Source organism: Streptosporangium sp. NPDC004631 (assembly GCF_053601935.1).
In genome coordinates this window covers 1-44,681 of the sequence record NZ_JBSGCR010000040.1, presented here as the reverse complement: position 1 = coordinate 44,681, position 44,681 = coordinate 1, and the positions used below count along the sequence as shown (strand labels likewise).

Genomic DNA, 44,681 nt, shown 5'->3' with positions numbered 1-44,681 from the left:
TCGGGGTTGTGGTCGAGGTGCAGGCCGTAGAGCCAGCTCGCCTCGTTGAGGTCGTGGACCCGGCCCGGGCACCTGCGGCACCCCGTGCCGCCGACGCAGTGCGGGTTGGCGTAGGGGCTCGCCTTGAGGCCCGGGGCGGCTCGGCCGACGTAGACCGCTCCCGCCGGCACCCGGCCGTGGAACAGATCACCGACGACTCGGACGCGGCGGGTGTCGGCCGTGCAGGTCTCGCACCGCCACCCGTCACCGGTCTGCGTCCACCCGTACTGAGGCAGGTAGCCCGCGGCCTCGGCCCGGCTCGCGAAGTGCACCTCCCCCTCTTCGTCCGCGTCGAACGCGTAGCCGCAGCTGCACGCGACCGTGATGCACGGCCGGTCGAGGCGCGACACCTCCGGCGCCCCGAGGGGCCCGCAGTGGGTGGCCGCCTCCTCCTGGGCGAGGGCCTCGGTACTGAAATGGGGGATGCCGCCCCAGCCGCCCACGGACGTGCCGCAGGGGTAGGTGAGGGTCCAGCAGGCGAGGTTCGTGGTCATCGGGTCTCCGGGGTGGTGAGGGGCGGCGGTGCGGCCCGCAAGCAGGGGCACCAGGGCGCGGGTCACAGCGGGTACGCCGACGGGCTCGGCGCCGAGGGCGGCAGCAGCCCATTGCGCTCCCACGCGATGTGGTGCTGAGCGGCCATCACCTGCGCGGTGGCGGCGAACTGCTGGGCCTCGTCCGGGGTGTCGAACACCAGGTTGTGGCCGTGCGTCCGCATCTCGGAGGTGGGCGCTTTGTCGGAGTGGAAGTGGACACCGAGGAACTCAGCCCGCTCGGGCTCGGTCGGGTTCGACTGCATGGGATCCTCCTTGGGGTGGCCCCGCCGGATAGCCGCCGGCGGGGCTGCTCAGATGGCGAGGTAGAGGGCGAGCACCAGGGCGATGGCCACGACCAGGGCCAGAGCGATCAGCGTGGTGGTGAGGCCGTGGCCGTCCTGGCGGTGCCGGCCGGGATCGCGGCGCCCGGTGTCTCTGCGGTGCGACATCAGAACGGGGGCTCGGTCAGCTCGGCCCAGTCCGAGGTGCTGATCGTGCGCACCCACGGCGTGTGGCCGATGCCGTCGGACCAGGCCCGCTCGGCGTGGGCGCGGGTGACCTGCACCACCGAGGAGGGCTCCTCCTCGCGGTAGGTCACCGCGTACTCGTAGCGGTGGGACCGCCCGCGCCAGTCGGCCAGCTCCGCCTCGGCCGCGCGCAGCCTGGCCAGCAGGCGCGGGACCGCGTCGAGCACCTCGGCCGTGGCGGCGGGCACGTAGGGGTCGTGCTGCGCGTCGGCGAGGGTGGCGGCCAGCTCGTCGAGGTCGAGCGGCTGCTCCTCCTCGGGCTCCGGCGGCTCCGGCTCGCGGTCGTCGTCGCGCGGGTCGACATCCCGGCCGGTCTCGTCTTCGGTGATCACAGGGCCCTCCTCGGGGCGGTGGTGGTCAGGGGCCGGGCGCCGGTGCCGGCCCCGGTGATGAGCTGGACGGCGGCCAGGTGCGCGCAGCCCTCGTAGCGGCATGAGCACGACCACTCGCCGGTCGCCAGCCGGATGCGGTGGGTGGAGGTGTAGCCCTCGACGAGCGCCTCGACGTACAGCGGCGCTTTGGGGCCGTCGGGCGGTGTGGAGGCGGTGACGATCGTCACCGCGCCGGAGCGCAGGTAGTGCAGGGCGGCGGCGCGCAGGTCACGAGGCATCGGGCACCCCGGCGAGCCCTTCCACGAGCTCCCGGCAGGGCTCGCACAGGTGGACGACGCCGCAGGCGCGGATGGTGGTGGTGGCGCGGCGCGGGCAGCGTGCGAGGGCACAGCCCCGGCCCGGGGGGCCGACGCCGGTCATGCTGCGGCCTGCATCTCCGCGCCCAGCGCCTTGATCCGGCGGGCGATGTGGTCGGCCTCGGCCTGACTGATCCGCTCGGCCTTCAGCGCCGTCCCGACCGCCTGCCAGCAGGTCGTCAGCTCCGCCACGGTCGCAGCGTCCTCGGCTTCGCCGAGCAACCGTGCGGCCTCCGGGGACGCGGCGTCCAGGTCCGGGTTCTCGGCCCCGGCCTGCATGGCGGTCATCGCCCGGGCGCGGGTGCCCTGCGGGTCGCAGCGCAGGGCGTCGAAGATCAGCCCCTCCAGGCTCCAGTCCTCCGGCAGGGCCTGGGGGGCATCGACGCCCGGCCGTACGCCCGTGTGAACCGAGCGAGCACCCACCACGACGGGCGGCTCTTCACGGGACAGACGCACCCAGACGGAGGAGTCGTAGGCCAGGCTCTTGTGACCCTCGACCTTGTAGTCCCGCTTACCCGCGATGGGAGATCCGCTCGCGTCGAGGGCGGCGACCTCCTTGCCGCGGGCGGTCATGACGACGATGCCCGGGAAGGTCATGAGAATCGTCATGAGCCTGCGATGCCTGGAGTTGGCGTCGTTCCACAGGTTCATGGGGGCCTTGATCTCGGCACCCGGGTCGGCGGCGAGGCGCTTCTGGTTGGAGGGGGATTCCGCGGCCCGGTTGGTCACCCAGTCCTTGAGGAGATCCCACTCGGCGGTCATCGAGTCGATGACCAGCACCACGGGGGGCTCCCCGGCCTGGGCGGCGCGGGCGGCCTCCTCGTGGATCGCGCGGACCTGGCCGAGGATCGACGCCCAGGTGCCGTCGTGCTCGACGACGAGGTAGCGGGCGCCGGGGATCGCACCGTACTCGTCGGCGGCTCCCTCTCCGAGGTCGATCCAGTAGGTCTGGCCGACCTTCTCGGAGGCGGAGAGCTGGGCGGCTGCCCAGGACTTGCCGCTCTTTTCCCCGCCTTCGATGAGGATGAGGGGCCAGGGGACGCGGCCGGTGGGCCGGCGGGTACGGATGGTCACCTGTTCTCCTTGGGGGTGGGCTGATTGGGGGTGGGCTGAACGACGCTGGGACGGCTGGCGATGTAGGCGCGGAGCGCGTCGAGCGGCACCCGCAGCCGGGTCTGCCTGCTGCCGGTCCGGGCGATGTCGATCACTTCGATGTCGCCGTCGGCGATGTAGTCGTAGACCGTCGTCCGGTGGACTCCGAGCTGCTTCGCGGCCTGGGGAATGGTCAGGAGCAGCGTCTCGGTCATCCCGTCCTCCTTCTTCTTCTTGTTTCTGATGATCCATCAGAAATTCGGGGCAAAAACAGGGCGTCGACAGTGACGCCCAGCGCCACTGACAGCCGGTGGGCGGTTTCCGCGTTGCAGCTGGTGCGGCGGCCGTAGGCCAAGTGGGCGACGAGCTGGCGAGACCGCCCAATCTCTGCGGCCAGCGTGTTGCAGCTGTGTCCGCGCTCTCCTATGAGTCGCTGTAGCAGCAGGGCGCTACGGATCACTCGTCCGCGCGGAGTCGGCATGTGCGCCTCTCTGTGTTGTGGACAGTCGGAGACTGTCGCTCACTGTTGTTTCTGATGATGCATCATTAAGGTAGCTTGCGCGTCGATCCGTTGTCTAGCGATTCGCGAGGGGGATCTGACTGTCACCAGAGAGGAGTGGTTTGATGGCCCATATTGTTGTCTGCTCTGAGCGACGCAGGCAGCAGTGCATTTCCGGATCCCCTACGAGGCAGAGGATCTCGGTGATGGTGAGGCGAGGGCGACACGAGAGGCGACTACACATGCCGCCGCAACAGGACGACCAGGGCAGGGATTCTCGGACGCCGCTGAGCGACTACGTCCGGGCGGCCTACGAGCGCAGCGGGCTGAGCAAGAACGCATTCGCCCAGATGTGCGTGGATCCGCAGGACCCGACGCGGTCGATCTACAACCAGTGGCTAGATCAGTTGATGACTGCCCGCGGCCCTCTGCCTGAGCCGTGGAGGCTGCGGGCGCTGGCTGCAGGCATCGGGGTCGATGTGGAAGACCTGAAGCGGTTGGCCGCCGCTCAGTGGCTGGATTACAAAGTGGAGGAGGCGTATGCAGGCGATGACGTGATCATGATTCCGGTGAAGGGGCCGATCAGTGAGGCCACCAGGCTCCGTATCCGTCGGATGGTAGAACTGCTGGTCGAAGAAGCCGGCGACTAGCTACTTCGACATAAAGCCGTTTTGTTGCCTGTTCTATTACGAATATCCCGGTGTGATGGTAGAGACTCGCCTGATCTGAACACACTGTGACGCGAGTCGGTGATGATGTGTTATGTCCGGAACGGTCCAATATAGGCGATTAGATGATTCCGCATTCTTCGATGACCTAGAGGCGCCGGCCACCATCACCTACAGACCGGGCCGCATCATCGCCCGAGTCGATGCGCGTGAATGCCAGCGCGGCACCGCCCTGATCGCCGAGCTCAGCAGCCTCAGCGACGACCTCATATCGCCCTACCATCAGCAGAAATCCCGCCTCCAGCAGCCGTCCCTCGGCTGTCAGATACACCGAGTCCGGCGGGTAGCCGGCGGTCGGCTCCTCGCAGCCGAAATAGACGGCGATATCGCACACGTCGAGATCCGAGCCACACTGATGAGTGATGATCTAGCTGCTGCCCTCGGTTCCCTTGGGACCAGCGTGGGCCACTACCTCAGTCCCCACTGAGCACCCATCCCTCATCACACGGAGGACTCCGTGCCCTACATCCGCCGTCTCCCCAGCGGCCTCTACCAGGCCACGGTGCGCATGCCCAACGGGCAGCGCACCACAAAGAGCAACAAGCTGAAATCCGTTGTTGAGAAGTGGGCAAAGGCCCAGGAGGCAAAGTTCGACCAGGGTGACACCCGCGACCCCCGTACCGGCCAGATCAAGGTGCGCGCCTGGCGGGAGAGATGGTTCGCCGGCCGCGTCATCGAGGCTCCGACCAGGGCGAAGGGCGAGAGCCTGTGGCGGACCCACTGTGACCCGCGGTGGGGTGACTGGCCGATGCAGGCGATTCAACGGGTGGACGCTCAGGCCTGGGTCAGCGATCTGCAGGAGACCAGAAAGGCCCGGCATAAGGGCCGACCCGCCGACACCTTCGACGATCCGGACGAGATCCCGTTTATCTCGCCTGCGACCATCCACGCTGTGGTGCATGTCATGAGCGGGATGTACCGGTCGGCCATGCGGGAGCACCCGCCGCTCGTGGTCGCCAACCCCTTCGCCGAGCTGGAACTCCCCCGTCTCGACGCTGCCGAGACCGAGTGGTACGAGCATGACGAGGCCCGTGCCCTGTACGAGGCGCTGGAGCGGTTGCACAGTCCGGCGTGGCGGACGCTCGCCGAGCTCGGTATGGATGTCGGCCTGCGTCCCGGGGAAATCTATGGCCTGCACGGGCACCGTGTGGCATGGATTCGCGGATCCCTGTCCGTAGTTGAGGTGATGACCCGCCAGGGCTTGCGCGAGTATCCGAAGAGCATGAAGAGTCACCGCACTACGCCGATCCCGGAGGCGACGCTGGAGCGCATGAGCCGCCTCATGGTCAGCCGACCACGCGACAGTCTGGTGTTCACTGTTCCGGATGGTGGTCCAGTGAGCGACGGCTACGTGCGTAGCCAGATCTGGTATCCGGCAGTCGAGGCCGCTCGGCTGTGCATGCACCGGTCGGCGGAGGAGGCCACCGAGGGGGACCTGGTGATCACCGGGAAGTGTGGCGAATTCTGCGATGATCCGGCGCACAGGATCCGCCGGTTCCCGCCGCGGGTGATGCGGCACACGGCGGCCAGTTGGCTGGTGCAGGATGGCGTCCCGCTGTATGACGTGCAGGCGTTACTCGGTCACGAAAGTTTCCAGACCACGCAGCGGTACGCGCATCTCCAGCCGGATGCTCACGCGAAGATACGGGAGTCATGGTCACGGCGGGTGGCCAGCGCCGACAGTTAGTGATCTTGACGCATCAGTGACGCACGATCATGAAAAAGGCCCTTCTCTCGATCACCGAGAAAGGGCCTTTGAGCTGCTGGTGGGGCTACCAGGACTTGAACCTGGGACCTCTTCCTTATCAGGGAAGCGCTCTAACCGTCTGAGCTATAGCCCCTTGTTACACGAAAGAACGGTATCGCATCCGTCTGGCGGAGGCGAACCCGTCCTGTCCAACAGGGAAAAGCCTACCCTGTTCCGACACCGGCTTGTGCCATGTCCCCGGGTGGGGGACCGGGGACATGGCGGATGCCTATTCGGCCTCGCTGAAGGTGACCTCCACCCCTCCGACCAGGTCGGAGGCGATGTTGTAGATCACCGCGCCCAGGGTGGACAGGGCCGTGATCAGCACCACGTTCACGGCGCCGATCAGGGCGGTGTAGCCGAGGATGCGGACCGGCTCGAACCAGGAGCCGATGTCGAAGCCGCTGGTGGACGGCTTGCCGTCCGAGACGGTGAACTGGTTCACCGTCTGGATGATGTTGTCGAAGACGCCCAGCCCGGACAGCACCATGTAGAGCACCGCTACCGCGACGAACAGCACCACGAAGCAGACCAGGGACACCACGAAGCTGAACTTCATGGCCGACCACGGCTCCACCCTGCGCAGCACCAGATGGGCTTTGCGGGGTGCCCTCGGAGAGGTGTCGGGGGCCTTCCTGGCGTCCGGAGCGGGGGACGACAGTCCGCCGGGTGCCCAGGGGGCGTTCGGCGGCTCCGCGGCCGTCGGACGAATCCGCGGCGCCGTGGGATCGCTGATCTTGCCGTCCTCGATAGCCGTCACGCGTTGCCTGCCCTTGAAATCGTCGGTTACCGACTTATCGGTCTCCGGCGTGGGCTTGCTACCGTCTGCCGGCGAGTCGACCGCCTCGATGGGATCTGTTCCAGCGGCCTTGTCCATCTTCTCCGTCACCTGATCGCGTGTCGAAGAGGAAGCCGGACGTGGACCTGGTCTGGCCTGAGCGCTCACGGGCTACTCCCCTTCCCCGTTTTCCTCAGTCTCCAACGCCTCGGCGTTACGGGCGAGAGCCACCACGCTGTCCCCCTCCGCGAGATTCATCAGACGCACCCCCATGGTCTGGCGACCAGACTGCTTGATCTCCCCTGCGCTGGTCCGGATAACCCCGCCGGCGGACGTGATCGCGAAGACCTCGTCCTCCGGACTGACCATGACAGCCCCAACCAGCTTGCCACGAGCGCTGACGATCTTCGCCGTCAGGACACCCCTACCGCCTCTTCCCTGCACCGGATACTGCTCGGCAGGTGTGCGCTTGGCATACCCACCCTCGGTCGCGATCAACACATCCTCGCCGTCCGCGACCCGGTTCATCGCCAGCAGCTCGTCGCCTTCGAGGAACCGCATGCCGATCACCCCGCTGGTCGCGCGGCCCATCGGGCGCAGGGCCTCGTCGGAGGCCGTGAAGCGGATGGACTGGGCACCGCGGGAGACCAGCAGCAGGTCGTCGTCCTCCGACACCAGCCTGGCAGCGATCACCTCGTCATCTTCCCTCAGGTTGATGGCGATGAGACCGCCCGAACGCGGCGAGTCGTATTCCGACAGGCGTGTCTTCTTGACCAGGCCGCTGCGGGTGGCCAGCACGAGGTACGGCGCGACCTCGTAGTCACGCAGGTCCAGCACCTCCATGACGATCTCGTCCGGCTGCATGGCCAGCAGGTTCGCCAGGTGCTGTCCGCGGGCGTCCCGGCCAGAGTCGGGCAGCTCGTACGCCTTGACCCGGTAGACCCGGCCCTTGTTGGTGAAGAACAGCAGCCAGTGGTGGGTCGTCGTGACGAAGAAGTGGTCGACGATGTCGTCCTGGCGGAGCTGCGCGCCGCGCACACCCTTGCCGCCGCGCTTCTGCGCCCGGTAGAGGTCGGTGTTGGTGCGCTTGGCGTAGCCGCCGCGGGTGATCGTGACGACCATGTCCTCCTCGGCGAGGAGGTCCTCGATGGACATGTCGCCCTCGTAGGCGATGATCTCCGTCCGGCGCTCGTCGCCGTACTTGGCGGTGACCTCCGAGAGCTCGTCGAAGACGATCGTCCGCTGCCGCTCGGGCGAGGCCAGGATCGCCTGGTACTCGATGATATGCGCCATCAGCGAGTCGTACTCGTCGGTGATCTGCTGCCGTTCCAGGGCGGCCAGCTTGCGCAGCTGCATGTCGAGGATGGCCTGCGCCTGGATCTCGTCGATCTCCAGGAGCGTCATCAGGCCGCCCTGGGCGGCGGCCGCCGACGGCGAGCGCCGGATCAGGGCGATGACCTCGTCCATCCGGTCGAGCGCCTTGAGCAGCGCGCGCAGGATGTGGGCCCGCTCCTCCGCCTTGCGCAGCAGGTAGCGGGTCCGGCGGACCACGACCTCGATCTGGTGGTTCACGTAGTGGCGGACGAACTGGTCCAGCCGCAGGGTCCGTGGCACGCCGTCGACGAGCGCCAGCATGTTGGCGCCGAAGGTGGTCTGCAGCTGGGTGTGCTTGTAGAGGTTGTTCAGCACGACCTTGGCGACCGCGTCGCGCTTGAGCACGATGACCAGGCGCTGACCGACCCGGGAGGAGCTCTCGTCGCGGACGTCGGCGATGCCGCTGATCCGGCCGTCCTTCACCGCCTCGGCGATGGACAGCGCGAGGTTGTCCGGGTTGACCTGGTAGGGCAGCTCGGTGACGACGAGGCACTGACGGCCCTTGGCGTCCTCCTCCACCTCCACGATCGCCCGCATGGTGATCGAGCCGCGGCCGGTCCGGTAGGCGTCGTCGATGCCGCGGCGGCCGACGATCAGCGCGCCGGTCGGGAAGTCGGGGCCCTTGATCCGGGCGATCAGCGCTTCGAGGAGTTCCTCGTCGGTCGCCTCGGGGTTCTGCAGTGCCCACCTGATGCCGTCGGACACCTCGCGCAGGTTGTGCTGCGGGATGTTCGTGGCCATGCCGACCGCGATACCGGCGGACCCGTTGACCAGGAGGTTCGGGAAGCGGGACGGCAGGACCAGCGGCTCCTGGGAGCGCCCGTCGTAGTTGGGCTGGAAGTCGACGGTGTCCTTGTCGATGTCACGGATCATCTCCATGGCGATCGGCGCGAGCTTGCACTCGGTGTATCGCATGGCGGCCGGCATGTCGTTGCCCGGCGATCCGAAGTTGCCCTGGCCGTCGACCAGGGTGTAGCGCAGCGCCCAGGGCTGGGCCAGCCGCACCACGGTGCCGTAGATGGAGGAGTCACCGTGCGGGTGGTAGGACCCCATGACGTCGCCGACGACGCGGGAGCACTTGAAGTAGCCGCGGTCGGGGCGGTAGCCACCGTCGTACATGGCGTAGAGCACGCGGCGGTGCACCGGCTTGAGGCCGTCGCGAACGTCGGGCAGTGCACGGGACACGATGACGGACATCGCGTAGTCCATGTAGCTGCGCTGCATCTCCGACTGGATGTCGACCGGTTCGATGCGCTCTACGGGCGGAGTGTTCACATCCGTCACGGGTGATGAATCCTTTGCAGAGAGAAGGCTGTACGGCTACCGCTACACATCGAGGAAACGGACGTCTCGTGCGTTCCTGATGATGAAGGAGCGGCGAGCCTCGACGTCCTCACCCATGAGAACGCTGAACAGCTCGTCGGCCTGGGCGGCGTCGTCGAGGGTGACCTGGAGCAGGACGCGGGTCTCCGGGTTCATCGTGGTGTCCCAGAGCTGGGCCGCGTTCATCTCGCCCAGACCCTTGAACCGTTGGATGCCGTCGTGCGCGCGCGGGTCGCGCTTGCCCCTGGCGATGCCGTCCTCGATGATCGCGTCACGCTCGCGGTCGGAGTAGGCGTAGGAGGCGTCCTCGCCCCGGCGGTCCCACTTGATCTTGTAGAGCGGCGGCTGGGAGAGGTAGACGTGCCCGGCCTCGATCAGCGGGCGCATGAAACGGAAGAGCAGTGTCAGCAGCAGCGTGTTGATGTGCTGGCCGTCGACGTCGGCGTCCGCCATCAGGATGAGCTTGTGGTAGCGGAGCTTGGCGATGTCGAACTCGTCGTGCACGCCGGTGCCCATGGCGGTGATCAGCGCCTGGACCTCGGCGTTCTTCAGCACCTTGTCGATGCGGGCCTTCTCCACGTTCAGGATCTTGCCGCGGATGGGCAGGATGGCCTGGAACTTGGAGTCGCGCCCGCCCTTGGCCGAGCCGCCCGCCGAGTCACCCTCGACGATGAAGAGCTCACACTTCTCCGGATCGCTCCACTGGCAGTCGGCGAGCTTGCCCGGCAGCCCGGAACCGGACTCCAGCAGCGACTTGCGGCGGGTGAGGTCGCGGGCCTGACGGGCCGCCAGACGGGCGCGCGACGCCTGCAGGGACTTGTTGATGACGTCCTTGGCCTCGCCGGGGTTGCGCTCGAACCAGTCACGCAGGTGGTCGTTGCACGCCTTCTGGACGAACGACTTGGCCTCGGTGTTGCCCAGCTTGGTCTTGGTCTGACCTTCGAACTGCGGGTCGGTCAGCTTCACCGAGATGATCGCGGTGAGACCCTCGCGGATGTCCTCACCGGTCAGGTTGTCGTCCTTGCCCTCTTTAAGGAACTTCTGCTCGCGCGCGTAGCGGTTGACGATCGACGTCAGCGCGGCGCGGAAGCCCTCCTCGTGGGTGCCGCCCTCGGCCGTGTTGATGGTGTTGGCGAAGGTGTAGACCGACTCGCTGTAGGAGTTGTTCCACTGCATGGCGATCTCGACCGAGATCCCCTCACCGTGCTCCTCGAAGTCGATCACCGAGAGGTGCGCGGGCTCCTTCTTGGAGTTCAGGTGCTTCACGAAGTCGGACAGACCGCCCTCGTAGTGGTAGACCACCTCGGTCGGCTCGCCGTTGACGATGTGGGCAGGCCGCTCGTCCCGCAGCGAGATGGTGAGGCCCTTGTTCAGGAAGGCCATCTCCTGGAAGCGGCGCGAGAGCGTCTCGAAGTTCCACGTGGTGGTCTCGAAGATGGTCTCGTCGGCCCAGAAGGTGATCGAGGTGCCGGTCTCGTCCGTCGGGTCGCCCTTGACCAGGGGGTGGACGGGCTTGGAGGCCGCGTAGCTCTGCCGCCAGTGGTGGCCGTCGGTGCGGATCCCCACCTCCAGCCTGCTCGACAGGGCGTTGACCACGGAGACGCCCACACCGTGCAGACCGCCGGAGACGGCGTAGGACTTGCTGTCGAACTTGCCGCCCGCGTGGAGCACGGTCAGCACGACCTCGACGGCGGGGCGGCCCTCCGCCTCGACGATGCCGACGGGAATGCCCCGGCCGTTGTCGAGGACCCGCACCCCGTTGTCGGCGAGGAGCGTCACCTCGATCCTGTCGGCGTGGCCGGCCAGCGCCTCGTCGACGGAGTTGTCCACAACCTCGTAGACGAGGTGGTGGAGACCGCGTTCGCCGGTCGAACCGATGTACATGCCTGGGCGCTTACGGACCGCCTCAAGCCCTTCGAGAACGGTGATTGAGCTAGCGTCGTAGGACAAGTGCGAAATCCTCCTGCCGCGGACACGCGGCGGGAGAGCCTTGCGGCCCCGCCGTGCCCGTCACCGTCGTGAATGCCCCGATGCGCTCACCCAGAGAAGATCGGCGCGGATGCCGGGGGTGACACGCAGCGGACGTGTCCGGAATTCGATTTCATTCTAGCGGCTCAGAACGTGTCGTGTGGCATTGACGGGCTCTGGAAGCCTCTGTCGCGCGTCGACTATCGGCTCAAGCATCCCCCTACACGGAAGGGGGTCGTCGCGCCAGAAAGGCCGCTGATCCGTTCTCCGGGTGATCGATCAGTCATGGATCGATCAGCCGTGGACGGTGTCAGCCGTAGGTGTCGCCCGGACCTCGGCTGCCCGTGACGCGCAGGGCCCCGCTGGGTCGCGGGCCGTTCTGCGGTCCCCGCACCTTCACCCGCTGTACGGTTCCGTCCCCGAGTTCCTCGTTCAACCTTCTGACCAGCGTCCTTGCCAGCAGCCGGACCTGGGTCGCCCAGGCGGTGGAGTCGGCGACCACCAGAACCTCCCCGTCGGCGAAGGTCTCGGGCTTGGTGTGGGCGGCCAGATCGGGGCCGACGATCTCGTGCCAGCGGCCGAACACCCCGCCCACCGCGACGGGCTGCTCCCAGCCCCGGTCGGCCAGCAGGTCGACGATGGCCCTGCCGAAAAGCTGGGGATCGCCGGAGTCCCTGCGCGGTCCGTACGGCCTGCGCCGCGGCTCCCTGCGGGGCAACTGCCCCCGCCTGGCGGCGTCCGATTTGGCCTGGGCCAGCTTCTCCCTCGCCATCGCGGCCCCCTTGGCGGCCACGTTCTTCGCCGACCCCGGCTCGGTGCTCTTCGCCGGGGTCGGCTCGGCGGATCCCGGCTCCGGCGAGGCGGGCGGCGTGGGGGCGGCCACCGGCCGCCGCTCATCGGACACGCCTCACCCCTCCCTCGCCGACGTCGAACCGGCCTCCGGCCAGCTCCACCGGCACGTCGTCGGCGACCGCGGCGGTGATCAGCACCTGTTCGGCCGGGGCCACGATCTCGGCCAGCCGGCGGCGGCGCTGGTTGTCCAGTTCGGCGAAGACGTCGTCGAGGATCAGCACCGGATCACCGCCGTCCGCTCTGAGCAGGTCGTAGGCGGCGAGCCTGAGCGACAGCGCGAACGACCACGACTCGCCGTGGCTGGCGTAGCCGCGGGCCGGCAGGTCTCCGAGGCCCAGGAACAGGTCGTCGCGGTGCGGCCCGACGAGCGTGACGCCGCGTTCGAGCTCGGAACCGCGCACCTCGAGCAGGGCGGCTCGCAGCCGCCCCTCCAGGGCGTCCCCGTCGATCTCCGCTCCGGCGGGCACGGTGCCCCGGTACTCCAGGGCGGCGGGGGCCGAGCCGGGCGCGAGGGCCGCGTAGGAGGAGACGACCAGTGGCCGCAGCGCCTCCACCAGCTCCAGCCGTGCCGCCAGCAGCTCCGCGCCGTGCCTGGCCAGGTGGGCGTCCCAGACGTCCAGTGTGCTCAGCGGGTCTCCGGCCCCCGCCTCGGTGAACGCCGCGTCACTCTCGGCCCTGCGCCCGCCCCGGCCCCCCCGCCGCGACTGCGCCGCCGTACGCAGCAGGGCGCCGCGCTGCCGGAGAACCCGGTCGTAGTCGGCACGGACCCCGGCGTAGCGGGGCGTCCTGGCCACCAGGAGGTCGTCGAGGTATCGCCGCCGCTCCGAGGGGTCGCCCTTGACCATGGCCAGGTCCTCGGGGGCGAACAGCACCGTGCGCAGCAGGCCGATCGCGTCGCGGGGCCTGGACACGGGTGAGCGGTTCAGCCTGGCCCGGTTGGCCCTCCCCGGATTGATCTCCAGCTCGATCAGCGCCCGCCGGTCGTCGCGCACGACCGCGCACCGCACGATCGCCCGCGCGGCCCCCTGCCGCACCAGCGGCCCGTCGCCGGCCACCCGGTGGCTCGACTGGGTGGCCACGTAGCCCAGCGCCTCGACCAGGTTGGTCTTGCCCTGCCCGTTCGGCCCGACGAACGCCGTGACGCCCGGCTCCAGGCCGAGCTCGACGGCGTCGTAGGACCGGAAGTCGGTCAGCGAGAGGTGGGCGACATGCACCCCAGGAAGATTAGTCGGCCACGCCCGTCACCGGAGCCCCGCCGCCTCGGTACGGCCCGCGCGCCCGGCGGAGGCCCCGCGCTCCTGAGGCCCGCACCCCGGGAAACCGCGGGGATCCACGCGACCCATGACAGTCCATGACAGTCCATCGAAATCCACAGCCTGTGGAAAACCGCGGAGGGGCGGGCGCGGGCCGTGACACACGTCACGCTACCCGTCGGCCTCCACCGGGGGGACGACGTCGGCGCCGGGGGCGTCGGCGCCCTTGGCCACCTCGCCCTCCTTCGCGGTGACGGCGTGCCCGCCGAACTGGTTGCGCAGGGCGGCGACGACCTTCATGGCCGGCGAGTCCTCCTGCCGGGAGGCGAACCTGGCGTACAGCGCGGCGGTGATGACCGGCAGCGGCACCGCGTGGTCCACGGCGGCCTGCACCGTCCAGCGGCCCTCGCCGGAGTCCTGGGCGTAGCCTCTCAGCTCCGCCAGGGCCGGGTCCTCGTCCAGCGCGCGGACCATGAGGTCCAGCAGCCACGAGCGGATGACCGTGCCGTGCCGCCAGCTGCGGAACGCGCCGGGGACGTCGGTCACGACGTCGGAGGCCTGGAGCAGCTCCCAGCCCTCGGCGAACGCCTGCATCATGCCGTACTCGATGCCGTTGTGGACCATCTTGGCGAAGTGGCCCGCGCCGACGTCCCCGGCGTGGACGAAGCCGTCCTCCTCGGGCTTGAGGGTCTCGAAGACGGGCATCAGCCGCCGGACGTCGGCCTCGGTGCCGCCGGTCATCAGCGCGTAGCCGTTCTGCAGACCCCAGACGCCGCCGCTCACCCCGCAGTCGACGAAGCCGATCCCCCTGGCGCCGAGCTCGGCGGCGTGCCGCTGGTCGTCCAGGTAGTGCGAGTTGCCGCCGTCGACCACGACGTCCCCCGCCGACAGCAGGGTGCCGAGCTCCTCGATCGTGGCCTGGGTCGGCGCGCCAGCGGGCACCATGACCCACACCGCGCGGGGCTCCTGAAGCCTGTCGACCAGCTCCTTCAGGCTGGAGACGTCGCTGACCGCCGGGTCGCGGTCGTAACCGACGACGTCGTGACCGCCGCGGCGCAGCCGCTCGGCCATGTTGCCGCCCATCTTGCCCAGCCCGACCATGCCGATCCGCATACGAGCACCCCCTTCAGGGTTTCCATCATTCACCTACACCAGGTGTACCGGTGCGAGCCGTACCGGATCGGTGTTTTCCGCCGACTGGGTCGTCCACAGGGCTGTGGAGGGCGCGCCGGCGGTCCGTGCCGGACGGTCCCGCCGTACGGCGCGCGGGGGCACCCCGACGCGAGCGGCGCCGAGAGGCCCTCTGCGGGCCCCGTCCGGCGAACGCGTGGAAGTTACGGTCACACCCGCCTCGCGGGCCTCACGGGCCTCCTGGGCGAGCTCCAGGGGCATCGGGGGGAGCGCGAGGCGGTCCCCGGACCGGCCGTTCCGGTCGAGGCTCCCGCCGGGGCGCGCCTCCGCGGGACGGGACCCGTCGGCGGAGGCGTCCGGTCCCACCTCGCGCTCACGCCCCACGGCCTCAGTTCGACAGGCGGATGGGCATGATCAGGTAGCGGTAGTCCGGGACTCCGTCGTCGTCGCCGGGTTTTCCACCGGTGAGGATGGCGGGCTTGGTGGAGGTGGTCATCTGCAGGCGGGCCACGTCGGAGTCGATCGCGCCGAGCCCCTCCAGCAGGAACTGGTGGTTGAAGGCGATGTTGATGTCGTCGCCCTCGAAGTCCACCGGCAGCACCTCGACCGCCTGGGCCTCGTCACCGCTGCCCGCCTCAAGGACGACCTCGCCGCCGCGGAAGGCCAGCCGGACCGGGGTGTTGCGCTCGGCCACCAGGGCCACGCGCTTGACGGCCTCGACGAAGGCGCCGGTGGACAGCTCGGCGCGGGCCGAGAACTCGGTCGGCAGCAGCGAGCGGTACTTGGGGAACTCCGGGTCGAGCAGGCGGGTGGTCGTACGGCGGCCGGCGCTGGAGAAGCCGATCATGCCCTCGCCGGTGCCCCCCACCGAGCTCATCGCGACCTCGACCTCGGCCCCGGTGCTCCCCAGGGCCTTGGCCGCGTCGGCGAGGGTCCTGCCGGGGATCATCGCGATCGCCGAGAAGTCGGGCTGGCCGGGCTGCCACTTCAGCTCCCGCACCGCGAGGCGGTAGCGGTCGGTGGCGGCGAGGGTGACGGTGTCGCCCTCGATCTCCATGCGCACGCCGGTCAGCATGGGCAGCGTGTCGTCCTTGCCCGCGGCCACGGCGACCTGGCCGACGGCCGAGGCGAACACGTCGCTGCCCACCCGTCCCGCGGCCGGGGGCATGGTCGGCAGGGAGGGGTAGTCCTCCACGGGCATGGTCAGCAGTGTGAACCGGGCGCTTCCACAGGTGACGACCGCCTTGGCGCCCTCCACCACGAGGTCCACCGGCTGTGCGGGGAGCGCCCTGGTGATCTCGGCGAGCAGCCTGCCGGAGACGAGCACCACGCCCGCCTCCCCGCTCTGCGGTTCGAGGGTCACCTCGGCGGACACCTCGTAGTCGAAGCCCGAGAGCTTGAGCTGTCCCTTCTCCGTGACTTCGAGACGCATGCCGGCGAGCACCGGCACTGAGGGACGGGCCGGAAGGCTGCGTGCCGTCCATGCAACCGCCTCGGCGAGCACGTCTCGCTCGATCCGGAACATCACGTGGATCTGCCTCCTGTGTGTCGAGCGCTGTCCGCTCGGTGCCTTGGGGTCAAGTGTTCACTGTCTCGCACCTGTGCTCCCCCGGAACCCTTCTGTGGGTCTTGAGTTTTCTAGTTAGAGATACAAGGGGTCATCGCATTAGGGGCGGTGGAAACTGTGGAAATCTAGTGTTTCCGCAGCTCAGCCATGGTTTTTTCATCCACCGACGGTGTGGGTGAAGGATGTGGACAACTCCCGGGGCTGGGGAGAACCGCGCTGTACCCACAGGCCGTCCCCAGATCTTGGGTCGTTCATCCACCGGTTATCCACGAGGTTTCCCCAGGTTCTCCCCAGGGTAAGCGGTCGTTTTGTCCCTGGGGAAAACTCCCTGCACAGGGCGTCCCCAGGTTGTCCACGAGTTCTCCCCAGGTTGTCCCCAGGTTCTCCCCAGAGTTGTCCCCAGATCTCCGGAACTTCTCGAACCTCTCATACCTAAAACAATCATGATGGAACGCTCCGATCGCCGTCGCCCGCCACGGCTCTACCATTGATCCACAAGGTTTTCCACAGCCTGTGCATCACGGGTGGGAAACTCTCATCCATTGCGCGACTGCTGCTTGATCCTGGTGGTGAGCTCGTTGACCTGGTTGTAGATCGAACGACGCTCGGCCATGAGGGAACGGATCTTCCGGTCGGCGTGCATGACCGTGGTGTGGTCGCGGCCACCGAACTGCTGGCCGATCTTGGGCAGCGACATGTCGGTGAGCTCACGGCAGAGGTACATGGCGATCTGCCGGGCGGTGACCAGGACGCGCGAGCGCGACCCACCGCACAGGTCGTCGATCGAGAGGCCGAAGTAGGCCGCGGTGGACGCCATGATCGTGGCGATCGTTATCTCCGAGCCGGCGTCCTCGGTGATCAGGTCCTTGAGCACGACCTCGGTCAGCTGCAGGTCCACCGACTGCCTGTTGAGGCTGGCGAAGGCGGTGACCCTTATCAGGGCCCCCTCAAGCTCACGGATGTTGGTGGAGATCCGGCTGGCGATGTACTCCAGCACCTCGGGCGGCGCGGCCAGGCCCTCCTGTATCGCCTTCTTGCGCAGGATCGCGATCCGCGTCTCCAGCTCGGGCGGCTGGACGTCGGTGATCAGGCCCCACTCGAACCGGTTGCGGAGCCGGTCCTCCAGGGTGACCAGCTGCTTGGGCGCCCGGTCGCTGGAGATGACGATCTGCTTGTTGGCGTTGTGCAGGGTGTTGAAGGTGTGGAAGAACTCCTCCTGGGTCTGCTCCTTGCCCTCCAGGAACTGGATGTCGTCCACCAGCAGGATGTCCACCGCCCGGTAGCGGCCGCGGAAGTTGTCGGCCTTGTGGTCGCGGATGGAGTTGATGAAGTCGTTGGTGAACTCCTCCGAGCTGACGTATCTCACCCGAGCGCCGTCGTAGAGACTCTGCGCGTAGTGGCCGATCGCGTGCAGCAGGTGGGTCTTGCCCAGGCCGGAGTCGCCGTAGATGAAGAGCGGGTTGTACGCCTTGGCCGGAGCCTCGGCCACCGCGACCGCGGCCGCGTGGGCGAAGCGGTTGCTGGAGCCGATGACGAAGGTCTCGAAGGTGTACTTCGGATTCAGCCGGGCCGGTTCTCCCTGCGTACGGCCGCCCCGGCCGTCCCATCGGTTGTGCACGGGGCCGGCGGCCCGGTTCGGCGCCGGGCGCTCGAAGCCGTCGGCCTCCTGGCGGGACGGGGGCGGCTGCGGGGTGTAGCCGCCGCGGCCGTATCCGGTGCTCTGCTCTGTCGGCGCCGAGGCGGGCGGGTCAGCCGGGAGGTACGGCTGGGTCGGCTCCTCGGCGTGCTGGTAGGAGTAGGGGAACTGCTGTCCCTGTGGCTGATGCTGTGGATAGTCGGTGGACGGCGGGGCGGCCGGACCGGCGGCATGGTAGGGGGGCTGGAGGCCGGAAGCGCTGTGGTGCTGGGAGGTCACAGGCTGTGCATAACTCTGCTGCGGTCCGCCGCCCTGTGCATAACCCTGCTGCGGCGCCTGTGGATAAAGCTCTGCTCTGGGGACGCCGCCCGGGTCGGAGCCCGCGGCGCTGGGGTCCACCATGACCGCGACCCGCATCGGGCGGCCGAACTCCTGGGAGAGCGCGTGACTGATCAGGGGACGAAGCTTATTTTCCAGGACATCTCTGGCGAAATCGGTGGGAGCCGCGAGCACCACGGTGTCGTTCATCAGCCCGAAGGGCCGGGTCAGGCCGAGCCACACACGCTGCTGGGAAGGGACACTCTCGTTGAGGGAGTTCTCCAGTGCTCGCGCCCATACCTCACCGAGGTCCATTCCATCCATGCCCGGCCCATCCTCCTCCGACGCGGCCCCCGACTGAGCTCACCGCGATCTGTTTATCCACACCGATGGCCGCCGGGCGCATCGGATTACCCCGTTGTCCACATGCCGCAGCCCCCGCGGTCCCCCAGGGATGGCCGCCGGTAATCCACATCGAATCCACACGGTGTGCACAGCCTCGCACCCTGCCACCGGGCACGTCCTGGCAGCGGAGAGCGGGGCTGGAGGAGCCGACAGTAGCCCTGTCCACAGCCTGTGTCCAAGACGTTGTCCACAGCCTAGTGGCAGTGCGGGGGAGGCTGAGTGCACATCCTGTGGACGGCGGGGCGCCGGTGGAAAAAGGGGCTGTGGATTCGTGGATAACCTATAACCGCGTGCGCTCCGGTTTGACCTGGGGCGCGCGTTCCCCGTAACGTACGACGGTCGGCTTGCCACGCGGCGGCTATTTCGCATGCCCCGCTTCCGGCAAGCCAGCCACTGTCGAGCGTCCCCATGTGCTGGGGGCGTGCCTCAAGCCTGGAGCCCACTCGTGAGCAAGCGTACTTTCCAGCCGAACAACCGTCGTCGCGCGAAGACCCACGGCTTCCGGCTGCGCATGCGCACCCGCGCCGGCCGCGCCATCCTGGCCGCCCGTCGTCGCAAGGGCCGCGTCGAGCTCTCCGCCTGACGCGTCGGTTGCGCCCGGTCCGCCGGGCCAAGGCAGCAGCGTTCCGTCGCCCGCCGGCCGTGATGTCGGCGGGCGATAGCCGTACCTGCCCCTGGGTCAACCAAGGTTCTCTGGTGTTGCCGTCCGTGTCCCGCATGCGCCGGGGCGAGGAGTTCGCCGGCGCGATCAGGAAGGGCAGCCGAGCAGGCCGCCCCACACTGGTCGCGCATTTCGGCATGCGTACCGAATCGGATGAACCGCCCTTGGTGGGATTTGTGGTGAGTCGCGGAGTAGGAGGCGCGGTCATCAGAAATCGCGTCAAACGTCAGCTGAGACACATCATGCGCGACCGTCTGCATCGCCTTCCGCGAGGTAGCCTGCTGGTTGTACGCGCCAATCCACCGGCCGCGTCCGCGCGAAGCGAGCGCCTTGCCGCCGAACTCGACGTCGCGCTGGATCGTTTACTCAGGCGGCGAGAGCCTTCCCAGGCTCGCATGGATGGGCGATGATGACGGCGCAGCATACCGCCGGGATTTCTCCGGCTGCCAGGACCCTGATGGCTCCTATCCGGTTCTACCGGGCCTACGTGAGCCCCCTGCTGGGTCCCCGTTGCCGTTTCCATCCTTCGTGCAGTGCCTATGGCCTTGAGGCGGTGGCCGTCCACGGCGCGCTGCGCGGTACGTGGTTGACGATCCGGAGGATCGGGCGTTGCCACCCATTCCATCCCGGAGGTTTTGACCCGGTGCCCCCGAGCCCGGGCCGGTCCGACGAAACGCAAGGGAGCTAGCTCGGTGGAGCTGTCCTGGCTGAACTGGCTGTACACAGCCGTCGCCCAAGTCATCACCTGGATTCACCAGGTTTATAGCAGCTTCCTCGACCCGAACAGCGGGCTGACCTGGGCGCTGACCATCGTCACCCTGACGGTGCTGATGCGACTGCTCATCTTCCCTCTCTTCCTCAAGCAGATGCGCTCGTCGAAGAAGATGCAGGAGCTGGCGCCCAAGGTCCAGGAGCTGCGTAAGCGGTACAAGAACGACAAGCAGCGCATGAACCAGGAGGTCATGGCGCTGTACCAGGGGCAGGGTGCCAACCCGCTCGGTGGCTGCCTGCCGGTCGTGGCCCAGTTCCCGATCTTCATCTCGATGTTCACCGTGCTGAACGCGATGGCCCACGGCGAGCTGAAGTTCGGCATGTCACAGCAGCTTGTCGACAGCGCCCGGGCCGCGCACATCTTCGGTGCCCCGCTGCCGGCGACCTTCTGGACCAGCAGCGAGCAGATCCAGGCGCTCGGCGGGGCCAACCCGATCCAGACGAAGATCGTGCTTGGGTTCTTCGTGGCGATCAGCTCGCTGACCACCTTCCTCACCGTCCGGCAGAGTGTGACGCGCTCGATGGCGCAGATGCCGGACAACCCGATGGCGCAGCAGCAGAAGATCCTGATGTACGTCTCGCCGCTGTTCGCGATCTTCTCGCTGAACTTCCCCCTCGGCCTCATCCTCTACTGGGTCACCACCAACCTCTGGACCCTGGGGCAGCAGCACTGGTTCTACAGCCGCCACCCCTCCCCGGTGCCCGACGCCAAGGGCAACATGGTGACGCCCGAGGCCAAGCCGGGCCTGCTGAGCAAGGTCAGGAAGAGCGCTCCCGAGCCTGAGGCGCCTCCTGCCCCGCCGGAGCCCAAGCCCATCCGCCAGCAGCCGACCCGCCAGCCTCGCAGCAAGCGGACGGGCAGTAAGAAGTCCTGACGATCATCCCCGACAGCACGAAGGAGTGGCCGGACGTGACCGAGGCCGAAGCCGAAAAGGAGACCGTGAAGGCGGCTCCGGATCTCGCTGCGCTGGAGCAGGAAGGCGAGATCGCGGCGGACTACGTCGAGGGTCTGCTCGACATCGCCGACATCGACGGTGACATCGACATGGACGTCGAGGGCGATCGTGCCGTGGTGTCGGTGGTGGACATCAAGGGCGGTGACCTCGTCGGCCCCAACGGTGAGGTGCTGGAGGCGATCCAGGAGCTGACCCGGCTCGCGGTCCACCGCCAGACAGGGGAACGCTCCCGGCTCATGCTGGACATCGGTGGATACCGCGAACGCCGCCGGGGCGAGCTGCGTGAGCTCGGCACCAAGGTCGCCGCGGACGTCAAGCGCAGTGGCGAGTCCAAGGCGCTGCAGCCGATGACCCCCTTCGAGCGCAAGATCGTGCACGACGCGATCGCGGCGGCGGGCCTGCGGAGCGAGTCCGAGGGCGAGGAGCCCCGGCGTTTCGTGGTGGTCCTCCCCGCATAGCGAAAGCAGCCACAGACAAGGCCGCCGCCCCTGGCCCCAGGGGCGGCGGCCTTTGTGGTTCCCGCCCGCACCGCTGTTCCCACCCACACCCGGGCCCCACCTGCGCGGCGGTTGGTCCGGTACGGCGTCCCTTCCCCGCTTGGCCCTTGTACGGCGGTGTGGAACGGGCCGTTAGCCTTAGAACGCCCTGACCCAGACAGTTCCCGAGGAAGAGTGAGCGTCGAGTGAGTGACCAGATCCCCGAGCCGCCCGAGGTCGCGCGCGAGGTGTTCACCGGCGACGCCTGGTCCAGAGCGGAGACGTTCGCGGGGCTGCTGGCCGGCCCCGGGGTGGTGCGCGGACTGCTCGGCCCCCGCGAGGTGCCCCGCATCTGGGATCGCCACCTGCTCAACTGCGCGGTGGTCGCCGAGGCCGTGCCCGTCGGGGTGCGGCTGGTGGACATCGGCTCGGGAGCCGGTCTGCCCGGCCTGGTGCTGGCGATCGTACGACCGGACATCAGGGTCACCCTGCTGGAGCCCCTGCTCCGCCGGACGGTGTTCCTCCAGGAGTGCGTGGAGTCGCTGAAACTGGACAACGTCGAGGTACTGCGCGGCCGGGCCGAGGAGTTCGCCGGCAAGCGTGAGTTCGACGTGGTCTCCGCCCGCGCGGTGGCGCCGCTTGATCGGTTGCTGAAGTGGTCGATCCCCCTGCTGCGCGAGGGGGGCGAGCTTCTCGCGATGAAGGGCGAGCGGGCAGCGGAGGAGTTGGCGGACGCCGGGCCGCAATTGCGAGCCAGTGGGGTGCGAACCGCCGAGCTTGTATCGGTCGGGCACGGTAAGGTCGAGCCGCCTGCAACTCTCATCCGGGTGGTCGCCGGCCGGGCCTCCGATGAAGCACGGCACGGCACTCGCCCCAAGAGCCGCTCCCCCCGGGCGAAGCGGACACGAGGCCAGTAGACAGACCGAGCAGAGCGAGTATGAGGCCGGTGGATGACCCTGAAAGTGCGATTGTGAGCGCGGGATGCGGTCTCGGCTGGCCCGAGAATCCCGTTGTTCAGCCGTATGGGCGGCCCTCTTCTGGCCTGGGCTGGCCGGCACCTGCACCCGCCGCTGTAGTCAGGCCGGTTGAAAGGACGACGACCGTGACCCAGCCCCCCCTTAATCCCGGCGACTCGCCGTTGGTACGAGAGGCACTCAACTCAGTGGTTTCACGTGAAACATCGGCCCAGACGACTACGGCCGTCCCCAGAGGCGCCACCGGGGCACGGGACGGTGACTGGCCCCGGCCGCCCAAGACGCGCATCTTCACCGTCGCCAACCAGAAGGGCGGGGTGGGCAAGACCACGACGTCGGTCAACCTGGCGGCCGCGCTCTCCATGCACGGTCAGCGAGTGCTCGTGGTCGACCTCGACCCCCAGGGCAACGCCTCGACGGCGCTCTCCATCGAGCACCGTGGTGACGTGCCGGACATGTACAAGGTGCTCGTGGAGGATGTGCCCCTGGTGGAGGTGGTGAAGGAGGTCCCGGAGATGCCCGGCCTCTACTGCGCCCCCGCCACCATAGATCTGGCCGGCGCCGAAATCGAACTCGTCTCCATGGTCGCGCGCGAGGCCCGCCTGCAGCGCGCGCTGAACGCCTATGACGCGATCCAGTTCGACTACATCCTCATCGACTGCCCGCCCTCCCTCGGGCTGCTGACCGTCAACGCGCTGATGGCCGCCAACGAGCTGCTGATCCCGATCCAGTGCGAGTACTACGCGCTGGAGGGCCTGGGCCAGCTGCTCCGGAACGTGGACCTCGTCCGTGCCCACCTGAACCCCACGCTTGAACTGTCGACCATCCTGATGACGATGTACGACGGCCGGACCAGGCTGGCCTCCCAGGTCGCCGAGGAGGTCCGCTCCCACTTCGAGGACACGGTGCTGAAGACGCTGATCCCCCGGAGTGTCCGTGTCTCGGAGGCGCCGAGCTACGGTCAGTCGGTCATGACCTACGACCCGGGTTCCAGCGGCGCGATGGCCTACATGGACGCGGCCCGTGAGATCGCCTACCGCGGCGCCGCCGTGTGAGCGCGCGGAGACCCCGGACAGCCATCATCGTGAAGACCACCGAGGGCGGGGCCGTGCGCCAGGGGAGGGACAGCAGTGGTGAGTAAGCAGCCCAGAGGTCTGGGCAAGGGGCTGGGAGCGCTCATCCCCACCGGACCGGCCGTCGTGGAGACGGCGGCGGTGCCGTCGGCGACCGCGATCATGGTCGCATCCGAGCCGCAGGCGGAGCGGTCGCCGGGTCTCCGGCCGGTCGCGGGCGCCTACTTCCTTGAGATCGCCGTCAAGGACATCGCGCCCAACCCGCACCAGCCCCGGGGCGTCTTCGACGAGCAGGCCCTGGATGATCTGGCCACCTCGATCCGCGAGGTGGGTCTCCTCCAGCCCGTCGTGGTGCGCCCGGCGGGTGAGGGACGCTATGAGCTGATCATGGGAGAGCGTCGCTGGCGCGCCTCCAAGCTCGCAGGTCTCTCCGAGATCCCCGCGATCGTGCGGAACACCCAGGAGGACAAGCTCCTGCTGGACGCGCTCATCGAGAACCTTCAGCGTGAGCAGCTCAACGCCCTGGAGGAGGCGGCGGCCTACCGGCAGCTGCTTGACGACTTTGGCGCGACCCACGAGCAACTCGCCGCGCGGATCGGCCGCTCCCGCTCCCATGTGACGAACACGCTGCGCCTCCTCAACCTGCCGCCCAAGGTCCAGCTCCGCGTGTCGGCCGGTACGGTCAGCGCCGGGCACGCGCGGGCCCTGCTGACCCTGGACGACCCGGTAGCGCAGGAGCGCCTCGCCGATCGGATCGTGGCCGAGCTGCTCTCGGTCCGCGCGGTCGAGGAGATCGTGGCCGTGGGTGACGCCAAGGCCGCTCCGGCTCCCAACGCCAGGGCTCCGAGGGCGAGGCCGTCCGAGGAGCCGGCCCTCCGCCGGCTGGCCGACCGTCTCTCCGACCGCTTCGAGACCCGGGTGAAGGTCGACTTCGGCCGCCGCAAGGGGCGCATCGTGGTGGAGTTCGCCACCATCGACGATCTGGAACGCATCATCGGGACGATGGCCCCGGGATCCATGGAGACGGTCGGGGAGTAGCCTCGCCCCCGTTGCCGGTTCCCACCCTGGAGCGATCCCTCTTCTGGACGGCCGCCGTGTTTCACGTGAAACACGGCGGCCGTCTCATGTCGGCCCATGGGGTTGTGAAGTCTTCCGCCGGAGGGCCGCTGAGCCGCCGGGGCCGTCCTCGGGTGAGCGGGCACACCATTGCCGGGCGCTCGGTCACGTCCGGCCCCCCTCCGTGCTGCCGGGATGATCGTCGGGACTTCTTACCGCCCGTCCGCTCGCTGCGAGGCTTGCGGGGCGGCCGCCGGTGGCCTCCCCTCGTAAGGGGTCGAGTGGCGGTCATGAGAGGGACGCCAGGCGCCCGGCCCGGCCTGTCACGCCTCGACGACTGTCCGGGGAGGGTCGTCCCGGCCGCTCGGTGAGAGGCTGCCCCGGCCATCCACTCCAGGGCCTTCCGTGGGCCGTTCCCGCCCCCGGGGCCCGCCCCTGACCTCCGGGGCGGCCGCTGGAGATCTCCGCCCCGCCTCGTCGCGGTTCACTCGGGAAGCCGGGCCGCCCATCCGGGAGGTCGATAGGTCGTCGCCCTGAAACGGGATCTGTTGTCCGGCGGATTGGAGCAGGCAGCCGAGAGGGCGGCGGAGACGGAGGAGACCGCCGTGGGCGCCGGGGCGAGGGGATGTTTCACGTGAAACGTGGTGCGAGCCGGGAGGGGCGTCCCCGGTGTTTCACGTGAAACAGCCGCCCCTCACCGGCCCCCGTCAGACGTCGATCTCTCCCCGTACGGCGCGGCGGATGTCGGCGATGAACGTGTCCACCTGCTCGGGGGTGGTGTCGAAGGATGTCACCCAGCGCACCACGTTCTCGGCCGCGTTCCAGACGTGGAAGAGATAGCGCCGCTGTAGATCGGCGATCACCTTCTCCGGGAGAGCCGGGAAGACGGCGTTGGACTGGACGGGATAGCGCAGTGAGACGCCGGGCAGGCCGGCGACGCCGTCGGCCAGCCGGTGAGCCATCGCGTTGGCGTGTGCGGCGTTCCGGCGCCAGAGGTCGTCGGTGAGAAGCGCGGTCAGCTGGGCGGAGACGAAGCGCATCTTGGAGGAGAGCTGCATGCTCTGCTTCCGCAGGAACAGCGCCGGCGCGTGCAGGTCGGGGCGGAGCAGGACGATCGCCTCGGCGCCCATGGCGCCGTTCTTGGTGCCGCCGAAGCTGAGGAGGTCCACACCGGCATCCGCGGTAAGCGCCCGCATCGAACAGCCGAGCTCGGCCGCCGCGTTGGCCAGCCGGGCGCCGTCCATGTGGAGGAAGAGCCCCCGGGCATGGGCGAAACCGGAGAGTTCGGCGATCTCGTCGGGGGTGTAACAGGTGCCGCACTCGGTCACCTGGGAGATGGAGATGACGCGCGGCTGGGAGTGGTGCTCGTTGCCCAGCACGGAGAGCCGGTCCCGGAGGTCCGCCACCGTGATCTTGCCGTTCTCCGTGGGGATGGGGATGAGCTTGGTGCCGAGCGCGTGTTCCGCCGCGCCGCATTCGTTGGTGTTGATGTGCGCGGTAGCCGGGCAGAGGACGGCGTCATAGGGCCGTAGCACGAGACCCAGCCCCACGACGTTGGCGCCGGTTCCGTTGAACATGGCGTAGGCGGCCGCCTGGACGCCGAACTCGGCCCGGAAGGCGTTCTCCATCGCCCGGGTCCAGGCGTCCTCGCCGTAGGCGGGAGCGTCCCCGGTGTTGGCCTCGACGATGGCGGCGAGCACCGCCGGATGCACGCCCGCGTGGTTGTCGCTGGCGAAGCTCTTGGGGAAGGTGATGGCAGAAGTCGGCACGAGTCCAGCCTAGGCGTTCCGTCTTGGGAGATTCATGACAGAGCCGGTGGACGGGAGGCCACCGAACGCGGTGACGGTGGATGTCCGGCTGATGCTCGGGCCGGCGCCGGTGTCCGCCGGGCGCCCCCGCTCGGGTGTCGCGGTGACCGCCGGAAGGCGAACGGTGACCGGGGCGGAAGTGAGGCCCGGAGCGGGGGCGTCGGGGAAATCAGGCGTTGGCGCGGGCCGCGGCCTGTTCCAGCAGGAGGCGGCAGAGCGCGCCGAGGTCGTCGCCGGCGGCTTCGACCGCCATGGGAAACAGGGAGGTCTCGGTCATCCCGGGGGCGACGTTGACTTCGAGGAAGTAGGGGAGGCCCGCTCTGTCGACGATGAGGTCGGTACGGGAGACGTCGCGCAGGCCGAGGGCGGTGTGGGCTGTGACGGCCATCTGGGCGCAGGCGGCGGAGACCTCGGGGGACAGGCGGGCGGGGGCGAAGAACTCGGTGTGGCCGGCGGTGTAACGGGCCGCGTAGTCGTAGACGCCCGTGTCGGGGACGATCTCGACGGGTGGAAGGGCCGTCGGGCCGTCACCGAGGTCGATCACGGAGACGGAGATCTCGACACCCTCGATACAGCGTTCGATCAGCGCGGTGTCGCCGTAGGCGAAGCAACCGACCATGGCGGACGGGAGGTCTTCGGCGGCCCGGACGATCGAGGCCCCGAGCGCGGAGCCGCCTCGGGACGGCTTGACGAACAGCGGGAGGCCCATGCGCTCCACGATGCGGGCCAGCACCGAGGCGGCGCCGAGATCGTGGAAGGTCTCCTTGGGGAGCGTCACCGAGTCGGGGGTGCGCAGGCCGACGGAGCGGACGACCGTTTTGGCGGTGGGTTTGTCGAAGGCCACCCGGCACGCGTCGGGGCCGGCCCCGACATAGGGGACGGAGAGGAGTTCGAGTACCGAGCGGATGGCGCCGTCCTCGCCGGCCCCGCCGTGCAGGGTGACGAAGACCGCGTCCGGCGGATCGGCGAGCACGTAGGGCACCAGTGAGGCGTCGGTGTCACGTGTCTCCACCGAGACGCCCGCCCCCCGCAGCACCTCGCTCACCCGGCGGCCCGAACGCAGGGAGACCTCCCGCTCATAGGAGAGTCCACCTGCCAGGACGAGTACGTGGCCCAGATCACCCATCCGAAAATACCTCTCCTCGCAGCCCACGCCGAGTCTTGGGGTCGCTCTCCCCGTGACCGGGGCGATCTGCCCCATAACGGCGCCGACGCCCGATAACGGCGCCGGAAGTCACCGTACGGCACGGTGCCGGAAGTCACCGTACGGCATCCCGTCGCGTCGGCGTACGACCTGGGGCCCCCGATGAGGGGACGGAGTGTCTCCACGCGAGGGGTGAGGGGCCGGGGTCTCCTGCCCGGGGATGCGCGGCGGCGGGTGCGTTGACCCCGGGTGGACGGGGAGCGCGCGGGCCTCACCCGCCTCCGGCCCCGGGCGTGAGGCCGGGGGCCGGGGTGGGGGCCGGGAGGCGGAGCTCACGGGGATGGCGGGGATGACGGGGATATGGTGACCGGCGCGGGGCGCGGGGATGGTGGCGAGGAGGCCACCAGGCCGACGATCAAACTCCCTTGGGCGCCGGAGGGCGGTCAGCGCCGGAACAGGTCAAAGGGGAGAGCGACGGGGTGGGCGCCTCCTTTGGAGACGCCCGTTCCGGAGGGCCGTCAGGCGAGGTCGGGGCCCGGGGTGTCCACTCCGGTCTGCTCGGCGGACGCGCCGGGACCGAACGTGTCGCGGACCCGGAGCTCCTGCTCGATCACTCCGGCCAGGCGGCGAACGCCCTCGCGGATGCGGTCCGGCTCCGGATAGCAGTAGGACAGCCGCATGTGGCGTGCCCCCCCGCCGTCGGCGTAGAAGCCGGTGCCCGGGACGAACGCCACCCGCTCGGCGACCGCGCGCGGCAGGAGCGCCTTGGAGTCCAGTCCCTCGGGAAGGGTGGCCCAGACAAAGAAACCGCCTCCGGGGCGGGTCCAGGTGCAGCCGGCGGGCATCAGCGACTCCAGGGAGGCGAGCATGGCGTCCCGCCGTTCACGGTAGAGCTCCTGGAAGGTCTTGATCTGCTCGCGCCACGGCTGGGTGGCGAGATACTGGCCGACGGCGAGCTGGGTGAAGGAGGAGTGGGACAGCACCGCCGACTCCATGGCCAGCACCAGCTTGTCCCGGATGGCGTGCGGGGCGAGGGCCCAGCCGACCCGGAAGCCGGGGGCCAGGGTCTTGGAGAACGAACCGAGGTAGACGACCCCGTCGGAGCAGTCGGCGCGCAGCGCCCGCATGGACGCGCCGTCGAAGCCCAGCAGGCCGTACGGGTTGTCCTCCACGACAAGCACGCCCGCCCGCTGGCAGATGTCCAGGACCTGCTGCCTGCGCGCCACGTTGAGCGTTACCCCGGCGGGGTTCTGGAAGCTGGGGATCGTGTACAGGAACTTGATCCTGTTGCCCGCGGTCTGCAGGGCGTAGACGGTCTGGGCGAGCGATTCGGGGATGATCCCCTCGTCGTCCATGGCGATGTGGACGACCTTGGCCTGGTAGGCGGAGAAGGTGCCCAGCGCGCCCACGTAGGAGGGGCCCTCGGCGAGGATGACGTCGCCGGGGTCGATGAAGATGCGGGTGATCAGGTCAAGGGCCTGCTGCGACCCCACGGTCACGACGACGTCGTCGGAGTTGGCCTCGATCCCCTCCAGGCGCATGACGTCGCAGATCTGCTCGCGCAGGTGCGGGTCCCCCTGGCCGGAGCCGTACTGGAGCGCGACCGGGCCGCGGCGGGCCACCAGGTCGGCGACGAGCTCCCCCACCACGTCGAGGGGGAGGGCGGTGACGTACGGCATGCCACCGGCGAGCGAGACCACCTCCGGCCTCGACGCGACGGCGAAGAGAGCTCGAACCTCGGAAGCGACCATCCCGGCAGCTCGTGCGGCGTACCGATCGACGTAGGCGTCGATCCGCGACCCTTGGGGCGCGACGGTCTGACCGTGATCGGAGTCTTGGGGCACGGTCCACCTCCTAGGTTAAGGGGAGCACACAGTGCTCAAGCTAGAGAAACCAGGTTACGGCAGTGGTCGTTGTCGTCTGCGTGTGGGGACGGGACACCCTGAAACCAGGGCCCGCACTGAGCTACGATGCCAGCTGGGGACGCTGTTTTCGCGCGTTTTTCGCCATGGCTTGCACTCGTCTCGCCAGGATTGGGGCCAACAGGTGTCGCGTCGGCTGGCAAACGTCACTCTTGATAACCTCGACGACCTGCCGTACCGCTGCCGCCGGTGCGTTTTCTGGGAACTGGACCCGGTGAACGGCAACCGCGCGGTGGAGGCGGGTGACCCGGGCCTGGAGAAGGAGGCCTGGATCTCCTCCACCCTGCTGGAGTGGGGCAGCTGCGGGAAGATCGTCTATGTGGACGGTGTGGCCGCGGGCTTCGTGCTCTACGCGCCGCCGCACTACGTGCCCCGCTCGGTGGCCTTCCCGACCTCTCCGGTCAGTGCCGACGCCGTGCTGCTGATGACCGCGCACATCGTCCCGGAGTTCTCCGGCGGCGGTCTGGGGCGGATGCTGGTCCAGGGGGTGGCCAAGGATCTGACCCGGCGGGGGGTGCGGGCGATCGAGGCGTTCGGCGACCTGAAGTGGGAGCAGCCGGGGGCGTGCCTGATGCCCGCCGACTATCTGCTCTCGGTGGGCTTCAAGACGGTCCGGCCGCACCTGCGTTTCCCCCGGCTCCGGCTGGAGCTGAAGTCCGCCGTTTCGTGGCGTGAGGACGTCGAGGTGGCGTTGGAGAGGTTGCTGGGCTCTATGAGTCCGGAAAGGGCACTAAGGCCCGTCTGAGGCGATCTGGGGGCCTCTGTGGATGTCCTGCGGTCGTCCGCGCCGCGCGTGGACGCGCCGGAGGCGCAATCTCCGTGAACAGGCCGCCGTCGGCGGGCCGTACACGGGGAAGCCCGCGAATCCGCCGGCGTGAGGGGCCTCTGACCGGGCCGGGGTGCCGCGCGGAGGCGGAACACCCCGGCCCGGTCGGTTCGCCGCGCGGACAATCCGAACAAAACATCGGATAATGCCGGATGCGCGGACAAGAAGGCGCGGGACGGCGCCTGCTGTGGTGACCATGGATGTTCACCGGGTCGCGCGTCGTTCGCCGGCGCCGGTCAGGCCCGCGCCGCCGCTCGCCGCACCGGACAGCGGTCAACCCGGCGAGGGGTGTCGCGCCCACCGGCGAGGGTTGTCACACCCGCCGGGAACCGGGATCGAGTGATGGGAATCCTCACTCCAAGGACCTAGATGATGCCCTCAAGCTCGCGGAGCAGCATGGCCTTCGGCTTGGCGCCGATGATCTGCTTCACGACCTCCCCGTTCTTGTAGACGTTCAGGGTCGGGATCTGGAGCACGCCGTAGGTTCCGGCGGTCGACGGGTTCTCGTCGACGTTGAGCTTGACGATGGTCAGCTTCTCGGCCTGCTCGTTCGCGATCTCCTCCAGGATCGGGGCGACCTGGCGGCAGGGGCCGCACCACTCGGCCCAGAAGTCGACGATGACGGGTTTATCGCTTTTCAGGACGTCGGCCTCGAAGCTGGCGTCGGTCACGTTCTTGATGGCGCCCAAGGTTCCTGATCTCCCTTTCTGGAATGCTGACCGTTCGGGTCAGTTGTCGTGGTCGGCCAGCCAGCGCTCGGCGTCCAGTGACGCGGCGGTGCCGGTGCCCGCGGCGGTGACCGCCTGACGGTAGATGTGGTCGACGACGTCACCGGCGGCGAAGACACCGTCCAGGTTGGTGCGGGTGAAGGGGGAGTCGACCTTGATGTAACCCTGGTCGTCCAGCTCCACCTGGCCCTTGACCAGCTCGGTGCGGGGGTCGTGGCCGATGGCGATGAACAGGCCGGTGGCCGCCAGGTCGCTCTCCTGGCCGGTCTTGAGGTTGCGCAGGCGCACGCCGGCGACCTTGGAGTCGCCCAGGACGTCGACGACCTCGCTGTCCCAGACGAAGCGGATCTTCTCGTTCGCGAAGGCGCGGTCCTGCATGATCTTGCTGGCGCGCAGCTCGTCGCGGCGGTGCACGACCGTCACGGAGTTGGCGAACCGGGTGAGGAAGGTGGCCTCCTCCATGGCGGTGTCGCCGCCCCCGACGACCACGATGTCCTGGCCGCGGAAGAAGAAGCCGTCACAGGTGGCGCACCAGGAGACGCCGTGGCCGGACAGCCGCTTCTCGTTGGGCACGCCCAGCTCGCGGTAGCCGGAGCCGGTGGCCAGGATGACGGCCTTGGCGAGGTAGGTGTCCGTGGCGGTCCTGACGACCTTGGGGTCGGCGGCCAGGTCGACCTCGACCACGTCGTCGGCGATCAGCTCAGCCCCGAACCGCTCGGCCTGCTTACGCATGTTGTCCATGAGGTCGGGCCCCATGATCCCGTCGGGAAATCCGGGGAAGTTCTCCACCTCGGTGGTGTTCATCAGGGCACCGCCGGCGGTGACCGACCCCTCGAAGATCAGGGGCTTGAGGTCCGCGCGCGCAGAGTACACCGCCGCCGTGTAACCGGCGGGACCCGATCCAATGATGATCACATTCCGGACGTCGATCACTACTGCGCCTCTCCCTCTGTCATTGCCAGTGGCGTCAACAGATCCTAGGCGTCGGTGATTCCCGCCCGTCACGGAGAGGCCCGGCATGGACGAATCCATACCGGGCTTCCCTGCGGATGAGGTGCCTTCAGCGGTGTCGGCGGGTCACTTCCAGTGTGCGAGCGCCGGCTTGCGCACGTCGTCGCACTGCGGGCCCACGACGTGGACGCGCACCGAGTTCTTGGCCCGGTTGTGCCAGAAGACCAGGATGTTGGCCTCCTGCCCGTTGTAGAGGCCCTGGTCCACGGCGAACGGTGCCGTGCCGACCTCGCCCGAGACCTGCTGGATGCACTTTTCGAGTTTGGAGCCCTCGACCGGGTCCTGGGCGTCCACGATCTGCGCCGGACCGATGTACTCCAGGAGCGAGCCCCTGAGCTCCCGGTCGGTGTAGTTCCAGTTGCTGTCGGTCAGTTGGTAGCCGTCGCTCGTCTGGGCGGACTGGGCCGGCTGCGCGAGCGGTGCGGGCCTGGCCGGGGCCGCGGCGGAGAGCACGCCGCTTGCCATGGTGACCGCGCCGATCACCGCCGCCGCCACTCCCGCCGCCGCGGGCAGGGCCCACCGGCGCCGGCGCGTGGCCTCACGCCGCCTGGCCGGCACCACGGTGCCGTCCTCGGAGACGACCCCCAGTCGTGTCGCGGGCTCAGGCTCTCGCTCCGGCTGTGGAAAAGGAGTGCTCTCCCACGGCGCGTCGCGCATGATGTCGTCCCAGGCCGGTGCTTCCACCAGGCCTACTCCACCTCCACGGAAGCTTTCTGCCTCGGCTGCCAGTGCGCGGTCGATCCGGAGCGCGACCCCCATCGGCATCGCCGGTGTCGGCGTGGCCGCGAGCATCTCACGGACCGCCGCGAGGTCGGCGAGGTTCTCGCCACAGGGATCGCAGATCGCGAGATGCTCGCGTACCTGCAGGGCCGTGGCGGCGTCGAGAAGACCCTCGGCCAATTCGGCCAGGATCTCCAGGTCGTAGTGCGTATCACCCGTCACGAAGTTCTGCTCCCTTCGCGGATGAGACGCGAGACAGGTCGGATCGGTTCCGCAGGTGCGAAAGAATTGGGGCGAGTTTCGCGCGTCCACGCGCACATCTGCTCTTCACGGTGCCGCTTGGTACCTCCAGAACCTGGGCCGCGTCCTCCACGGAGTAGCCCATCATGTCCACGAGCACGAGCGCGGCCCGCTGGTCGGACGGCAGCAGTTTGAGGGCCGCCGAGACCTCCATCGAGACCTCGCGCTCGGCCGTCTGATCCAGCACCGGGGTGTCACGTTCGGCTGCCTCCACGAGCTCGTCGTCGGCGACCGGGCGGATGGACTTCCGGCGCATGCGGTCCAGGCAGGCGTTCACCACGATGCGGTGCAGCCAGGTGGTGACGGCCGCCTCGCCGCGGAAACTCTCGGCCTTGCGATAGGCCGAGACAAAGGCGTCCTGAACGGCGTCGGCCGCCTCGTCGGGGTCACCCAGCGTGCGCAGGGCGACCGCCCACATGCGGTCTCGATGTCGTCTGACTATTTCACTGAAGGCGTGCGGATCCCCCGCGATATGCCGGGTCAGCAGCTCGGCGTCGGGCACAACGGGCCGCGCCGTCTGCTGGTCCGCCACGGGCGGGGTCTCTGGTGGGGAATTCACAAGGAGAGTCCTGCTATGCCGGTCCGGGGAGAACACCACTACGTGATAGATGGTGCCACGAAATCTTCCACGATCTGTAAGAAGCCGGATAAAAGCGATCAACTACCACTGGCGTCACTTGACGGTGAGAACCTTCACATCGATCACACTGCCGCGGAACATGCCCTGGTAGGTGGGGAAGTCGGGCAGCCTGGTGAACCAGATCAGAACGTAGCGGCCCTTCTGCGGGGAGTCCGCGTTGAAGGTCTTCTTCCCCACCGTGTCGGTGAACTTGTGGGCCACCGACAGGACGCCCAGATCGGACGAGTCGCCGACCCTGACCTCCACGGTGCCGCCGGTGCTCCTGGCGCCGAAGTCGACCGTCATCTGCTTCACCGGCACGCTCTGCCCCAGGTCGAGCAGGAGGCCGACCCCCTGCTTCAACCGGCCGAAGTCAGCCGACTCGTACGATTCGGAGTGCCAGTCGGTGGAGGGCTTGCCGTCCACCGCGTTCAGGGCGAGCTCGGCTCGCTCCTCACCGTCACCCAGCGGGTCGAAGCCGGAGACCGACTGGGGCTTCACCTCGCGGGTGGCGACGGTCACGGTCGGTGTGGGCGTCGCGGTCTCGCCGACGGCCGGGGTCCCGCCGTTGCCGATGTTACGGCCGAGGGTCCAGGCGCCGAAGCCGACGGCCGTCATCACCAGCAGCACGACCACGGTCATGGCCACCTTGCTGACAATCCCGCCACCGGCCGGGCGAGGCCGGTGCTGCTGCGGGTGCTGAACGGGCGGGCGCGGACCGGGACGCCGGGGCTCCGTGACGTCCAGCCCCTCCGAGCGCGAGGCCGTCACCGGGGGCAGCGCGGTCATCGGCATGGGCATCGGCATGGGCGTGGGCCGGGGCACCGAGCTGAGCGCCTCGGCGAGTTCCGCGGGCGTCGTGAACGGGGTGAGCCCGCGCTTGCCCTCCGGCAACATCGCCCGGCAGACGATGGTGTCGAGATAACCGGGCACGCCCGCGGTGACCTGCCGGGGCGTGCAGAAGTGACCGTCGCTCATCGGGGCGGGGGGGAGCCCGAAATCCTGCTCGCCCGGCCAGTGGCCGGTCAGCCCGGCGTACAGCAGGCGGCCGAGCCCCTCGGTGTCGGTACGGGCGGGATCCTCGCTGGTGACGTCCATGAGCACGGCGTCCACCCCCAGGCCGAGCAGCTTCAGCGTGCTGCCCGCCGTCCACACCAGGTGCTCGGGGGTCAGGCAGAGATGGCCGAGGTTCGCCTCGTGCGCGTGGGCCAGCGCCTCGGCGGCCTCCGCGACCAGGGCCGCGGCCCGCTCGGGCTCCAGCGGCCCGGCGGCGATCATGTCGGTGAGGGTCTCCCCGCTCACCCACTCGCTCACGACATAGGAGTGACCGTCGTCCTCGGTGGCGTCGAAGACCTGGGTCAGCCGCGGGTCGGTCAGCCGGCTGGCCACCCGGGCGGCCGTCACGACCTCGTTCAGCCGGGGAAAGTCGGGGTCGAAGGTGTGCACGGCGACGGGCCGGGCCAGCACCTCGTCGATGGCCTTCCAGAGAGTGGCTCCGCCGGAGGTGTGGACGCGGTCCTCAAGCCGGAAACGCTCGGCCAGTTTTGTGCCGGGCTCGACGGCGGAGGGACTCATGAGCTCTCCACGGATGAGAACACGACAGCGCCCCACCAGGTTGACACATTAGGACACAACACGCGATGCCGGGTGGATCCGCCCACGCCCTCCTGCTTCCATTAGCCGCATGTCACCACACGCGTCGCACCATGTTAGTCCCGTGCAGGTTCCGCCCGTGTTCTCCTTTTCAGACGCTTGGAACAACCCTTTGGGTTACCTGCGTACCCGGCTCGCGACCATTTCAACGACCGAACTCACCTCGGGGATGCGCATCCGGTGTGCGACGGCCAGATAGAGAACCATACCGAGACCGCCGCCCGCGGCCAGCATGATGGTCGCGCTGAGCGCGTTCAGCCCCGCCAGCTCCTGGGTGAGCCAGAGCACGCCGAGTGCGAACAGCGCGGTGGGGAGAGCCGCCACGTACATCCGTGACAGCCCTCTGGCCACCTTACGCCCCTGAAGACCCCGCACCCGGCGGCTGGCGAGGATCCAGCCGACGGCGGTGCCGGTGATGTAGGCGACGGTGAACGCGAATGCCAGGCCCATCAGGATGTACCGCGCCGGCAGGGTGAGGTAGACGAGCAGGCTGAGCGAGGCGTTCACCGCCACGTTGCCGACGGCGAGGAAGGCCGGTGTGCGGGTGTCGCCGAAGGAGTAGAAGACGCGGAGCAGGAGCTGGAAGAGCGAGAACGGCACCAGCGCCAGGCCGAAGATCTGCAGCACGTTGCCGATGGAGACCGCCGATTCGACGGTCATGTTGCCCCACGAGAAGATCAGCACGGTCACCGCGGGGCCCAGCACCATCAGCAGCAGCCCCGCCGGCACCAGCAGCGCCGAGACCAGGCGGACGCCCGAGGAGAACTCCTCCCTGACCGAGTCGAGCCGGCCGTCGGCCACGGCCCGGCTCATCCGGGGCAGTACCGCGGTGATCACGGAGACCGCGATGATCCCGTAGGGAAGCTGGAAGAACTGGTAGGCGTAGGCGTAGGCGGCGTTGCCCGAGCCGGGCGACCGCTCGCCCGCGCCGGACGCGAGCTTGGTGGTGATCAGGAAACCGAGCTGGCTGACCCCGACGTAGGCGAACATCCACACGGCGGTGCGGCCCATCTCGCCGAGCCCCGCCTCACGCAGGTCCAGCCGGGGCCGGAACCGGAAGCCCACCCGGTGCAGTGAGATCACCAGCACCGCGCACTGGGCCACGATCCCGGCGGTGGTGCCCAGGCCCAGCAGGGCCAGGTCGGCGTTGGTCACCGTGGTGATGTCCGTGCCCGCCGGGCCCAGCTTCACGTAGTAGGCGAGGGCCACGCCGATCATCACGATGTTGTTCAGCACCGGCGCCCACATGGGGGCGGCGAACCTGTCGCGGGTGTTGAGGATCGCCCCGGCGATCGCGCCGATGCCGAAGAAGGCGATCTGCGGCAGGATGTACTGCGCCAGCCTGACCGCGACCTCGACCTTCCTGGCGTTCCAGTCGGCGCTGTAGAGGCTGATCAGCGGCCCCGCCAGCAGCACGCCGGCCACCGCCACCAGGGTCAGCACGATCACCCCGAGCGTCATCAGCCGCTGCTCGTAGGCCCGGCCGCCGTCCGCGTCCTCGCGCTGCCGCCGGACGATCATCGGCACCACGACGCTGCTCAGGATCCCGCCGATGAGAAAGTCGAACAGGATGAGGGGGATGGCGTAGGCGACGTTGTAGGCGTCGCCGAGCGCGAAGGTGCCGATGGCCGCCGCGAGCACCGCCGTACGGACGAAGCCCGTGACGCGGGAGGCCATCGTCCCGGCCGCCATGATCGCGCTCGCGCGCAGGACCCTGCTCATCTTCTATCCTCCGCCAGATCGCCAGATCGCCAGATCGCCAGGTGCTCAGGACTCGGTGCCGGCCGTCGCGTTCGCGCGCCTCGGTGGTACGGCGGGCGTACCGCGGCGGCCTCCCCTGCGGCGCAGGACGCGCATGACCACGGCCGCCAGCATCACCACGAGGGCCGCTCCGACGATCACCAGCGCGATCCCGGTGTAGCCGGTGGTCCGCACGGTGAGCTCGACCGGCGTGCCGTACCTGCGCCCCTCCCCGGTCACCAACTGGACCCGTACCGTGGTCTGGCCGCTGGCCAGCGCGGTCATCGGGACCCGGACGGTCTGGCTCTGGCCCCCCAGGATCACCATCCGGTCTTCGTAGTGCTCGATCCGCAGCAGTTTGGGCTGCTGGGAGGTCACCTTGAGCCGGACCGAGACCTCGCTGCCACGTCCCGTCAGCCCGTTGTGGACGCTGATCGGCACCTCGCCGTTGGCGCCGGCCAGGGTGCGGAGCGGGGACTGTTCGCCGCCGGTGATCGAGACCTCGCGGATCCGGCCGTCGACCGCCGCCCCGACCTGCGCGACGTACGGAGCCGCGGCCTCGGCCCTGTCCCGCCAGGCGGAGGAGGACAGCCGCAGCAGCGCCAGGTCGAACACGTCGATGTCCTGGACCGTGGTGATCGCGGCGGTCAGGTCGGCGCGGCGGCCGACGCGTTTGACGCCCTTCATGTGCGGCCTGCCGAGCTCTCTGCGCCGATCCTGGTCGGTGTAGGTGAGGTCGGCCCTGTCGATCTCGGCGCCCTTGCCCCGCTTCACCGCGTTCAGCGTGGCGGGGGCGAGCCACGGCAGACCTTCGGCGGTCTTGACCAGGTCCGCCAGGTAGGCCGGATCCGGGTTCCAGCGCCGCGACGGGACGGCGATCACGGTCCGCGAGGTGGTGACGGGCTCGGAGCCGATCATCGCGGTCTCGGCGATGAACCGCCGCCGGTTCAGCAGGGCGTCGCCGGGGGTGGAGGTGTCCGCCGACAGGGTCTCGCTCAGCGCCGTGTCGGCGATCAGGGCCGTGACCGGGCCGTTCACACTCTCCACGGTCGCCGAGGCGTCCGGAGTGGTGACCGGGGGCGTCACGGGCGGCAGATTCGGCTCGCTCAGCAGTACGGTGTCGACCCCGCCGGTGGCCAGCAGGTCCAGCGCGTCATAGTCGATCAGACCGTTCACCGGCCAGTTCACGGTGGTGATGAGGTCGCGGCCGAGGGTCTCCCTGCCGACCTGCCCGGCCGCCTCGATCGCCGTCCCCGCGGAGTCGTCGACGCCGTTGTGGGCCAGGGCGGTCACGTCGGGGTCGGCGTAGGGGGTGGCCACGACCGGCGGCTTGGCGAGCGCGGTGCGCAGGGCGGTGAGCCAGGCGGCGGCCGAGGTGTCGGCGGGGCGCTTCTCCGTCTTCTCCCCGACCTTCACCGAGTGTGGCCTGCTCAGCGTCTGCACGTCGTCGAGAAGCGCGGGATCGACCACCCAGGTGAGGTTCCTGGCCGAGGTGGTGCTCTGGGCGAGCTTCAGCAGGTTGCCCAGGCGTCTGCCGGGGGTGATGGCCGCGGGCAGGCCGTCGTCGACGAAGGTGTCGTCGACGGCCCTGCGCGGCTGGTCGATGATCGGCAGCACCATGGCGAGCCTGGTGCGAGGCACGGTGAGGTCCTGTGGCAGATAGACCAGGAGGGTGCGCTGGGTGGCGACCTGACGGCCCAGGGCGTCGAGCACCTCGATCATGATCGGGTAGACGCCGAACCGGGAGATTCCCCGCTGCTGCGGGGTGAACACGAACTCCCACGGAGCCTTCGCCGAGGGGGGGAGGCTACTCGGCTGGAGGTAACGCTCGTCGCGCCAGGCGGCCGGCTGCGGCCCCTGGCCGTTCTGGTAGGCCGCCATGTCGGCGCGCCGGGCGAACGGCTGGGACGAGTAGTGCATCCGGACCCGCATGCCGGTGACCGTCTCGGCGCCGGTGTTGACGAAGGAGCCGGTGACCCTGATCTCCTCGGTCGGCTGGCGGGGCACGTCCGGGGTGATCGTCTCCACCACCAGCTGGGGTGCCTGCCGGCTCGCCGAGGCCGTCCGCGCGTCCGCCGTACCCTGAACGGCCACGGCTGCGGGGGAGAGCAGCGTGGCGGTCAGCACGGCGAGCAACGTGGTCTTGCGGATCACGTGTCGGCCAGGGGTCGGGTACGGCGCACGCCCGCAATGCTATGGCCTATCCGGCGAGCGGGAAGGTCGCGGTCTCCTTCCGTGACCGTGACCGGGCCAGGTCGATGGTCTTCCCTGAAACAAGCGCGAGCAGGTGATCGGCGCGGATCAGCAGCGCGGTGCGGCGCTCTCCGGCAGGTGTGTGAACGAGTTCCCGGCTTCCGGCGAGTCGCCCGTCGACCAGCACGGTCAACCCGTCGGGGAGCAGAAGCGGGCAGACCAGCCCGGCCGCGTAGTCGGTGGCGGAGTTCACCGTGAAGGCCGAGGCGGGACGGATGTGGCGGGTGCCCAGGAGGGCGCCGATCGCGCCGGGGCGGGGTGGCGCGTCCACGGAGGCGACGACGGCCACCGGCTCGGGGCCGATCCGGGTCGTGACCTCGAAAACCGTGACCCCCACGCAGGTCGCCGGGCTCACGGCCAGCAGTTCCGGCAGTTCCTCGGCGCACGTCATCGCGCGCGGAAGGCGTACGATCTCATGGTGGACCTGGTGTGCGAGGAGCCGGCGGTGGATCGCGAGGGCGTCCTTCATGTATGTGCTCCTTGCCTCGACTCGCCTCGACGCACGGCCCCCGACGGTCTCCTCACCGATCGTAACCTGGTGATCGCTTGAGGTGTATCCCCAGAGGGAACATGTTCCGTAACCGAAGGACCTACCCGGCTTGTCCCTTTCAAACCTGACTGAGAGCCAGCGGCACGGCATGAGCGAGCTGTTTCGGAAGATCGCACCCGTGGCCGACGAACTCGGCGAACTGTTCGCCGCCAGGGGGTATCAGATCGCCCTGGTGGGCGGTTCGGTCCGTGACGTCTTCCTGGGCAGGATCGGCAACGATCTCGACCTGACCACGGACGCGCACCCCGAGGCGGTTCTGGAACTCGTCCGCGACTGGGCCGACTCCATCTGGACGATCGGCATCGACTTCGGCACGGTCGGCGTCCGCAAGGGCAACTGGCAGCTGGAGATCACCACCTACCGCAGCGAGTCCTACGACCCCAAGTCGCGCAAGCCCGAGGTGGTCTACGGCGACACGCTGGAGGGCGACCTGGCCCGGCGCGACTTCGCGATCAACGCGATGGCGCTCCGCCTGCCCTCGCGTGAGTTCGTGGACCCGCACGGCGGCCTCGACGACCTGCGCGCCAGGGTGCTGCGCACCCCGGGCCCCGCGCAGCGGTCGTTCGACGACGACCCGCTGCGGATGCTCAGGGCCGCCAGGTTCGCCAGCCAGCTGGGCTTCACCGTGGACCCGGCGGCGTTCGCCGCGATGAGCGCGATGGCCGAGCGGATCGAGATCGTCTCCGCTGAGCGGATCCGCGACGAGCTGGACAAGCTCGTCCGAGGTGACCGCCCCCGCGAGGGCCTGGCGATCCTCGTCGAGTCGGGGCTGGCCGCCCACGTCCTTCCCGAGCTGCCCAGGCTCCGCCTGGAGATCGACGAGCACCACCGGCACAAGGACGTCTACGAGCACACGCTGATCGTGCTGGAGCAGGCGATCGGCCTGGAGGAGAACGGCCCCGACCGCATCCTGCGCTGGGCCGCGCTCCTGCACGACGTGGGCAAGCCCAAGACCCGCCGCCACGAGCCCGGCGGCCGGGTCTCCTTCCACCACCACGAGGTGGTGGGCGCCCAGCTCGCCAGGAAGCGCATGGCGGAGCTGAGGTTCCCCAAGGACGTGGTGGCCGACGTCTCCCGCCTGGTGGAGCTGCACCTGCGCTTTCACGGGTACGGCACGGGGGAGTGGACCGACTCGGCCGTGCGCCGCTACGTCCGCGACGCGGGGCACCTGCTCGAACGCCTCCACAAGCTGACCCGCGCCGACTGCACCACGCGCAACAGGCGCAAGGCGCAGGCCCTGTCGCGGACCTACGACCAGCTGGAGGAGCGCATCGCCCGGCTGGCGGAGGAGGAGGAGATCGGCAAGATCCGTCCCGAGCTCGACGGCAACGAGATCCAGCGGCTCCTCGGTGTTCCACCGGGGCCCGTCATCGGCCGCGCCTACCGGTTCCTGCTGGAGATGCGGCTGGACAGGGGCGTTCTCGGCGAGGAGGCGGCCACCGAGGCCCTGCGCGACTGGGCCCGCGAGAACGGGCTGCTCTCCTGACCGGCCTGGCCGACTCGGACCGCGAGCACGTCTGGCACCCGTACGCGGCGGTGCCGTCGCCGACACCGGCGCACGTGGTCTCCAGGGCGGAGGGGGTACGGCTGACGCTCGCGGACGGCCGGGAGCTGGTCGACGGCATGTCGTCGTGGTGGGCGGCCGTCCACGGCTACAACCACCCCAGGCTCAACCGGGCGCTGAGGGATCAGCTGGAGGACATGGCGCACGTCATGTTCGGCGGGCTCACCCACGAGCCCGCCGTACGGCTGGCGCGCACCCTGGCCACCATGACCGGGCTGCCGAAGGTCTTCCTCGCGGACTCGGGCTCGGTGGCCGTCGAGGTCGCGATCAAGATGGCGTTCCAGTTCACCGGCAGGAGCCGCCTGCTCACGGTCAGGGGCGGCTACCACGGCGACACCTTCGGGGCGATGGCCGTCTGCGACCCGGTCGGCGGCATGCACCACCTGTTCTCCGGCGCGCTGCCCCGGCACGTGTTCGCCGACCGGCCGCCGGCCGTGCTGGACGGTGACTACCTGGCCCACCTGGACGAGACGGTCGCCCGGCACGCCTGCGAACTGGCGGCGATCATCGTGGAGCCGGTCGTCCAGGGGGCGGGCGGCATGCACTTCTACCACCCGGCCTACCTGCGCAGGCTCCGTGAGCTGGCCGATGAGCACGGTGTCCTGCTGATCGCCGACGAGATCGCCACCGGGTTCGGCCGGACCGGTGAGCTGTTCGGCTGCGACCACGCCGGGGTCCGGCCGGACGTCATGTGCCTGGGCAAGGCGCTGACCGGCGGCTACATGTCCATGGCGGCGACGCTCTGCACCGAGCGGGTGGCGAAGGGCGTGGGGGTGCTGATGCACGGGCCGACCTTCATGGGCAACCCGCTGGCCGCCGCCGTCGCGAGCGCGTCCCTGGAGCTGCTGCGGGAGCGTCCGTGGCGTGAGGAGGTCAAGCGGATCGAGGCCGGGCTGACGGAGGGCCTGGCGGAGGCCGCGCGGGCTCCGGGGGTGAGGGAGGTGCGGGTGCTCGGCGCGATCGGGGTCATCGAGACCCACGAACCCGTCGATGTCTCGAAAATTCAGGACATCGTAATGGGGCACGGCGTCTGGCTCCGCCCGTTCAACCGGCTGATCTACACGATGCCCCCCTACTCGATCGGCGACGACCTGGAGACGATCACGACGGCGATGACGGCAGCGGCTCGTTCGCTCGGCTCGGCGTGATCGCCCGGTAGAGCACCGCGCCCCCCAGGTATCCGGCCGCGATCAGCCCCAGCACCGGCAGCGACCTGCCGTCGGCCGGCAGCAGCGCCGCGGCCAGGGCCGCGGCCAGCACGTAGGTGCCGTTGAAGAGCATGTCGTAGATCGAGAAGGCCCGGCCGAGGTAGGCGTCCTCGACGTCGCGCTGGACGCTGGTGTCCGCGCAGATCTTGATGCTCTGCCCGGCGACACCGAGCACGAAGCCGCCGACGGCGAACCCCCACTGCTGGAACGGCGCGCAGAGCGCGAACGTCAGGACGCCGGCGGTGACGAGCATGGCCGGGACCCAGCTCTCGATGGTGAAGCGCTCGGTGGCCCACGGGGTGACGAGGATGGCCAGGAAGTAGCCCACCCCCGAGGTGGCCGCCACCAGGGAGGCCGCGGCCAGCGCGTTCTCGGCGCTGTCGGCGAAGTAGTAGCGGGAGAGCATCACCAGCATCGCCGTGCACATGCCGTACATGAACCGGTGGGTGGCCATCGCCCCCATCGCCGCGGCGGCGGCCCGGTGGTGGACGATGTGCCGCGCGCCGTCGGTCAGGCCGCTCACCACGTGGCGCAGGGCCTCGCGGGTCTGGGGCCGGTTCGGATCGTAGGCCGGGCCGAGCAGGTGCCGGTCCATGGTTCTGGCGATCAGCGCGCTGAGTCCGAAGACGACACCGGAGGTGATCATCAGCACCGCCGTACCCCGGTGGTCCGCCCCGAAGACCGTCCGGAGCAGATAGCCCAGGCCCACGCCGAAGAAGGTCAGCACGGTGCCGGAGGTGGGGGTGACCGCGTTGGCCACCAGCAGCCGGTCGGCCGGGACGACGTGCGGCAGCGAGGCCCCGAGCGCGGCCAGGAAGAACCGGTTCACGCCGAGCACGGCCAGCGCGGCGGTGTAGAAGAGCGCGTCGGGGGCGTCGGCCGCGACGAGCGCGGCGGTGGTCAGCAGCAGCGCCCCGCGGACCAGCGGCGCCACGACCAGGATCTGCCGCCGGGACCACCGGTCGATGAACACGCCCGCGAAGGGCCCGAGGATCGAGTACGGCAGGAGCAGCACGGCCAGCCCGGCGGCCACCTCGACGGCGCTCGTGCTCCTCTCCGGGCTGAAGAAGGCGAATCCGACCACCGCGAACTGAAAGATGCCGTCGGAGAACTGTGAGACCAGGCGGGTGCCGAACAGCCGCCGGAAGTCCCGACCTTCCAGGACCACGCGTAGATCGGATACGAAGGACACGCGCTCAGCTTACGCGCGACCGCCTTGAGATAAGCATCAGGAATATCCCGGAGATATCCGGAAATATCCGTCTAGCGCCCGTCCGGCTTCCATGATCTAAACGCTGATCAGGCCCAATGGATCGGTATGGTCACGTACCCTCGGTCGGGTGACAGCTGATGAACACGTCGTGCTCGTCGACGCCGCGGGGAACGCGATCGGTACGGCGCCCAAGGCCACGGTGCACGGCCCGGACACGCCCCTGCATCTCGCCTTCTCCAGCTATGTGTTCGACCGCCTGGGCCGGGTGCTTCTCACCCGCCGGGCCTCGCACAAGCTCACCTGGCCGGATGTGTGGACCAACAGCTGCTGCGGCCACCCCCTGCCGGGCGAGTCGATCCCCGAGGCGGTCGGCCGCCGGCTCTCCCACGAGCTCGGGCTGAGGGCCGCCGGGGTCGATCTGCTGCTGCCGCGCTTCTCCTACCGGGCGGTCATGGACAGCGGGATCGTCGAGCGGGAGATCTGCCCGGTCTACCGGGTGGTCGTCGACACCGAGGCCGCGCCGAACCCCGAAGAGGTCGGGGAGGTGCGCTGGATGCCGTGGCGGGAGTTCGTCGACGGGGTGCTCGGTCACCGGCTCGCGATCTCCCCGTGGTGCCGTGAGCAGGTTCCCCACCTCGTCGAGCTCGGCCCCGACCCCCTCGCCTGGCCGGTCGGCGACCCCGCGGAGCTGCCGCCCGTCGCCCGCTGACCGCTGCCCCGCCCGGGTTCGCCCGGGTGCGGGGGAGTCTCGCGCCCGCCGAGGCCGGGCGCCCGTGAGCCGGTGACGGCCGCGTTGGTGATCGGCGGTCTCACGGCCGCCGAGGCCGGCCGAGAGACCGGTGTGCGGGCGCGGAGCCGTACGAGATCGTCACCCACGACCACGACCACGGCCATGACCACGGCCATGACCACGGCCCCCGGGGCCGGGAGCCCCGGAGGCCGTGAACCCCTCCGCTCAGCGCTCGACCTCACCCCGGATGAACCTCTCCACATACTC

The 44,681-nt window shown here is 69.2% G+C and carries 44 protein-coding genes and 1 tRNA gene; 14 read left to right on the top strand and 31 right to left on the bottom strand.

Going from position 1 to position 44,681, the window contains the following annotated elements:
* The 8 genes from ACWEF2_RS28730 to ACWEF2_RS28695 form a co-directional block, all read right to left on the bottom strand.
* Nucleotides 1-533, bottom strand: a 533-nt coding sequence (locus ACWEF2_RS28730; RefSeq protein ID WP_453819446.1) for a hypothetical protein, incomplete at its 3' end; no start/stop codon positions are given.
* 62 nt (nucleotides 534-595) lie between these two features.
* On the bottom strand, nucleotides 596-835 hold the full coding sequence (locus ACWEF2_RS28725) for a hypothetical protein (RefSeq protein ID WP_453819445.1): 240 nt from the start codon (nucleotides 833-835) through the stop codon (nucleotides 596-598).
* A gap of 48 nt (nucleotides 836-883) precedes the next feature.
* Nucleotides 884-1,021, bottom strand: a complete 138-nt coding sequence (locus tag ACWEF2_RS28720) for a hypothetical protein (protein ID WP_453819444.1) — start codon at nucleotides 1,019-1,021, stop codon at nucleotides 884-886.
* Nucleotides 1,021-1,431: a hypothetical protein gene (locus tag ACWEF2_RS28715; protein WP_453819443.1), complete on the bottom strand. Its 411-nt coding sequence runs from the start codon at nucleotides 1,429-1,431 to the stop codon at nucleotides 1,021-1,023. Before ACWEF2_RS28715 ends, ACWEF2_RS28720 begins: the two co-directional genes overlap by 1 nt.
* Nucleotides 1,428-1,709: a hypothetical protein gene (locus tag ACWEF2_RS28710; protein ID WP_453819442.1), complete on the bottom strand. Its 282-nt coding sequence runs from the start codon at nucleotides 1,707-1,709 to the stop codon at nucleotides 1,428-1,430. The genes ACWEF2_RS28715 and ACWEF2_RS28710 overlap by 4 nt, the downstream gene beginning before the upstream one ends.
* Entirely contained in the window at nucleotides 1,699-1,851 is a 153-nt protein-coding gene (locus ACWEF2_RS28705) for a hypothetical protein (protein WP_453819441.1), read from the bottom strand. Before ACWEF2_RS28705 ends, ACWEF2_RS28710 begins: the two co-directional genes overlap by 11 nt.
* Nucleotides 1,848-2,861, bottom strand: coding sequence for an AAA family ATPase (locus tag ACWEF2_RS28700; protein ID WP_453819440.1), 1,014 nt, complete (start codon nucleotides 2,859-2,861; stop codon nucleotides 1,848-1,850). Before ACWEF2_RS28700 ends, ACWEF2_RS28705 begins: the two co-directional genes overlap by 4 nt.
* Nucleotides 2,858-3,094 (bottom strand): helix-turn-helix domain-containing protein, encoded by a 237-nt coding sequence (locus ACWEF2_RS28695; protein ID WP_453819439.1) that lies wholly within the window; start codon nucleotides 3,092-3,094, stop codon nucleotides 2,858-2,860. Before ACWEF2_RS28695 ends, ACWEF2_RS28700 begins: the two co-directional genes overlap by 4 nt.
* Nucleotides 3,095-3,620: 526 nt before the next feature.
* On the opposite strand from ACWEF2_RS28695, the gene ACWEF2_RS28690 reads away from it, so the two are divergent.
* Entirely contained in the window at nucleotides 3,621-4,028 is a 408-nt protein-coding gene (locus tag ACWEF2_RS28690) for a helix-turn-helix domain-containing protein (protein WP_453819438.1), read from the top strand.
* A 166-nt stretch (nucleotides 4,029-4,194) separates the two neighbouring features.
* On the opposite strand, the gene ACWEF2_RS28685 is transcribed toward ACWEF2_RS28690, so the two are convergent.
* Nucleotides 4,195-4,440 carry a hypothetical protein gene (locus ACWEF2_RS28685; RefSeq protein ID WP_453819437.1) on the bottom strand — a complete coding sequence of 82 codons (246 nt, stop codon included), beginning with the start codon at nucleotides 4,438-4,440 and terminating at the stop codon, nucleotides 4,195-4,197.
* Nucleotides 4,441-4,563: 123 nt separating this feature from the next.
* On the opposite strand from ACWEF2_RS28685, the gene ACWEF2_RS28680 reads away from it, so the two are divergent.
* Nucleotides 4,564-5,793: a tyrosine-type recombinase/integrase gene (locus ACWEF2_RS28680; protein ID WP_453819436.1), complete on the top strand. Its 1,230-nt coding sequence runs from the start codon at nucleotides 4,564-4,566 to the stop codon at nucleotides 5,791-5,793.
* Between the two features lie 77 nt (nucleotides 5,794-5,870).
* Here ACWEF2_RS28680 and ACWEF2_RS28675 read toward each other — a convergent pair.
* The 10 genes from ACWEF2_RS28675 to dnaA form a co-directional block, all read right to left on the bottom strand.
* Nucleotides 5,871-5,947 (bottom strand) — tRNA-Ile (locus ACWEF2_RS28675).
* A 135-nt stretch (nucleotides 5,948-6,082) separates the two neighbouring features.
* Nucleotides 6,083-6,613, bottom strand: coding sequence for a DUF3566 domain-containing protein (locus ACWEF2_RS28670; protein WP_453819435.1), 531 nt, complete (start codon nucleotides 6,611-6,613; stop codon nucleotides 6,083-6,085).
* A gap of 189 nt (nucleotides 6,614-6,802) precedes the next feature.
* Nucleotides 6,803-9,289: a DNA gyrase subunit A gene (gene gyrA, locus ACWEF2_RS28665; RefSeq protein ID WP_453819434.1), complete on the bottom strand. Its 2,487-nt coding sequence runs from the start codon at nucleotides 9,287-9,289 to the stop codon at nucleotides 6,803-6,805.
* Nucleotides 9,290-9,331: 42 nt separating this feature from the next.
* A complete protein-coding gene (gyrB, locus tag ACWEF2_RS28660; protein WP_453819433.1) occupies nucleotides 9,332-11,278 on the bottom strand; it encodes a DNA topoisomerase (ATP-hydrolyzing) subunit B in 1,947 nt (648 codons plus the stop codon).
* Nucleotides 11,279-11,606: 328 nt separating this feature from the next.
* Nucleotides 11,607-12,200, bottom strand: a complete 594-nt coding sequence (locus ACWEF2_RS28655) for a DUF721 domain-containing protein (RefSeq protein WP_453819432.1) — start codon at nucleotides 12,198-12,200, stop codon at nucleotides 11,607-11,609.
* Nucleotides 12,190-13,362 carry a DNA replication/repair protein RecF gene (gene recF, locus ACWEF2_RS28650; RefSeq protein WP_453819431.1) on the bottom strand — a complete coding sequence of 391 codons (1,173 nt, stop codon included), beginning with the start codon at nucleotides 13,360-13,362 and terminating at the stop codon, nucleotides 12,190-12,192. The genes ACWEF2_RS28655 and recF overlap by 11 nt, the downstream gene beginning before the upstream one ends.
* 210 nt (nucleotides 13,363-13,572) lie before the next feature.
* Nucleotides 13,573-14,514 (bottom strand): phosphogluconate dehydrogenase (NAD(+)-dependent, decarboxylating), encoded by a 942-nt coding sequence (gene gnd / locus ACWEF2_RS28645; protein ID WP_453819430.1) that lies wholly within the window; start codon nucleotides 14,512-14,514, stop codon nucleotides 13,573-13,575.
* Nucleotides 14,515-14,547: 33 nt separating this feature from the next.
* A complete protein-coding gene (locus ACWEF2_RS28640) occupies nucleotides 14,548-14,916 on the bottom strand; it encodes a hypothetical protein (protein ID WP_453819429.1) in 369 nt (122 codons plus the stop codon).
* A 4-nt stretch (nucleotides 14,917-14,920) separates the two neighbouring features.
* Nucleotides 14,921-16,060, bottom strand: coding sequence for a DNA polymerase III subunit beta (gene dnaN, locus ACWEF2_RS28635; protein WP_453819428.1), 1,140 nt, complete (start codon nucleotides 16,058-16,060; stop codon nucleotides 14,921-14,923).
* Nucleotides 16,061-16,634: 574 nt separating this feature from the next.
* Entirely contained in the window at nucleotides 16,635-18,368 is a 1,734-nt protein-coding gene (dnaA, locus tag ACWEF2_RS28630; protein WP_453819449.1) for a chromosomal replication initiator protein DnaA, read from the bottom strand.
* A 535-nt stretch (nucleotides 18,369-18,903) separates the two neighbouring features.
* On the opposite strand from dnaA, the gene rpmH reads away from it, so the two are divergent.
* From rpmH to ACWEF2_RS28590, 8 genes are all read left to right on the top strand, one after another.
* Nucleotides 18,904-19,041, top strand: a complete 138-nt coding sequence (gene rpmH, locus ACWEF2_RS28625; RefSeq protein WP_012895733.1) for a 50S ribosomal protein L34 — start codon at nucleotides 18,904-18,906, stop codon at nucleotides 19,039-19,041.
* Between the two features lie 62 nt (nucleotides 19,042-19,103).
* Nucleotides 19,104-19,529: a ribonuclease P protein component gene (gene rnpA / locus ACWEF2_RS28620; RefSeq protein WP_355599655.1), complete on the top strand. Its 426-nt coding sequence runs from the start codon at nucleotides 19,104-19,106 to the stop codon at nucleotides 19,527-19,529.
* Nucleotides 19,526-19,807 (top strand): membrane protein insertion efficiency factor YidD, encoded by a 282-nt coding sequence (gene yidD / locus ACWEF2_RS28615; RefSeq protein ID WP_425582176.1) that lies wholly within the window; start codon nucleotides 19,526-19,528, stop codon nucleotides 19,805-19,807. Before rnpA ends, yidD begins: the two co-directional genes overlap by 4 nt.
* Before the next feature lie 4 nt (nucleotides 19,808-19,811).
* Nucleotides 19,812-20,765: a membrane protein insertase YidC gene (gene yidC / locus ACWEF2_RS28610; protein ID WP_355599642.1), complete on the top strand. Its 954-nt coding sequence runs from the start codon at nucleotides 19,812-19,814 to the stop codon at nucleotides 20,763-20,765.
* A gap of 35 nt (nucleotides 20,766-20,800) precedes the next feature.
* Nucleotides 20,801-21,304, top strand: a complete 504-nt coding sequence (locus ACWEF2_RS28605) for a Jag family protein (RefSeq protein ID WP_355599641.1) — start codon at nucleotides 20,801-20,803, stop codon at nucleotides 21,302-21,304.
* 224 nt (nucleotides 21,305-21,528) lie between these two features.
* Nucleotides 21,529-22,239: a 16S rRNA (guanine(527)-N(7))-methyltransferase RsmG gene (gene rsmG / locus ACWEF2_RS28600; RefSeq protein WP_453819427.1), complete on the top strand. Its 711-nt coding sequence runs from the start codon at nucleotides 21,529-21,531 to the stop codon at nucleotides 22,237-22,239.
* Between the two features lie 245 nt (nucleotides 22,240-22,484).
* Nucleotides 22,485-23,351, top strand: a complete 867-nt coding sequence (locus tag ACWEF2_RS28595; protein ID WP_453819426.1) for a ParA family protein — start codon at nucleotides 22,485-22,487, stop codon at nucleotides 23,349-23,351.
* A gap of 78 nt (nucleotides 23,352-23,429) precedes the next feature.
* Nucleotides 23,430-24,407, top strand: a complete 978-nt coding sequence (locus ACWEF2_RS28590; RefSeq protein WP_453819425.1) for a ParB/RepB/Spo0J family partition protein — start codon at nucleotides 23,430-23,432, stop codon at nucleotides 24,405-24,407.
* Nucleotides 24,408-25,132: 725 nt separating this feature from the next.
* Here the strand turns inward: ACWEF2_RS28590 and ACWEF2_RS28585 are convergent.
* The 3 genes from ACWEF2_RS28585 to ACWEF2_RS28575 all read right to left on the bottom strand — a co-directional run bounded on the left by ACWEF2_RS28585 (nucleotide 25,133) and on the right by ACWEF2_RS28575 (nucleotide 29,128).
* Complete coding sequence (locus tag ACWEF2_RS28585) at nucleotides 25,133-26,194, bottom strand: threonine aldolase family protein (RefSeq protein ID WP_453819424.1); 1,062 nt, start codon at nucleotides 26,192-26,194, stop codon at nucleotides 25,133-25,135.
* 208 nt (nucleotides 26,195-26,402) lie between these two features.
* Nucleotides 26,403-27,359: a D-alanine--D-alanine ligase family protein gene (locus ACWEF2_RS28580; RefSeq protein WP_453819423.1), complete on the bottom strand. Its 957-nt coding sequence runs from the start codon at nucleotides 27,357-27,359 to the stop codon at nucleotides 26,403-26,405.
* Between the two features lie 536 nt (nucleotides 27,360-27,895).
* Nucleotides 27,896-29,128, bottom strand: a complete 1,233-nt coding sequence (locus ACWEF2_RS28575) for an aminotransferase-like domain-containing protein (RefSeq protein ID WP_453819448.1) — start codon at nucleotides 29,126-29,128, stop codon at nucleotides 27,896-27,898.
* A gap of 295 nt (nucleotides 29,129-29,423) precedes the next feature.
* Here ACWEF2_RS28575 and ACWEF2_RS28570 point away from each other — a divergent pair, with 295 nt between their 5' ends.
* Nucleotides 29,424-30,044, top strand: coding sequence for a GNAT family N-acetyltransferase (locus ACWEF2_RS28570; RefSeq protein WP_453819422.1), 621 nt, complete (start codon nucleotides 29,424-29,426; stop codon nucleotides 30,042-30,044).
* Nucleotides 30,045-30,490: 446 nt separating this feature from the next.
* Here ACWEF2_RS28570 and trxA read toward each other — a convergent pair whose 3' ends face one another.
* The 8 genes from trxA to ACWEF2_RS28530 form a co-directional block, all read right to left on the bottom strand.
* A complete protein-coding gene (gene trxA / locus ACWEF2_RS28565) occupies nucleotides 30,491-30,814 on the bottom strand; it encodes a thioredoxin (RefSeq protein WP_355599635.1) in 324 nt (107 codons plus the stop codon).
* 39 nt (nucleotides 30,815-30,853) lie between these two features.
* Nucleotides 30,854-31,786 (bottom strand): thioredoxin-disulfide reductase, encoded by a 933-nt coding sequence (gene trxB, locus ACWEF2_RS28560; protein WP_453819421.1) that lies wholly within the window; start codon nucleotides 31,784-31,786, stop codon nucleotides 30,854-30,856.
* Nucleotides 31,787-31,930: 144 nt separating this feature from the next.
* A complete protein-coding gene (locus ACWEF2_RS28555) occupies nucleotides 31,931-32,806 on the bottom strand; it encodes an anti-sigma factor family protein (RefSeq protein WP_453819420.1) in 876 nt (291 codons plus the stop codon).
* Complete coding sequence (gene sigM / locus ACWEF2_RS28550) at nucleotides 32,796-33,416, bottom strand: RNA polymerase sigma factor SigM (RefSeq protein WP_453819419.1); 621 nt, start codon at nucleotides 33,414-33,416, stop codon at nucleotides 32,796-32,798. The genes ACWEF2_RS28555 and sigM overlap by 11 nt, the downstream gene beginning before the upstream one ends.
* 141 nt (nucleotides 33,417-33,557) lie before the next feature.
* On the bottom strand, nucleotides 33,558-35,078 hold the full coding sequence (locus tag ACWEF2_RS28545; RefSeq protein ID WP_453819418.1) for a protein kinase family protein: 1,521 nt from the start codon (nucleotides 35,076-35,078) through the stop codon (nucleotides 33,558-33,560).
* Between the two features lie 195 nt (nucleotides 35,079-35,273).
* Nucleotides 35,274-36,878, bottom strand: coding sequence for a murein biosynthesis integral membrane protein MurJ (murJ, locus tag ACWEF2_RS28540; protein ID WP_453819417.1), 1,605 nt, complete (start codon nucleotides 36,876-36,878; stop codon nucleotides 35,274-35,276).
* A gap of 45 nt (nucleotides 36,879-36,923) precedes the next feature.
* Nucleotides 36,924-39,050, bottom strand: a complete 2,127-nt coding sequence (locus ACWEF2_RS28535) for a DUF6049 family protein (RefSeq protein WP_453819416.1) — start codon at nucleotides 39,048-39,050, stop codon at nucleotides 36,924-36,926.
* Between the two features lie 46 nt (nucleotides 39,051-39,096).
* Complete coding sequence (locus ACWEF2_RS28530) at nucleotides 39,097-39,618, bottom strand: aminoacyl-tRNA deacylase (protein ID WP_453819415.1); 522 nt, start codon at nucleotides 39,616-39,618, stop codon at nucleotides 39,097-39,099.
* Between the two features lie 169 nt (nucleotides 39,619-39,787).
* Here ACWEF2_RS28530 and ACWEF2_RS28525 point away from each other — a divergent pair, with 169 nt between their 5' ends.
* Nucleotides 39,788-41,185 (top strand): CCA tRNA nucleotidyltransferase, encoded by a 1,398-nt coding sequence (locus tag ACWEF2_RS28525; RefSeq protein ID WP_453819414.1) that lies wholly within the window; start codon nucleotides 39,788-39,790, stop codon nucleotides 41,183-41,185.
* Between the two features lie 5 nt (nucleotides 41,186-41,190).
* On the top strand, nucleotides 41,191-42,411 hold the full coding sequence (locus ACWEF2_RS28520; protein ID WP_453819447.1) for an adenosylmethionine--8-amino-7-oxononanoate transaminase: 1,221 nt from the start codon (nucleotides 41,191-41,193) through the stop codon (nucleotides 42,409-42,411).
* Here the strand turns inward: ACWEF2_RS28520 and ACWEF2_RS28515 are convergent.
* A complete protein-coding gene (locus tag ACWEF2_RS28515) occupies nucleotides 42,365-43,663 on the bottom strand; it encodes an MFS transporter (RefSeq protein ID WP_453819413.1) in 1,299 nt (432 codons plus the stop codon). The genes ACWEF2_RS28520 and ACWEF2_RS28515 overlap by 47 nt on opposite strands.
* 148 nt (nucleotides 43,664-43,811) lie before the next feature.
* On the opposite strand from ACWEF2_RS28515, the gene idi reads away from it, so the two are divergent.
* Entirely contained in the window at nucleotides 43,812-44,393 is a 582-nt protein-coding gene (idi, locus tag ACWEF2_RS28510; protein WP_453819412.1) for an isopentenyl-diphosphate Delta-isomerase, read from the top strand.
* Nucleotides 44,394-44,681: the final 288 nt, after the last annotated feature.

Excerpts from the sequence above, each read along its gene's own strand:
- ACWEF2_RS28710 (WP_453819442.1), bottom strand. The coding sequence starts at position 1,709 with ATGCCTCGTGACCTGCGCGCCGCCGCCCTGCACTACCTGCGCTCCGGC.
- ACWEF2_RS28725 (WP_453819445.1), bottom strand. The coding sequence starts at position 835 with ATGCAGTCGAACCCGACCGAGCCCGAGCGGGCTGAGTTCCTCGGTGTC.
- ACWEF2_RS28705 (WP_453819441.1), bottom strand. The coding sequence starts at position 1,851 with ATGACCGGCGTCGGCCCCCCGGGCCGGGGCTGTGCCCTCGCACGCTGC.
- dnaA (WP_453819449.1), bottom strand. The coding sequence starts at position 18,368 with ATGGACCTCGGTGAGGTATGGGCGCGAGCACTGGAGAACTCCCTCAAC.
- ACWEF2_RS28580 (WP_453819423.1), bottom strand. The coding sequence starts at position 27,359 with ATGGGTGATCTGGGCCACGTACTCGTCCTGGCAGGTGGACTCTCCTAT.
- yidD (WP_425582176.1), top strand. The coding sequence starts at position 19,526 with ATGATGACGGCGCAGCATACCGCCGGGATTTCTCCGGCTGCCAGGACC.
- ACWEF2_RS28575 (WP_453819448.1), bottom strand. The coding sequence starts at position 29,128 with ATGGTCGCTTCCGAGGTTCGAGCTCTCTTCGCCGTCGCGTCGAGGCCG.
- ACWEF2_RS28530 (WP_453819415.1), bottom strand. The coding sequence starts at position 39,618 with ATGAAGGACGCCCTCGCGATCCACCGCCGGCTCCTCGCACACCAGGTC.
- ACWEF2_RS28545 (WP_453819418.1), bottom strand. The coding sequence starts at position 35,078 with ATGAGTCCCTCCGCCGTCGAGCCCGGCACAAAACTGGCCGAGCGTTTC.
- rnpA (WP_355599655.1), top strand. The coding sequence starts at position 19,104 with ATGTCGGCGGGCGATAGCCGTACCTGCCCCTGGGTCAACCAAGGTTCT.
- gnd (WP_453819430.1), bottom strand. The coding sequence starts at position 14,514 with ATGCGGATCGGCATGGTCGGGCTGGGCAAGATGGGCGGCAACATGGCC.
- ACWEF2_RS28695 (WP_453819439.1), bottom strand. The coding sequence starts at position 3,094 with ATGACCGAGACGCTGCTCCTGACCATTCCCCAGGCCGCGAAGCAGCTC.
- murJ (WP_453819417.1), bottom strand. The coding sequence starts at position 36,878 with ATGAGCAGGGTCCTGCGCGCGAGCGCGATCATGGCGGCCGGGACGATG.
- ACWEF2_RS28690 (WP_453819438.1), top strand. The coding sequence starts at position 3,621 with ATGCCGCCGCAACAGGACGACCAGGGCAGGGATTCTCGGACGCCGCTG.
- ACWEF2_RS28720 (WP_453819444.1), bottom strand. The coding sequence starts at position 1,021 with ATGTCGCACCGCAGAGACACCGGGCGCCGCGATCCCGGCCGGCACCGC.
- ACWEF2_RS28525 (WP_453819414.1), top strand. The coding sequence starts at position 39,788 with ATGAGCGAGCTGTTTCGGAAGATCGCACCCGTGGCCGACGAACTCGGC.